This window comes from Streptomyces sp. TP-A0356 (genome assembly GCF_001417775.1).
Classification (GTDB): Bacteria; Actinomycetota; Actinomycetes; order Streptomycetales; family Streptomycetaceae; genus Streptomyces.
The window spans coordinates 57,407-113,102 of sequence record NZ_BBZJ01000029.1; the positions used below are offsets into that span (position 1 = coordinate 57,407).

General features: G+C 70.8%; 55 protein-coding genes and 1 pseudogene (2 of these 56 cut by a window edge). 33 read left to right on the forward strand and 23 right to left on the reverse strand.

Translation table 11 applies throughout. The features are described from left to right. The 3 genes from atpD to ASC56_RS30525 all read left to right on the forward strand — a co-directional run. A protein-coding gene (gene atpD, locus ASC56_RS30515; RefSeq protein WP_055494823.1) for a F0F1 ATP synthase subunit beta crosses the window boundary here: on the forward strand, positions 1-1,297 show its 3' portion. 140 nt of this gene lie to the left of the window's left edge; 1,297 of the gene's 1,437 nt are visible here — the last part of the coding sequence; the start codon falls outside the window, past its left edge; its stop codon occupies positions 1,295-1,297. A gap of 178 nt (positions 1,298-1,475) precedes the next feature. Beyond that, positions 1,476-1,850: a F0F1 ATP synthase subunit epsilon gene (locus ASC56_RS30520; protein WP_055494824.1), complete on the forward strand. Its 375-nt coding sequence runs from the start codon at positions 1,476-1,478 to the stop codon at positions 1,848-1,850. Between the two features lie 129 nt (positions 1,851-1,979). Beyond that, positions 1,980-2,426, forward strand: coding sequence for a DUF2550 domain-containing protein (locus ASC56_RS30525; RefSeq protein WP_055494893.1), 447 nt, complete (start codon positions 1,980-1,982; stop codon positions 2,424-2,426). A gap of 68 nt (positions 2,427-2,494) precedes the next feature. On the opposite strand, the gene ASC56_RS30530 is transcribed toward ASC56_RS30525, so the two are convergent. The 3 genes from ASC56_RS30530 to ASC56_RS30540 form a co-directional block, all read right to left on the reverse strand. Next, positions 2,495-4,324, reverse strand: coding sequence for a glycoside hydrolase family 18 chitinase (locus ASC56_RS30530; protein ID WP_055494825.1), 1,830 nt, complete (start codon positions 4,322-4,324; stop codon positions 2,495-2,497). A gap of 142 nt (positions 4,325-4,466) precedes the next feature. Then, positions 4,467-5,108, reverse strand: coding sequence for a response regulator transcription factor (locus ASC56_RS30535; RefSeq protein WP_055494826.1), 642 nt, complete (start codon positions 5,106-5,108; stop codon positions 4,467-4,469). Continuing rightward, positions 5,108-6,286: a sensor histidine kinase gene (locus tag ASC56_RS30540; protein ID WP_055494827.1), complete on the reverse strand. Its 1,179-nt coding sequence runs from the start codon at positions 6,284-6,286 to the stop codon at positions 5,108-5,110. Before ASC56_RS30540 ends, ASC56_RS30535 begins: the two co-directional genes overlap by 1 nt. A 165-nt stretch (positions 6,287-6,451) precedes the next feature. On the opposite strand from ASC56_RS30540, the gene ASC56_RS30545 reads away from it, so the two are divergent. Genes ASC56_RS30545 through ASC56_RS30565 form a run of 5 tightly spaced genes read left to right on the forward strand, consistent with a single transcriptional unit; the run spans position 6,452 to position 9,931 of the window. Continuing rightward, positions 6,452-7,024, forward strand: a complete 573-nt coding sequence (locus ASC56_RS30545; RefSeq protein ID WP_055494828.1) for a hypothetical protein — start codon at positions 6,452-6,454, stop codon at positions 7,022-7,024. Between the two features lie 19 nt (positions 7,025-7,043). Then, positions 7,044-7,769: a response regulator transcription factor gene (locus tag ASC56_RS30550; protein WP_055494829.1), complete on the forward strand. Its 726-nt coding sequence runs from the start codon at positions 7,044-7,046 to the stop codon at positions 7,767-7,769. Positions 7,770-7,803: 34 nt separating this feature from the next. Further along, positions 7,804-9,267 carry a sensor histidine kinase KdpD gene (locus ASC56_RS30555; protein ID WP_055494830.1) on the forward strand — a complete coding sequence of 488 codons (1,464 nt, stop codon included), beginning with the start codon at positions 7,804-7,806 and terminating at the stop codon, positions 9,265-9,267. 50 nt (positions 9,268-9,317) lie between these two features. After that, positions 9,318-9,719, forward strand: a complete 402-nt coding sequence (locus ASC56_RS30560) for a hypothetical protein (RefSeq protein ID WP_055494831.1) — start codon at positions 9,318-9,320, stop codon at positions 9,717-9,719. Continuing rightward, the gene (locus ASC56_RS30565; protein WP_055494832.1) at positions 9,719-9,931 is read left to right on the forward strand and encodes a hypothetical protein; all 213 of its coding nucleotides are present in this window, start codon (positions 9,719-9,721) and stop codon (positions 9,929-9,931) included. The genes ASC56_RS30560 and ASC56_RS30565 overlap by 1 nt, the downstream gene beginning before the upstream one ends. An 18-nt stretch (positions 9,932-9,949) precedes the next feature. On the opposite strand, the gene ASC56_RS30570 is transcribed toward ASC56_RS30565, so the two are convergent. Genes ASC56_RS30570 through ASC56_RS30580 form a run of 3 tightly spaced genes read right to left on the reverse strand, consistent with a single transcriptional unit; the run spans position 9,950 to position 12,081 of the window. Further along, on the reverse strand, positions 9,950-10,522 hold the full coding sequence (locus tag ASC56_RS30570) for a cob(I)yrinic acid a,c-diamide adenosyltransferase (protein WP_055494833.1): 573 nt from the start codon (positions 10,520-10,522) through the stop codon (positions 9,950-9,952). A 13-nt stretch (positions 10,523-10,535) separates the two neighbouring features. Next, on the reverse strand, positions 10,536-11,285 hold the full coding sequence (locus ASC56_RS30575; RefSeq protein ID WP_055494834.1) for an ABC transporter permease: 750 nt from the start codon (positions 11,283-11,285) through the stop codon (positions 10,536-10,538). Positions 11,286-11,298: 13 nt separating this feature from the next. Continuing rightward, a complete protein-coding gene (locus ASC56_RS30580; RefSeq protein ID WP_055494835.1) occupies positions 11,299-12,081 on the reverse strand; it encodes an ABC transporter ATP-binding protein in 783 nt (260 codons plus the stop codon). 79 nt (positions 12,082-12,160) lie between these two features. On the opposite strand from ASC56_RS30580, the gene ASC56_RS30585 reads away from it, so the two are divergent. From ASC56_RS30585 to ASC56_RS30600, 4 genes are all read left to right on the forward strand, one after another. Next, positions 12,161-12,802, forward strand: coding sequence for a TetR/AcrR family transcriptional regulator (locus ASC56_RS30585; protein ID WP_055494836.1), 642 nt, complete (start codon positions 12,161-12,163; stop codon positions 12,800-12,802). A 126-nt stretch (positions 12,803-12,928) separates the two neighbouring features. Beyond that, a complete protein-coding gene (locus tag ASC56_RS30590) occupies positions 12,929-13,777 on the forward strand; it encodes a 3-hydroxyacyl-CoA dehydrogenase family protein (protein ID WP_055494837.1) in 849 nt (282 codons plus the stop codon). Between the two features lie 143 nt (positions 13,778-13,920). Continuing rightward, positions 13,921-14,244 carry an STAS domain-containing protein gene (locus ASC56_RS30595; protein ID WP_055494838.1) on the forward strand — a complete coding sequence of 108 codons (324 nt, stop codon included), beginning with the start codon at positions 13,921-13,923 and terminating at the stop codon, positions 14,242-14,244. A 246-nt stretch (positions 14,245-14,490) separates the two neighbouring features. Continuing rightward, positions 14,491-16,995: an ATP-binding protein gene (locus ASC56_RS30600; RefSeq protein WP_055494839.1), complete on the forward strand. Its 2,505-nt coding sequence runs from the start codon at positions 14,491-14,493 to the stop codon at positions 16,993-16,995. A gap of 66 nt (positions 16,996-17,061) precedes the next feature. Here the strand turns inward: ASC56_RS30600 and nucS are convergent, their stop codons facing one another. Beyond that, complete coding sequence (gene nucS / locus ASC56_RS30605) at positions 17,062-17,733, reverse strand: endonuclease NucS (protein WP_055494840.1); 672 nt, start codon at positions 17,731-17,733, stop codon at positions 17,062-17,064. A 368-nt stretch (positions 17,734-18,101) separates the two neighbouring features. Here nucS and ASC56_RS30610 point away from each other — a divergent pair, with 368 nt between their 5' ends. Further along, on the forward strand, positions 18,102-18,494 hold the full coding sequence (locus tag ASC56_RS30610; protein WP_055494841.1) for an SCO5389 family protein: 393 nt from the start codon (positions 18,102-18,104) through the stop codon (positions 18,492-18,494). Positions 18,495-18,606: 112 nt separating this feature from the next. Here ASC56_RS30610 and ASC56_RS30615 read toward each other — a convergent pair whose 3' ends face one another. Continuing rightward, positions 18,607-19,635, reverse strand: a complete 1,029-nt coding sequence (locus ASC56_RS30615; protein WP_055494842.1) for an LLM class flavin-dependent oxidoreductase — start codon at positions 19,633-19,635, stop codon at positions 18,607-18,609. 219 nt (positions 19,636-19,854) lie between these two features. On the opposite strand from ASC56_RS30615, the gene ASC56_RS30620 reads away from it, so the two are divergent. Continuing rightward, the gene (locus ASC56_RS30620) at positions 19,855-20,184 is read left to right on the forward strand and encodes a hypothetical protein (protein ID WP_055494843.1); all 330 of its coding nucleotides are present in this window, start codon (positions 19,855-19,857) and stop codon (positions 20,182-20,184) included. A 9-nt stretch (positions 20,185-20,193) separates the two neighbouring features. Here ASC56_RS30620 and ASC56_RS30625 read toward each other — a convergent pair whose 3' ends face one another. The 7 genes from ASC56_RS30625 to mce form a co-directional block, all read right to left on the reverse strand. Then, the gene (locus ASC56_RS30625) at positions 20,194-21,063 is read right to left on the reverse strand and encodes an ABC transporter permease subunit (protein ID WP_055494844.1); all 870 of its coding nucleotides are present in this window, start codon (positions 21,061-21,063) and stop codon (positions 20,194-20,196) included. Next, entirely contained in the window at positions 21,060-22,325 is a 1,266-nt protein-coding gene (locus ASC56_RS30630) for an ABC transporter ATP-binding protein (RefSeq protein ID WP_055494845.1), read from the reverse strand. Before ASC56_RS30630 ends, ASC56_RS30625 begins: the two co-directional genes overlap by 4 nt. 195 nt (positions 22,326-22,520) lie before the next feature. Beyond that, positions 22,521-23,291 (reverse strand): ABC transporter permease, encoded by a 771-nt coding sequence (locus ASC56_RS30635; protein ID WP_055494846.1) that lies wholly within the window; start codon positions 23,289-23,291, stop codon positions 22,521-22,523. Positions 23,292-23,294: 3 nt separating this feature from the next. After that, complete coding sequence (locus ASC56_RS30640; protein WP_055494847.1) at positions 23,295-24,272, reverse strand: ABC transporter ATP-binding protein; 978 nt, start codon at positions 24,270-24,272, stop codon at positions 23,295-23,297. A gap of 84 nt (positions 24,273-24,356) precedes the next feature. Further along, entirely contained in the window at positions 24,357-25,292 is a 936-nt protein-coding gene (locus ASC56_RS30645; RefSeq protein WP_055494848.1) for a hypothetical protein, read from the reverse strand. A gap of 180 nt (positions 25,293-25,472) precedes the next feature. Beyond that, positions 25,473-29,321: a polarized growth protein Scy gene (scy, locus tag ASC56_RS30650; RefSeq protein WP_055494849.1), complete on the reverse strand. Its 3,849-nt coding sequence runs from the start codon at positions 29,319-29,321 to the stop codon at positions 25,473-25,475. A gap of 231 nt (positions 29,322-29,552) precedes the next feature. Beyond that, positions 29,553-29,993, reverse strand: a complete 441-nt coding sequence (gene mce, locus ASC56_RS30655) for a methylmalonyl-CoA epimerase (protein ID WP_055494850.1) — start codon at positions 29,991-29,993, stop codon at positions 29,553-29,555. 148 nt (positions 29,994-30,141) lie between these two features. Here mce and ASC56_RS30660 point away from each other — a divergent pair, with 148 nt between their 5' ends. From ASC56_RS30660 to ASC56_RS30675, 4 genes are all read left to right on the forward strand, one after another. Then, complete coding sequence (locus ASC56_RS30660; protein ID WP_055494851.1) at positions 30,142-31,344, forward strand: acetyl-CoA C-acetyltransferase; 1,203 nt, start codon at positions 30,142-30,144, stop codon at positions 31,342-31,344. A gap of 70 nt (positions 31,345-31,414) precedes the next feature. Further along, a complete protein-coding gene (gene meaB, locus ASC56_RS30665; RefSeq protein WP_055494852.1) occupies positions 31,415-32,371 on the forward strand; it encodes a methylmalonyl Co-A mutase-associated GTPase MeaB in 957 nt (318 codons plus the stop codon). A 163-nt stretch (positions 32,372-32,534) separates the two neighbouring features. Then, positions 32,535-32,681: a hypothetical protein gene (locus ASC56_RS30670; RefSeq protein WP_159039728.1), complete on the forward strand. Its 147-nt coding sequence runs from the start codon at positions 32,535-32,537 to the stop codon at positions 32,679-32,681. A gap of 130 nt (positions 32,682-32,811) precedes the next feature. Continuing rightward, positions 32,812-33,105, forward strand: coding sequence for a hypothetical protein (locus ASC56_RS30675; protein WP_159039729.1), 294 nt, complete (start codon positions 32,812-32,814; stop codon positions 33,103-33,105). Between the two features lie 401 nt (positions 33,106-33,506). Here ASC56_RS30675 and ASC56_RS30680 read toward each other — a convergent pair whose 3' ends face one another. The 4 genes from ASC56_RS30680 to ASC56_RS30695 all read right to left on the reverse strand — a co-directional run bounded on the left by ASC56_RS30680 (position 33,507) and on the right by ASC56_RS30695 (position 36,154). Then, positions 33,507-33,983: a MarR family winged helix-turn-helix transcriptional regulator gene (locus ASC56_RS30680; protein WP_055494855.1), complete on the reverse strand. Its 477-nt coding sequence runs from the start codon at positions 33,981-33,983 to the stop codon at positions 33,507-33,509. Positions 33,984-34,075: 92 nt separating this feature from the next. Continuing rightward, positions 34,076-34,873: an AIM24 family protein gene (locus ASC56_RS30685; RefSeq protein ID WP_055494856.1), complete on the reverse strand. Its 798-nt coding sequence runs from the start codon at positions 34,871-34,873 to the stop codon at positions 34,076-34,078. Continuing rightward, complete coding sequence (locus tag ASC56_RS30690; protein ID WP_055494857.1) at positions 34,870-35,520, reverse strand: AIM24 family protein; 651 nt, start codon at positions 35,518-35,520, stop codon at positions 34,870-34,872. Before ASC56_RS30690 ends, ASC56_RS30685 begins: the two co-directional genes overlap by 4 nt. A gap of 1 nt (position 35,521) precedes the next feature. Then, on the reverse strand, positions 35,522-36,154 hold the full coding sequence (locus ASC56_RS30695; RefSeq protein WP_055494858.1) for an AIM24 family protein: 633 nt from the start codon (positions 36,152-36,154) through the stop codon (positions 35,522-35,524). Positions 36,155-36,383: 229 nt separating this feature from the next. Between ASC56_RS30695 and ASC56_RS30700 the strand changes: the two genes are divergently transcribed. The 5 genes from ASC56_RS30700 to ASC56_RS30720 all read left to right on the forward strand — a co-directional run bounded on the left by ASC56_RS30700 (position 36,384) and on the right by ASC56_RS30720 (position 38,764). Then, complete coding sequence (locus tag ASC56_RS30700) at positions 36,384-36,734, forward strand: DUF3817 domain-containing protein (RefSeq protein WP_055494859.1); 351 nt, start codon at positions 36,384-36,386, stop codon at positions 36,732-36,734. After that, positions 36,731-37,027, forward strand: coding sequence for an MTH1187 family thiamine-binding protein (locus tag ASC56_RS30705; protein WP_055494860.1), 297 nt, complete (start codon positions 36,731-36,733; stop codon positions 37,025-37,027). The genes ASC56_RS30700 and ASC56_RS30705 overlap by 4 nt, the downstream gene beginning before the upstream one ends. Before the next feature lie 146 nt (positions 37,028-37,173). Further along, entirely contained in the window at positions 37,174-37,923 is a 750-nt protein-coding gene (locus ASC56_RS30710) for a hypothetical protein (protein WP_055494861.1), read from the forward strand. Next, positions 37,920-38,138 carry a DUF4166 domain-containing protein gene (locus ASC56_RS43240; protein ID WP_055494862.1) on the forward strand — a complete coding sequence of 73 codons (219 nt, stop codon included), beginning with the start codon at positions 37,920-37,922 and terminating at the stop codon, positions 38,136-38,138. The genes ASC56_RS30710 and ASC56_RS43240 overlap by 4 nt, the downstream gene beginning before the upstream one ends. After that, positions 38,135-38,764 (forward strand): TetR/AcrR family transcriptional regulator, encoded by a 630-nt coding sequence (locus ASC56_RS30720; protein WP_055494863.1) that lies wholly within the window; start codon positions 38,135-38,137, stop codon positions 38,762-38,764. Before ASC56_RS43240 ends, ASC56_RS30720 begins: the two co-directional genes overlap by 4 nt. Positions 38,765-39,455: 691 nt before the next feature. Here ASC56_RS30720 and ASC56_RS30725 read toward each other — a convergent pair. Further along, entirely contained in the window at positions 39,456-39,887 is a 432-nt protein-coding gene (locus ASC56_RS30725; RefSeq protein ID WP_055494864.1) for an SRPBCC family protein, read from the reverse strand. A 125-nt stretch (positions 39,888-40,012) separates the two neighbouring features. Between ASC56_RS30725 and ASC56_RS30730 the strand changes: the two genes are divergently transcribed. The 6 genes from ASC56_RS30730 (at position 40,013) to ASC56_RS30755 (ending at position 48,283) form a co-directional block, all read left to right on the forward strand. After that, positions 40,013-40,522 carry a MarR family winged helix-turn-helix transcriptional regulator gene (locus ASC56_RS30730; protein ID WP_055494865.1) on the forward strand — a complete coding sequence of 170 codons (510 nt, stop codon included), beginning with the start codon at positions 40,013-40,015 and terminating at the stop codon, positions 40,520-40,522. Positions 40,523-40,599: 77 nt separating this feature from the next. Then, positions 40,600-40,938: a DUF3817 domain-containing protein gene (locus ASC56_RS30735; RefSeq protein ID WP_055494866.1), complete on the forward strand. Its 339-nt coding sequence runs from the start codon at positions 40,600-40,602 to the stop codon at positions 40,936-40,938. 75 nt (positions 40,939-41,013) lie between these two features. Next, entirely contained in the window at positions 41,014-42,714 is a 1,701-nt protein-coding gene (locus tag ASC56_RS30740) for a methylmalonyl-CoA mutase (protein WP_055494867.1), read from the forward strand. Positions 42,715-43,220: 506 nt separating this feature from the next. After that, positions 43,221-47,036 carry a hypothetical protein gene (locus ASC56_RS40765; protein ID WP_159039730.1) on the forward strand — a complete coding sequence of 1,272 codons (3,816 nt, stop codon included), beginning with the start codon at positions 43,221-43,223 and terminating at the stop codon, positions 47,034-47,036. A gap of 14 nt (positions 47,037-47,050) precedes the next feature. Beyond that, positions 47,051-47,449: a DUF6086 family protein gene (locus ASC56_RS30750; RefSeq protein ID WP_159039731.1), complete on the forward strand. Its 399-nt coding sequence runs from the start codon at positions 47,051-47,053 to the stop codon at positions 47,447-47,449. 102 nt (positions 47,450-47,551) lie between these two features. Next, positions 47,552-48,283: a hypothetical protein gene (locus ASC56_RS30755; RefSeq protein WP_055494870.1), complete on the forward strand. Its 732-nt coding sequence runs from the start codon at positions 47,552-47,554 to the stop codon at positions 48,281-48,283. A gap of 36 nt (positions 48,284-48,319) precedes the next feature. On the opposite strand, the gene ASC56_RS30760 is transcribed toward ASC56_RS30755, so the two are convergent. Further along, positions 48,320-48,946, reverse strand: coding sequence for a TetR/AcrR family transcriptional regulator (locus ASC56_RS30760; protein WP_055494894.1), 627 nt, complete (start codon positions 48,944-48,946; stop codon positions 48,320-48,322). 267 nt (positions 48,947-49,213) lie between these two features. On the opposite strand from ASC56_RS30760, the gene ASC56_RS30765 reads away from it, so the two are divergent. The 4 genes from ASC56_RS30765 to ASC56_RS30780 all read left to right on the forward strand — a co-directional run bounded on the left by ASC56_RS30765 (position 49,214) and on the right by ASC56_RS30780 (position 53,451). Next, positions 49,214-50,188: a tetratricopeptide repeat protein gene (locus tag ASC56_RS30765; protein WP_055494871.1), complete on the forward strand. Its 975-nt coding sequence runs from the start codon at positions 49,214-49,216 to the stop codon at positions 50,186-50,188. 623 nt (positions 50,189-50,811) lie between these two features. After that, positions 50,812-51,459 carry a DUF6230 family protein gene (locus ASC56_RS30770; RefSeq protein WP_055494872.1) on the forward strand — a complete coding sequence of 216 codons (648 nt, stop codon included), beginning with the start codon at positions 50,812-50,814 and terminating at the stop codon, positions 51,457-51,459. Between the two features lie 131 nt (positions 51,460-51,590). Continuing rightward, entirely contained in the window at positions 51,591-52,136 is a 546-nt protein-coding gene (locus ASC56_RS30775) for a DUF6114 domain-containing protein (RefSeq protein ID WP_055494873.1), read from the forward strand. Beyond that, entirely contained in the window at positions 52,126-53,451 is a 1,326-nt protein-coding gene (locus ASC56_RS30780) for a hypothetical protein (RefSeq protein WP_055494874.1), read from the forward strand. The genes ASC56_RS30775 and ASC56_RS30780 overlap by 11 nt, the downstream gene beginning before the upstream one ends. A 159-nt stretch (positions 53,452-53,610) precedes the next feature. Here the strand turns inward: ASC56_RS30780 and pyk are convergent, their stop codons facing one another. Together pyk and ASC56_RS30790 are read right to left on the reverse strand one after the other, a co-directional pair. Continuing rightward, on the reverse strand, positions 53,611-55,035 hold the full coding sequence (pyk, locus tag ASC56_RS30785; protein WP_055494875.1) for a pyruvate kinase: 1,425 nt from the start codon (positions 55,033-55,035) through the stop codon (positions 53,611-53,613). A 99-nt stretch (positions 55,036-55,134) separates the two neighbouring features. Further along, a pseudogene (locus ASC56_RS30790) lies at positions 55,135-55,696 on the reverse strand (acetate/propionate family kinase) (its annotated part continues 291 nt past the right edge of the window); the annotation flags it as partial.

Genomic DNA, 55,696 nt, shown 5'->3' on the forward strand with positions numbered 1-55,696 from the left:
CGAGGGCCAGAAGAAGACGCTGACCCTGGAGGTCGCCCAGCACCTGGGTGACGGCGTGGTCCGCACGATCTCCATGCAGCCCACCGACGGTCTGGTCCGCCAGGCCGCGGTGACCGACACCGGCGCGCCGATCTCCGTCCCGGTCGGCGACTTCACCAAGGGCAAGGTGTTCAACACCCTCGGTGAGGTCCTGAACGTCGACGAGAAGTACGACGGCGAGCGCTGGCCGATCCACCGCAAGGCCCCGAACTTCGACGAGCTCGAGTCGAAGACCGAGATGTTCGAGACCGGCGTCAAGGTCATCGACCTGCTCACCCCGTACGTCAAGGGTGGCAAGATCGGTCTGTTCGGCGGCGCCGGCGTCGGCAAGACGGTGCTCATCCAGGAGATGATCTACCGCGTCGCCAACAACCACGACGGTGTCTCCGTGTTCGCCGGTGTCGGTGAGCGCACCCGTGAGGGCAACGACCTCATCGAGGAGATGAGCGACTCGGGCGTCATCGACAAGACCGCCCTGGTCTTCGGTCAGATGGACGAGCCCCCGGGCACCCGTCTGCGCGTCGCGCTGGCCGGCCTCACCATGGCCGAGTACTTCCGTGACGTCCAGAAGCAGGACGTGCTGTTCTTCATCGACAACATCTTCCGCTTCACCCAGGCCGGTTCCGAAGTCTCCACCCTGCTCGGCCGTATGCCGTCCGCGGTGGGTTACCAGCCGAACCTGGCCGACGAGATGGGTCTCCTCCAGGAGCGCATCACCTCGACCCGCGGTCACTCGATCACCTCGATGCAGGCGATCTACGTCCCCGCCGACGACCTGACCGACCCGGCCCCGGCCACCACGTTCGCCCACCTCGACGCGACGACGGTGCTCTCCCGTCCGATCTCCGAGAAGGGCATCTACCCGGCCGTGGACCCGCTGGACTCCACGTCCCGCATCCTGGACCCGCGTTACATCGCGCAGGACCACTACGACGCCGCCATGCGCGTCAAGACGATCCTGCAGAAGTACAAGGACCTCCAGGACATCATCGCGATCCTCGGCATCGACGAGCTCGGCGAGGAGGACAAGCTCGTCGTCCACCGGGCCCGCCGTGTGGAGCGCTTCCTGTCCCAGAACACCCACGTCGCCAAGCAGTTCACCGGTGTCGACGGGTCGGACGTCCCGCTGGAGGAGTCGATCGCGGCCTTCAACGCGATCATCGACGGCGAGTACGACCACTTCCCGGAGCAGGCGTTCTTCATGTGCGGTGGTATCGAGGACCTGAAGAAGAACGCGAAGGAGCTGGGCGTCTCCTGACGGCCGCCTGCGGCGGGTCCCACCCGGGGCCCATGACAGGTACTGCCTCTTGGTGAGAGGGGTGGAGAAGCATCCCGCGGGCTCGCTCCCGCGGGGTGCGGTCCGCCCCTCTCCTCACGCCTACTAGAATTCAGACCAACACCCGGCGCCCGCCGGGTGGTGACCCGAGGAGCCACCCTTGGCTGCTGAGCTGCACGTCGAGCTGGTCGCCGCCGACCGCCAGGTCTGGTCCGGCGAGGCCACCCTGGTCGTCGCGCGCACCACGTCCGGCGACATCGGCGTCATGCCCGGTCACCAGCCGCTGCTCGGTGTGCTGGAGTCGGGCCCGGTGACCATCCGTACGAGTGATGGTGGAACGGTCGTCGCCGCGGTGCACGGCGGTTTCATCTCGTTCGCGGACGACAAGCTGTCGCTGCTGGCCGAGATCGCCGAGCTGTCGGACGAGATCGATGTCCAGCGCGCGGAGCGGGCCCTTGAGCGCGCGAAGACGGAGGCCGACGCCTCCGCCGAGCGTCGCGCGGAGGTCCGACTGCGTGCGGTGTCGGGGAACTGATCCCGACGCACGATGTGATGACGTGACTCAGCCGCGGCTGGGCCGGAGCAATCCGGATCCAGCCGCGGCTGAGGCGAATGCGGGTGTTTTTTCCGTTCCGTTACCTAGGAGACGAGGAGGTCGGTGTCGGTGGTCCTCGCTCTGACCGCGTGCGGAGTGGTCGTGGCACTCGTAGTGGTGGGACTGTTCGTCTTCGGCCTCAGGCGGCGGCTGATCCAGCGCTCGGGCGGCACCTTCGACTGCAGCCTGCGGTGGAACGTCCCGGCGGAACCCGACACCAGCGGCAAGGGCTGGGGCTACGGAATCGCCCGCTACAACGGCGACCGCATCGAGTGGTTCCGCGTCTTCTCCTACGCCCCGCGCCCGCGCCGCGTCCTGGAGCGCTCGGCGATCGAGGTGGCCGGCCGCCGCCTTCCCGACGGCGAGGAGGAGCTGGCGCTGCTCTCCGACGCGGTGATCCTGACGTGTCTGCACCGGGGCACGCGCCTGGAACTCGCGATGAGCGAGGACGCGCTGACCGGATTCCTCGCGTGGCTGGAGGCAGCCCCACCAGGACAACGAGTGAATGTGGCATAGCCACATTCACTCGTTGGGGGACCTGAGTCCGGGGGAGCGTCAACGTCGACGCAATCCTTCGGACGGGCTTACGACAGCCCGTTGCTGAGGGCGCTCACCAGCTCTCCATTGCCGGTGTCACCGCTGAACTCCCAGAAGAACGCGCCGCCAAGACCCTGGGTCTTCGCCCAGGCCATCTTCGTACCGATGGTGGCCGGGGTGTCGTACGACCACCAGTTGCTGCCGCAGTGGGCGTACGCCGTGCCCGCGACGGTTGCGGTGGCGGGGCAGGACGTCTTGAGCACCTTGTAGTCCTCGATGCCCTGCTCGTACGTGCCGGCCGCCGGGCCCGTGGCCGTGCCGCCCGGGGCGTCCTGGGTGACGCCGGTCCAGCCGCGGCCGTAGAAGCCGATGCCGACCAGCAGCTTGCTCGCGGGAACGCCGATCGCCTTGTACTTGGCGATCGCGTCGGCCGTGGTGAAGCCGGCCTTGGGGATGCCGCTGTACGAGGTGAGCGGGGAGTGCGGAGCGGTGGGGCCCTGCGCGTCCCAGGCGCCGAAGAAGTCGTACGTCATCACGTTGTACCAGTTGACGTACTGCGCGGCGCCCGCGTAGTCGGCTGCCTCGATCTTGCCGCCCGAGGAGCCGTCGGCGGTGACGGCCGCGGTGACCAGGGCGCCGGAGCCGAACTTGGCGCGCAGCGCGGCCATCACGTTCTTGAAGGCCGCCGCCCCGCTGGTGTCACAGGACAGACCGCAGGCGTTCGGGTACTCCCAGTCGATGTCGATGCCGTCGAAGACATCGGCCCAGCGGGAGTCCTTCACCAGGTCGTAGCAGGACTGGGCGAAGGCCGCGGGGTTCTTTGCCGCGTCCGCGAAGCCGCCGGACCAGGTCCAGCCGCCGAAGGACCACAGCACCTTGAGATTCGGGTACTTCGCCTTCAGCTCACGCAGCTGGTTGAAGTTGCCGCGCAGCGGCTGGTCCCAGGTGTCGGCGACGCCGCTGACGGACTGGTCGGCGGTGAACGCCTTGTCGTAGTCGGCGTACGAGTCGCCGATCGCGCACTTGCCCCCGGTGACGTTGCCGAAGGCGTAGTTGATGTGGGTGATCTTCGACGCGGAGCCGGACGTCACCAGGTTCTTGACGTTGTAGTTGCGGCCGTAGATGCCCCACTCGGTGAAGTAGCCGAGCTTGACGGCGGAGCCGGAGGTCGGGGGCGGGTTGGTGGAACCGCCCGTGGTGTGCACGGTCACCGCGCCGCTGACCGGACCGGTCTGGTCGGCGGTGTCACGGGCCTGCACGGTGTACGAGTAGTCGGTGCCGGCGCTCAGAGCGGTGTCCGTGTACGAGGTCGTCGTCACGGTGGCGACCTTGGCGCCGTCGCGCAGGACGTCGTAGTTCTTGACGCCCTTGTCGTCGGTGGCCGCCGTCCAGGACAGCTTCACCGAGGTGTCCGTGATGCCGGACGCAGTGGGGGCGCCCGGAGCGGAGGGCGGGTTGTCGCCGGGGACCGTGGTGCCACCGTCGCAACTTCCGCCGTTCAGCTTGCAGTTGGAGGGCGCGCCGGAGCCGGATCCGTTGAATCCGAAGGAGACCGAGGCGCCGGGGGCGAGGCTGCCGTTGTAGGACTTGTTCTTGGCCGTCCAGTGGGTGCCGGAGTTCGTCACGTCCGCGTCCCAGGCGGAGGTGACGGACGTTCCGGAGGGGAAGTCCCACTCGATCGTCCAGGAACTGATGGCGGCGGTGCCGGAGTTGGTGACGGTCCACTTGCCTTCGAAGCCGGTGCCCCAGTCCTGGGTCTTGGCGTACGTGGCGGTGGCCGATGCGGCCGCGTGGGCGGGGCCCGCGAGGCCGACCAGCCCGGCGAGGGGGAGCAACAGGGTCGCGAACCCTGCCGCGGCTCTGTGTCTGAAGCGCATCCGCGCCTCCTCTGTGTTCGATGTGCGCCTCCGGGGCGCGACGGTGTGGGGCATGACTGAGCCTTCACGCCCACAGTGCCGCGAGAATAGAAAGGTCTGGACCATAGGTCAATAGGTCTGGACCAGTGCTCCGGTTGGTGTGCTAGATCCCCAACTCCTGTGCCAGCACGGCCGCTTGGACCCGGCTGCGCAACGCCAGCTTGCCCAGCAGGCGGCTGACGTGGGTCTTCACGGTGGCCTCCGCCATGTCCAGGCGGGCGGCGATCTCCGCGTTGGACAGCCCCTCGCCGAGGCAGGACAGCACCTCGCGCTCGCGGCGGGTGAGCGCCTGAAGGACGGACGGATCGACGGACGGCTCCCGTACGGGCCGGGCGGCGAACTCCGCGATCAGCCGCCGGGTCACGGCCGGGGCGATCATCCCCTCGCCGCGTGCCACCGTCCGCACCGCGGCGATCAGGTCCTTCGCGTCGGTGTTCTTCAGCAGGAACCCGGAGGCTCCCGCCCGCAGTGCCCCGAACACATACTCGTCGAGGTCGAACGTGGTCAGCACCAGCACATCGGCGAGCCGCTCGGCGACGACCTGCCGGGTCGCCGACACCCCGTCCAGGCGCGGCATCTGCACATCCATCAGGACCAGGTCCGGCCGTAGCTCCCGGGCGAGCGCCACCGCCCGCTCGCCGTCCGCGGCCTCCCCGACCACCTCGATGTCGGGCGCACTGCGCAGGATCAGGACCAGCCCCGCACGTACGGCGGACTGGTCCTCGGCGACGAGCACGCGGATCATCAGGTCTCTCCTTGCGGGACATCGGGGACGGGAAGGGCGGCGCGCACGGTCCACAGCGCGCCTTCGGGACCGGCGCCGAACGTGCCCCCGAGCAGGGCGGTCCGCTCCCGCATCCCGACGAGACCCGCGCCGGAGCCGGGCGCCCGGGGCCCCTCCCGGTCGCCGTACGGGCTGGTCACCCGCACGTCGAGGACCCCGTCCCGGTGCCCCAGCGCCACCGTGACCCGGCCGGGGCCGGCGTGCTTGAGGGCGTTCGTCAGGGACTCCTGCACGATCCGGTAGGCGGCAAGCTCCACCGGCGCGGGCACGCCCGCGTACTCCGCGTCGAGCGTGACGTCGAGCCCGTTGGTGCGGGCCTGCTCCACCAGGGCGTTGAGCCCGTCGAGGGTGGGAGTGGCGGCCGGCTCCTCCCGGGTGGTGCCGTCGCGGAGGATCCCGATCAGCCGCCGCATCTCGGCGAGCCCCGCCACGCTGTTCTCCCGGATGACGGCGAGGGCCTCCCGGGACGTCTTGTGGTCGTCGAGGGAGAGCGCGGCGGTGGAGTGGATGGCGATCGCGGACAGATGGTTGGCGACCATGTCGTGCAACTCCCGTGCCATGCGGGCCCGTTCGGCGGTGACGGCCTGGGCGCGGTCCATCTCGGCGAGCAGGGTGGTCTGTTCGGCGCGCAGCCGTGCGGCCTCGGCCGCGTCACGGTGGTTGCGGACGACCCAGCCGGTGGCGGCGGGCGCGAGCGCCACCACGCCGAACGCGACGCCGATCAGCATGCCGTTGGGGTCGCCCCAGAGAGCGAGGGGCGTGACCGTGCCGAGCACGGTGAGCAGCCCGGTGACCCAGGGCAGACGCCGGGCGGAGGCGGGGGTGCCGTACAGGACGGCCGCGTACATGAGGTCCGTGAACATCACGACGGTGACCACGTTGCCCCGGGTCACCGTGTCGGCGATCACCGCGGCCGTGCCGATCCCCAGGGCGGCCTTCGGCCGGGTGCGGCGCAGCAGCTCGCAGCCGGCCGTCACGACCAGGGGAACCAGCACCGCCCAGTGCGCCGCCCAGAGGACCTGCGGTTCGTCGGCGGGGCGGGTGGTGAGGCCGATGGCCCACAGCAGGAGCCCGCCCAGCAGCCCGCCGACCGCGATGCGCACGTCGTCGCGGTGCGGGTGGGGGAGTCGTACGGCCATGACCCCATCCAACACGGTGCGCCGCCCCGCCACCTGATGCCGTAGGACGGTTCCCGCTACATCGAAGGTTGCAGTGCGACTTCGTCACCGCCGACGACGAGAGGGGCCTGCCCGGCCGCGAGCCTGGAGGAAGGGGGGGACGAGAGGGAAGGAGAGGAGCGAATCGTGGTCGTCGGGTTGATCATCGCCTGTGAGGTCGGCTTCTGGGTGCTGCTGGCCGCGGGCCTGGCCGTCCGCTATCTGCTGAGGATGCGCCGCACCGGCGTGGCGCTGCTGTTGGCCGAGCCGCTGCTGGAGGTGGTCCTGTTCGTCGTGACGGCCATCGACCTGAAGCACGGGGCGAAGCCGAGCTGGGAGCACGGGCTGGCCGCCCTGTACATCGGCTTCACCGTCGCGTACGGCCACGCCACCATCCGGTGGCTCGACGGGCACGCGGCCCACCGCCTGGCGGGCGGACCGCCCCCGGCCAGGCCGCCCCGCCACGGCCTGGCCCGCGCCCGGCACGAGGGCCGCCTGTGGCTGCGCACGCTGCTGGCCACGGCCGTGGCCTCGGCACTGCTCCAGGGCGCGATCTGGTACGTCGGTGCGCCCGCGGCACTGCGCGACGCGCAGTACACCGCCCTGCGCGTCCTGGTGATCCACGGGCTGATCGCCCTGTCGTACCTGCTGTGGCCCAAGAAGGCGCCGTCCGCCGCTGCCGCCCGCCCCGAGGAGGGCCGTACGCTGACCCGGCGGTGAAACGGTCCTGGGAGAGCGGATGAGCGAGGGCATACGCCCCGGCGCGGCACGGAGTGAGGGCACACGCCCCGGCGCGGTACTGGTGGTGGACGACGACGCGGCCATCCGCCGCTCGCTGGAGCGCGGACTTCGGCTGAGCGGCTTTCGCGTCCGCACGGCCGACAGCGGCGCCGAGGCACTCGCGGCGATCCTGGACGCGCCGCCGGACGTGCTCGTCCTCGATGTGTCGATGCCCGGCATGAGCGGCATCGAGGTGTGCGCCCGGCTCCGCGACGACGGCCAGGACCTGCCCGTCCTCATGCTCTCCGCGCTGGACGAGACGGCCGACCGCATCGCCGGGCTCCAGGCGGGCGGTGACGACTACCTCGTCAAACCGTTCGCCCTGCAGGAGCTGGTCCTGCGGCTGCGCGCCCTGCTGCGCCGACGGCCGCCCGAGGACCGGGAGATGCTGCGGGTGGCGGACCTGGTGATCGACCCGGCGGCCCGTACCGCCCACCGGGACGGCCGCCGCCTGGACCTGACCCGGCGCGAGTTCGCACTCCTGGAGGTGCTCGCCCGCAACGCGGGCCTCGTCCTCAGCCGCGACCAGCTCCTGGAACGGGTGTGGGGATACGACTTCGACGTACGCACCGACGCCGTCGACACCTTCGTCAGCTATCTGCGGCGCAAGCTGGAGGCGGACGGCGGCGGGCGCCTCGTGCACACCGTCCGCGGGGTCGGCTTCGTGCTGCGGGAGGAGCCATGAGGGGAACGGCACCGCGACCGGGAGCAGAGTCGCCATGAGACTGTCCACGCGCATCGGACTCGCCGTGGGACTGACCGTCCCGCTCCTGGTTCTCGCCTCCGGCTGGCTGCTGCTGAACCTGGTCGCCCGGGACCTGCACCGCGAGGAGGACAACCATCTGCGCAGGCGGGCCGCGGCCGTGCTCCCGGACGCCCGCGCCCTGCTGCGGGCCACCGCCGCCGGCCGGCCACGGGCGGCCGACACCAGGGAACGGCTGCTGTACAGCGCGGCGCTCGATGTCGGCGTGCGCGTCGTCGGACCGGACGCGACCTTCAACGGAGGACCGCAGCCGACCGCCTCGGTCGCGCTGCCCGCGCGGGCCACCGGCCCGGTCACCGTGCGGCAGGCCGGGCACAGCTGGCGGGCCCTGTCCAGGCCGATCGAGGGCACCCCTGTCGCCGGCACCCTCTGGGTCTTCCAGCCCGACACCGCCGACCGCGTCCAACTCCGGCTCGTGCGACGGCGCGTGGTCATGACCGCGCTGCTCGCCGCGCCCCTGTCCGGTCTGCTCGCCTGGGGCATCGCCACCGGTGCCACCGGCCCGCTGCGCCGCCTGGGCCGCCGCACCGCCGGGTTCGACCCGCGCACCAGCACCGCCCGGCTGAGCCATGAGCCCACCGGGGTGACCGAGGTCGACGAACTCGCGGCCACCCTGCGGACGGTTCTGGCCCGCTACGACGAACAGGCCGCCCGCACCGCCGAGGCCCTGGAGACGGCGCGATCCTTCTCCGCCGCCGCCTCGCACGAACTGCGGACCCCGCTGATGAGCATGGGCACCAACCTCGACATCCTCGCGGACCACCCCGATCTGCCCGGGCCGGACCGCACGGAGGTCGTCACCGATCTGCGCCACGAGCACGCCCGTCTCCTCGGGCTGCTGGTGATGCTGCGCGACCTGGGCCGCGGCGACCTGGTGGATGCGGAGGCGTTCCGCACGGTGGACGTGGCGGAGGCCGCGGACGCGGCCGTCGCCGAGGCCAGGCGCCGGGATCCGGCCGCCCGGGTCACCCTGCGGGCGCAGCCGGGGCCGACCGTGCAGGGCTGGGAGCCCGGACTGCGGTTGCTGCTCGACAATCTGCTCGCCAACGCCCTCGCGCACGGCCGGGACACCGAGGGCCGGGCAACGGTGGCGGTCGGGGTGCGCAGCGCCGGAGCCGAGGTGGTGATCACGGTGGACGACCGAGGACCGGGCGTCCCGGCCGAGGCACGCGGCCGGATCTTCGAGCGGTTCCGGCGGGGTCCGGGCAGCGCCGGCTCGGGGCTCGGCCTGACCCTGGTGGCCCAGCAGGCGGCCCTGCACCGGGGGAGCGTCACGGTCACCGACGGCCCGGACGGCGTCGGGGCCCGATTCGAGGTGCGGCTGCCCAGGGTCGGCGGGGACCTGCCGGGCCGGCGGGACTGGCTGATCGGGACAGCCGGGGCAAACCGGTCACAGAGTTCCCACAAACACGGCTCCTAGCCTCCGTGGCGTCGGACGGACGACGGGGCCGTCCGGGAACGGAGGAGGAGATGTACGTACGAGGACGGCGGCGCACCCTGCTGGTGGGGCTCGCCACGGCGGCGCTGCTGGTGAGCGGGACCGGGGCGGCCGCGGCCGACAGTTCGCCCGCGCCCGCTCCCACGGGCGACGGGGCGCAGGCGCTGTGCAAGCGGGTGCCGAAGATCGACCAGCGGATCGAGCGGGCACTGAAGCGGCTCGACGGGCCGGTGAGCCTCCGCGGCTCCGTCGCCCGGCTCCAGCGGCGCGTGGACAACGCAAGGAACGCGGGTCACAGCGAGATCGCCACCTATCTCCAGGACCGGCTGGACTTCCGCAAGTCGCTGGTGACCACGCTCCAGCAGCGGCAGAAGGACCTCGCGGGCGTCAGGACGTGGTGCGCGGCGCACGGCGACGAGAAGGCGGCGAGCTGATGCGGGGCCCGCGGGCGCTGCGCGTGGCGGTGCCCGCGGTGGCCCTTCTGGTGGGGCTCACCGCGGGCTGCGCGCGGGATCACGGAACGGCGGCCACGCCGTCCTCGTCCGCGACGGGATCCGGGGTCGCGGACGTGCAGAAGAAGGTGTCGGCCGCCGAGTCCGCGGTCGCGGCGGCGGACCGGGACGCCGCTCAGGACGGCAGCCGCTGACCGGCCGGGGAGCGCGCCTCAGCGCTCCCCGCCCGGCACCCACAGCACGTCGCCGGTCTCCTTGTTGGCGTACCGGGCGAGAATGAACAGCAGGTCGGAGAGGCGGTTGAGGTAGGTCGCGGTCAGCGGGTTCATCACCTCGCCGTGCGCCTCGAGGGCGGCCCAGGTCGAGCGCTCCGCCCGCCGTACGACCGTGCACGCCTGGTGCAGCAGAGCCGCGCCGGGAGTGCCGCCGGGCAGGATGAACGAGCGCAGCTTCTCCAGCTCGGCGAGGAAGCGGTCACAGTCCGCCTCCAGCCGGTCGACATAGAACTGCTCGACCCGCAGCGGCGGGAACTCCGGGTTCTCGGCCACCGGCGTCGACAGGTCCGCGCCCACGTCGAACAGGTCGTTCTGCACGCGGGTGAGGACCTTGACGACCTCCTCGTCGAGGCCGCCCAGCGCGATCGCGGTGCCGATCACCGCGTTCGCCTCGTTGGCGTCCGCGTACGCGGCGATGCGTAGATCGGTCTTCGGCACCCGGCTCATGTCGCCGAGGTGCGTGCTGCCCTTGTCGCCGGTACGCGTGTAGATGCGTGTCAGATTGACCATGCGACCAGCGTAGTTACGCCCCGGCCGTCCGGAACACCCGTGTGCCCACCGTCACGGAGAGCGTCGTGAGGCCGAGGGCCACCAGGACGCCGTACAGCATGTGCGCCGTCGCGTACGAGCCGACGTAGGCGTCCCGGACCGCGTCCACCAGATAGCGGAACGGCATGAAGTGGGAGAGCACGTCCAGCCAGCCGGGGGCCAGGGACATCGGCAGCATCAGACCCGACAGCAGCATGGACGGCATGGTCATCGCGTTGATGGCGGGGCCGAACTCCTGCGGGGTGGGGACCTTCATGGCCAGCGCGTACGACAGCGAGGCGAGCGAGAGCGTCAGCAGGGCGACGAAGGCGAAGCCGATCAGGATCCCCGCGAGCGGCGCCCGCAGGCCCATCGCCAGCGCGGCGAGCACCAGCAGTACCGCCTGGAGGACGAAGACGGCGGCGTCCCGCAGTACCCGGCCGAGCAGTAGCGCGAGCCGGCTGACGGACGTGACCCGCATCCGCTCCACGATCCCGAGGTTCTTCTCGATGATGATCGCGAACCCGGCGAACGCTGCCCCGAACAGCCCGAGTTGGAGCAGCAGCCCGGGCACCAGCACCTGCCATGAACTGCCCCGCGACGCGAGTGGCAGGTCGGTGAGCAGCGGGCCGAAGAAGAGGAGGTAGAGCAGCGGCGTCAGGACGCCGAAGAGCATGGCGAACCGGGAGCGGAGCGTCTGACGGGCGTAGCGCCCGAAGATCAGTGCGGTGTCGTGCAGCAGCATCGTTCGATACGTCCTATACGGCCAGGGGAGTGGAGTCGGCCGGCGCCGGGCCGCGGCCGGTGATCGCGAGGAACGTGTCCTGGAGCGTCGCGTCGATCGAGCCGCCGTGCTCCAGCTTCAGCGCGCCCGGGGTGCCCTCCGCCACCACGACCCCCTTGTCCACGATCACGAGCCGGTCGGAGAGCGCGTCCGCCTCGTCGAGGTAGTGCGTGGTGAGGAAGACGGTCGTGCCGTGCTCGTCCCGCAGACGCCGTACGAGGTCCCAGAGGTCGGCGCGGCTGCCGGGGTCGAGGCCCGTCGTCGGCTCGTCGAGGAAGAGCACGCGGGGGCGATGCGTGAGTCCCATCGCGATGTCGAGCCTTCTGCGCTGACCGCCGGAGAGCGCGGCCGTCCTGCGGTCCAGCAGCCCGTCGAGGTCGAGGTCGTGGACCAACTCCTCGGCGCGCTCCACCGCCTGGGCCTTCGTCAGACGGTAGAGCCGTCCCTGGGTGACGAGTTCCTCCCGCACCGTCACGTGCGGATCCACGCCGCCGGACTGGGCCACGTAGCCACAGGCACGGCGCACCCCCTCGGCGTCGTTGACGAGGTCGCACCCCGCGACCGTGGCGGCGCCGCCGGTGGGCCGCAGCAGAGTCGTGAGCATCCGGAGGGTGGTCGTCTTGCCCGCGCCGTTCGGCCCGAGGAACCCGAGGATCTCCCCTTCCCGGACCGTCAGGTCGATGCCGCGCACCGCGTCCACCGGGCCGCGCCTCGTCCGGAAGGTATGGGCCAGACCGGCCGTACTGATGATGGTCATGGTCCCAGAAAAACAGAGTCCCTGAAATTTTGCAATGACTCCAAATTCTCAGAGGCTCCAGCGAAGCTAGGATCGAGACATGGCTGAGGGGCTCAGGGAGCGGAAGAAGCGGCAGACGCGGCAGTACATCTCGGATGTCGCCACGGGGCTGTTCCTGGAGCGTGGCTTCGACGCCGTGACGGTCGCGGAGGTCGCCGACGCGGCGGACGTCTCCGTCAACACCGTCTACAACTACTTCCCCGCCAAGGAGGACCTCTTCCTCGACCGCTCCAGAGGTGTCGTGGACCGGCTCGCCCGCTGGGTGCGCGGGCGCGAGAAGGGCGAGTCGGCCGCGGTGGCCGTACTGCGCGAACTGCGCGAGGAGGTCGAGGCGGTGTCGCCCCGGGTGGGTCTGATGGAGGGGTATGACCGTTTCATGAAGGTCATTCACGAGGCGCCGGCCCTTCGCTCCCGTCTGTGGGCCATCGCGCAGGAAGTCCTCGACAACCTCGACGACGCCCTGCGCGAGGAGACCGGCGCCGCGGCCGACGACCCGCTGCCCACCCTGATCGCCGGTCAGATCAACTGGGTCCACCAGACGGTCATGGCCGTCATCGGGCGGGAGATGATGGCAGGGCGCAATCCGGGCGAAGTGTCACGCGAGGTGCTGGTGCTTCTCGACGACATGGAGGGACTGTTGAGCGAGAAGGTGCTCAACTACGCCGTCCGGGCGGCGGAGTGACCAGTGCCGGTGTGATGTCCGTCATGTGAGACGTGACGCGCATTACTAACCGGTCACACGGCCCCTCACGAGCGCTAGTGTCCGGCCGAGAGGCCAACACGGACAGCGCGTCAGGGGAGTCGCACAGTGGCACGGAAGCTTGCCGTCATCGGAGCCGGGCTGATGGGTTCCGGTATCGCCCAGGTATCGGCCCAGGCCGGCTGGGACGTCGTCCTGCGTGATGTCACGGACGAGGCGCTCACGCGTGGCACGGACGCCATCAAGGCCTCGTACGACAAGTTCGTGAGCAAGGGCAGGCTGGAGGCGCACGACGCCGACGCGGCCCTCGCCCGCATCACCGCGACCACCGACCTCGAAGCGGCCGCCGACGCGGACGTCGTCGTCGAGGCCGTCTTCGAGAAACTGGAGGTGAAGCACGAGATCTTCCGGACGCTCGACAAGCTCGTCCGCGAGGACACCGTGCTCGCGTCCAACACCTCCGCCATCCCGATCACCAAGATCGCGGCGGCCACCGAGCGCCCGGAGCGGGTCGTCGGCGTGCACTTCTTCTCGCCGGTGCCGATGATGCAGCTCGTCGAGCTCGTCCGCGGCTACAAGACGAGCGACGAAACCCTCGCCCGCGCCCGCGAGTTCGCCGAGTCCGTGGGCAAGACCTGCATCGTCGTCAACCGCGACGTCGCCGGCTTCGTGACGACCCGCCTCATCTCGGCGCTGGTCGTCGAGGCGACCAAGCTGTACGAGTCGGGTGTGGCCACCGCCGAGGACATCGACCTCGCCTGCAAGCTGGGCTTCGGGCACGCCATGGGGCCGCTGGCCACGGCCGACCTCACCGGCGTCGACATCCTGCTGCACGCCACCAGCAACATCTACACCGAGTCCCAGGACGAGAAGTTCGCCCCGCCGGAGCTGATGCGCCGGATGGTGGACGCCGGTGACATCGGCCGCAAGAGCGGGCAGGGCTTTTACACGTACTGAACCGCTGCTGCCTCGGGGGCGTCACCCCATGGGGTGAATTCGGTATCGGTTCGCTCACAGACGGCAACCTGACTGCCTTTCGGGCAGTCAGACGTTGCACAACGACAACGCGGAGTACGACGACGCACTCTCGGGGAGCGCATATGCACATCAGGGGCGACCACGCCGGGCTGGTCGTCGGGGGCCGCCTCGACGTCCACAGCGCGGCGGACGCCCGTACGGTCCTGCACACGGCCGTCGACGACGGAGTCGGTGACCTGGTGCTCGACCTGTCCGAACTGGACTCCTGGGACGCCACCGGACTCGGGGTGATCATGGGAGCCCACCGGCGGGCCGGGCGGTGCGGTCGGCGGCTGGTGCTGCGTGGCGTACCACCGCAGATGCAGCGCCTGCTGGTGGCCACCCGGCTCCACCGGATCCTGGCCATCGAGGGCGGCATCGGGGTGGAGTCGCTGCCCCGGGTGTGAACCCGGCGGTGCGGGCCCCCACGGTGCCAACGCCGACGAAACGCCCGTCGCACGCAATCCTCACGAGACTGTGATGTCTCGGGCGGCGCGGTACCCCGGCTTGTCAGAGATACTGTGCGAAGGTTTAGGGTGCGGCTGCCCGCCGCCCGTCACCCTCGAAGCGGGCACCGGACCAGAAGCGACAGCGCAGTGTGCAGCAAGGCCGGGAGGGGCTCAGGCACACCACGCTTTTGGGGGCTAGGACCTATGGACCCGATCAACCCGGGACCCGAGGAGTACGGCCACGACGGCGCCCAGGACACGCCGCGCCAGCGGCCGCCCCGGGACCCCATGACACCGGACTTCGGACAGCCGACACCGACACACGCCCGTACCGTCCAGCTCGTCTCGGGCGACTTCCTGCTCACCGTCAACCCGGTCGACGGCAGTGAGATAGAGGTCTGCCCACCGGGGGAGCGGCCCGCCCGGCCGGTGAAGCACGGCGCCGCCGAGCGGGCCGAGCACGACCGCGCCGCCCGGCCGCCCGTGCCACCCGGGCCCACGCAGCCGCGGCTGCCGCTGCTGGAGCGCCAGGAGGAGCGCGAACGGCTCGTACGGCTCCTGGCCCGAGGCCGCTCGGTCCGGCTCACCGGACCCTCCGGCTCCGGCCGCACGGCGCTCCTGCACGTCGTCGCCGAGGACTGCGCGGACCTCGCGCCCGACGGTGTCATCCGCCTCTCCGGCTACCGGCGTACCACGAACGACCTCCTGTACGACCTCTTCGCCGCAGTCCACAGCGCGCCCCAGTACCGCCCGGAACGGGAGGAAGTGCTCCAGTACGTCCGCGAGATCGGCGCCGTGGTCGTCCTCGACGACCTGGAGTTCGGGGGCACCGCCCTCGACGAGCTGCTCGACGCGACGCCCGAGTGCGCGTTCCTGCTCTCGGCCACGCCCGAGGTGCCCGCGCCCTCCTCCGACTCACAGGTGGAAGAGGTCTTCCTCGGCGGACTCGACCGTGCGGGCGGCCTGGAACTCCTCGAACGCGCCGTCGGCCGCGACCTCACCGAGGAGGAGGCGAACTGGGCGGGCGACCTGTGGTTCGAGTCCGAGGGACTGCCGCTGCGCTTCGTGCAGGCCGGGGCGCTGCTGCGGCAGCGGGACCGGATGCGCGCCGGAGCCGACGCCTTCGACGCGTTCGGCGTCTTCCAGGAAGCCCCGGTGGAGGCGCCCTTCAGCGCCGGGGACGGACACGACGTACCGCTGCCGTCGCTCGCCGAGGCCGCCGCGCCCGCCCCGCTGCTGGCCTCCCGGCTGAGCGCGTCGGCGCGCGACACACTCAAGTTCGCGGTCGCGCTCGGCGGCGAGGTGCCCCACCAGACACATCTGCCGGCCCTCGTGGACGACACCCACGCGGACGCGGCGCTCGCCGAACTCGTCGGCTGCGCGCTGGTCTCCCCGGTGGGCTCCCGCTACCGCCTCGCGGCCGGGGTACTGACCCAGCTGGAGGCCGCCGGGTACGACACCGGAGCGGAGGACTACGCGCTCAAGGCCGCCCAGCACTACGCCTGGTGGGCCGGCCACCCCTCGGTGACCCCGGCACGGGTCTCGGCGGAGGCCGACGCCGTGCTGGCCGCCCTGACCTTCCTGGTGCCGCTGACGACACCCCCCGGGGAGGACGAGGAGAGCGCCGCCGTACGACTGGCCCGGCAGTCCGCACCCGCGTTCGCCGCGGGCCTGCACTGGGGCGCCTGGGAGCGGGCGCTGCGCTCCGGCGCGGAGGCCTCACGGCTCGCCGGCGAGGTCGGCGAACAGGCCTACTTCCACCATGAGTTGGGCATCCTTGCGCTCTGCGGCGGGCAGCTCGACCGCGCCCGTGCCGAGCTGGAGGCCTCCATCGGGCTGCGCGGCGCCCTCTCCGACAAGCGCGGCACGGTCGCCGGGCGGCGCGCCCTCGCCCTGGTCGCCGACCGCTCCGGCGCGACCCCGCCCGGCGGGCGTACGGCGGCGGGCGAGGAGGTGGGGGACGCGCGGCACGAGGAGCCGGCGTCGCCGCCCGGTGGTGTGCCGGCCGCCTTCGGGCCGGCCGTACCGACCGGCGACACGGCGAGGCTGGTCACCCACCAGGCGGCGGCCGGGCCGGTGCACGGCACCGGTGGCGTCCGGGGCGTGGCGAAGGGCACCCGGCGCAATCTGGTGGCGGCGGGCGCCGGAGCGGCGCTGGTCGCCCTGCTCGGCACCGTCGTGACGCTCGGCATGACCTCGAACAACGACGGCAACGCCCCGTCCGACAAGGTCCAGGTGGGCCCCTCGGCGAGCCAGGGCGCGAACGACGGCGGCCTCGGCGCGGACAAGGCGAACAAGGGCGGGCGCGGGGGCGGTTCGGGCGCGTCGGGGGCGCCGAAGGCAGCGGGTACCGGCTCGAAGGGCACCCCCGGGACTACGGGTGGCCCGACGCCGGGCGGCGCGACGCAGCCATCGGACAACCCGACGGGCACGCAGGGTACGACCCCGGCACAGTCGCCTTCGCAGCCGTCGCAGCCGTCGCACAAGCCCTCGCCGCCGAAGCCGTCGCCGTCGCAGTCGACGCCGAGCGGCTCGCCTTCTGACTCGTCGCCGTCCGCGTCGCCGTCGTCCTCGGGATCGACCGCCCCGCCCGCCTCCAACTCGGCCAGCGGCCCGTCCTCCAGCTCCCCGGCCACGACGACGAGCTCGGCGGGCGCCCCGACGGCCAGTGGCTCGGGGAGGCCCAGCGGCACGGCTTCGGTGATCTGAAGGCAGCTCCAGCGGGTGAGGGCCGGTTCCCCGGGGAACCGGCCCTCACCGTCGTGCGTACGCCCCTCAGAACAACCGCAGCTTGTCGTCCTCGATGCCGCGCATCGCGTCGTAGTCCAGGACCGCGCAGCCGATGCCGCGGTCCGTGGCGAGGACGCGGGCCTGCGGCTTGATCTCCTGGGCCGCGAAGATGCCGCGGACCGGCGCGAGATGCGGGTCCCGGTTCAGGAGCTCCAGATAGCGCGTGAGCTGTTCGACACCGTCGATCTCGCCGCGCCGCTTGATCTCCACGGCCACGGTCCCGCCGTCGGCGTCCCGGCACAGGATGTCCACCGGCCCGATCGCCGTCATGTACTCGCGGCGGATGAGCGTGTAGCCCTCGCCGAGCGTCTCGATACGGTCCGCGAGCAGTTCCTGGAGGTGCGCTTCCACGCCGTCCTTGATCAGACCGGGGTCCACGCCGAGTTCGTGCGACGAGTCGTGGAGGATCTCCTCCATCGTGATGATCAGTTTCTCGCCTGCTTTGTTGATGACGGTCCAGACCCCGTCCTCGTCACCCGCACCCTCCTTGAGCGTGCAGGGCGGCGACATCCAGTTGAGGGGTTTGTAGGCCCGGTCGTCCGCGTGGATCGAAACGCTGCCGTCCGCCTTGACCAGGATCAGACGGGGCGCGGAGGGAAGGTGTGCGGTGAGACGGCCCGCGTAGTCGACGGAGCACCGGGCAATGACGAGACGCATGGTCGGCAACGCTACTCGACGCCACCGCCCCGACGCGATTCGCCCTCGTGAGCTGTCCCAGGGGGCCCCGCGACCCGCCGCCCGCAGTCGCGCCGACCACACCCGACCACCCCGGGCCGACCCTCCCGGGTGTGCCCGCGCGCCCTTCGGTCGGCGCCTCCCTTTGTTCCGTGATGCCCCTGTTCGGCAGTGGCTGGTTGTGTGCCTAGCGGGAGTTCACGGTCTGCGCATTCTCCTGGTGCCGTCACCGCCCGTTGCATAACGTAGTAAACGGGAGGTCGCGGGGTGTGTACGCAGCGTGTTCGATATCGCGAACTCCCTTCCCTGTCCGTCAACCCCTGTTGTCCGGGGGTGCGAGAGGAGAACCCATGTCGCTCGACGTCTCACCGGCCCTACTCGAACAGGCCGAGCGAGGCGAGGTCGACGAAGCCGATTTCGTCGACTGCGTCCGGACCTCCCTGCCCTATGCGTGGGAGATGATCAGCTCCCTGGTGGCCCAGCTGAAGGTGGACGGCGGCGAGTTCGCCGACAACCAGACGCCCCCGCCGGACGAGCAGGCACGTGGACAGCTGCTGCGAGCGCTTGCGAGTGACGCGATACGCGGCGCCCTGCAGCGGCACTTCGGAGTGCGCCTGGCGTTCCAGAACTGCCACCGGGTGGCGGTGTTCCCGCTGGACTCCGCGGTGGACGACACGCTGGCCCGTTTCACCTCGGTCCGCAATCAGCTGCTCAACCAGTCTCCGGAACTGCGGGACTGCTGACGCACGCGATGCCGCATGGCTTGCCGCTCCGTACGCGGGAGGTGCATTCATCTGTACCGGAGCGGCAAGCTCCCGTCGGCGCCCCCGGCGACAGGCTGGGCCCGGGGCCGGCTCAGCGGAGCCGGGGGAGCACCTCGGCCCCCAGCCTCCGTACGTTCTCCTCCGTCGCCGCGAGGTCGCCGGAGCCCTCGACGAGCAGGGCGAAGCGCGCGATGCCCGTCCGCTCCGCGGTCGCGGTGAGCCGGTCGACGCACAACCGTGGGGTGCCCACCGGGTGCAGCCCGCACAGCAGTTCCGTGTACGCCAGCGGATCCCGCATCGAACGGGCCCGGCCGTCGACCGTCACATGCGCGTCGAGTCCCTCTTTCAGCCAGCCTGGCATCGCCTTCGTCAGCGCCTCCACCGCGTCGATGCGCCGATCTGCGATCTGGCAGATGCCCGCCGAGACATGACCCGCGTCGGCGATCACATCGCCGTCGACCCCGGCCCCGCGCGCGTACTGCCGCCACAGCGCGACCATGTCCGCCTTCTCCTCGTCCCCGACGTGCATGCCGAGCAGCATCGGCAGCCCGCGCTGCGCCGCCAGTCGTACGCTCGCCGGCGAGGTGCAGGCGACGACGACCTCGGGTCCCTCACTGTCGGTCAGCGACTCGGACGGCCTGGGGACGACCGGGACTTCCCGGAAGCTGAATCGTTCCCCCGCGGCGGCGACGGATGGTTCGCGCAGCCAGCGCATCAGCAGATCGAGTGATTCCGGGAACCCGGTCTCGTACGCCTGGAGTCCGGAGCCGAAGACCTCCAGGTCCACCCACGGCCCACCGCGTCCCACCCCGAGCGAGAAGCGCCCGCCCGAGGTGATGTGCAGCAGCGCGGCCTGCTCGCCCAGCGCGACCGGGTGGACGGTGGGCAGGACGCTCACCGCGGTGCCGACCCGGATCCGCCGGGTGCGGCCCAGCAGAAGGGCCGCCAGGGTGACCGCCGACGGGCACGTCCCGTACGGCACGAAGTGGTGCTCGGCCAGCCACACCGCGTCCAGGCCCGCTTCCTCGGCGACCTCGGCCGACCGCACAGCGCGGTGCAGCACCTCCCCCTGGCCCTGTCCCGGAAACTGGGCCGCCAGTACAAAACTTCCAACGCGCATCGCACTTCCTGCTTTCCTGGCTCCGACGCGGAGCTCCCCCGCCCGGCATAACTGCCTGACATGTGCCCAAGTCACGGCTTGGCGGAGTAATTTGCGGATTGTCTGCAGATTGGGCCGTGGGGAGGGGCATCTGTCGGGTTGGTGACGTACGCGTACCCCTGCGCGCGCCGCGTAGGCTGGATACGGTCCTTGCTCCCTGTATAGCCCGTGAGGTGTCCCGTGTCCCCGCGTCGCAACCGCCCCAAGGGCTCCGGCGCCTCCGGCCGGAGCGCGGACGACGACAGGTCCCGGTACGGCGGCCGGCAGTCCACCGAGAGCTGGCAGGGCGAGGAGTGGAGCGTACGGCACGTGGCGGGCGCGGGCGCCGAGGGCAGGGCCTACCGCTGCCCCGGCTGCGACCAGCTCATCCCCTCCGGCGTCCCGCACGTGGTGGCCTGGCCCGAGCACGCGGGCGTGGACGACCGCAGGCACTGGCACAAGGCATGCTGGAACGCGAAGGACCGCCGCACCACGCGGGTGCAGCGGTCCCGTAACGCGCCGAGGTACTGAACTTCCGGGCTACACGTCCCGCTGCTCCAGCAGCAGGTAGGCACCGGCGAAGGCGGCGGCGGTCACCACCAGGGCGATCCACAGCGGGTCCCAGCCCGACGGGCCCGAGGAGGTCAGGGAGTTGGCGTAGAAGACGCTGAGCTGGTTCGGGATCGAGTACTCGAACAGGGCCTTGCGCACGCCGGCCAGCGACTGCGAGAACATGAACAGCGCGACGACCAGCGGGGCGAGCACCGCCCCGATCATGATGGTGATGGCGCCCGCCGAGTGCCGGACGATCGAGCCCACGACGAGCGAGAGCAGTCCGAGCAGCGCGATGTAGAGCGAGACGCCGACCGTGGCTTTCAGCCACTCCCCGGCGGAGGGGTGCTTGGCGCCGTGGCCGCTCAGGATGGCCACCTGTGCGAAGGCGACGAGGGAGGTCGCCACCAGCGTGACCACGAAGGCCACGAGGAAGAACACGATCGACTTCGCCGCGAGCACCCGCCCGCGGCTGGGACATGCGGTCATCGTGGTGCGGATCATGCCGGTGCCGTACTCCGACGCGGTGGTCAGCACACCGAGCGTCATGACGCACATGCTGCCGAGGAGCAGCCCGAAGAAGCCGAGGGCCAGCGGATTCTGTCCCGAGAGGTCCGACGACGAGTTCGCGACCAGCGCTGCGGCGGCCAGGCCGACGCCGATCACCAGCAGGACGAACACCCCGAGCGTCCACATCGTGGAGCGCACCGACCTGATCTTCGTCCACTCGGAGGCGACGGCGTGCCCGAGGTGGGTCCGTACCACCGGGATCGGCGAGGTGTAGGCGGGGTACGCGGAACCGGCCGCCGGCTGCCAGGTGGGCGCGGCCTGCGGCATCGGGGGCTGGGGCGTGCTCATCGGGCGTCCTCGGACTTGGTGGTGTCGACAGCGGGGGCGGGCTGTGCGGGCGGCTGCTGGGGCGCAGGCCCGGCGGGGGAGGCAGGGGCGTCGCCGGCGGACTGTGTCCGGTCCTGCGGGGCCGGCTGCGCGTAGGGGTTCGGCTGCCGGCCCACGGAGGGCGCGGCCGGGGCGGCGTAGGGGCCCGCCGGCGGCTGCCCGGGCTGACCACCCGGCATCGCGAACGGCTGCCCGCCCTGCTGGGGCGGCGGCGGGGCGTACCAGTCCGGCTGGCCCTGACCCGGCACCGGCATCGGCGGCTGGACGCCGGGCGGCAGCGGCTGCATCAGGCCTTCCTTCTGGTCGATGGTCGAGCGGTAGTCGACCGCGCCCTGCGTCATCCGCATGTACGCCTCCTCCAGCGAGGCCTGGTGCGGCGACAGCTCCCACAGACGTACGCCGGTGTCGTGCGCGATGTCGCTGATGCGCGGCAGCGGCAGCCCGGTGACACGCAGCGCGCCGTCCTGTTCGGGCAGCACGTGCCCGCCCGCGTCCGTGAGCGCGGAGGTCAGCTTCTCCCGCTGCTGCGACTCGGTGTCGGGCGTGCGGACGCGCGCGAAGTCCGCCGAGTTGGCGGAGATGAAGTCCTTCACGCTCATGTCGGCGAGCAACTGCCCGCGCCCGATCACGATCAAGTGGTCGGCGGTGAGCGCCATCTCGCTCATGAGGTGGGAGGAGACGAAGACGGTACGCCCTTCCGCCGCGAGGGCCTTCATCAGATTGCGCACCCAGAGGATGCCCTCGGGGTCGAGGCCGTTGACCGGTTCGTCGAAGAGGAGCACCTGGGGGTCGCCGAGGAGCGCGGCGGCGATGCCGAGACGCTGGCCCATGCCGAGCGAGAAGCCCTTGGACCGTCTGCCGGCCACGTCCTGGAGCCCGACGACCCCGAGCACCTCGTCGACGCGCCGGGCCGGGATGCCCGAGAGCTGGGCGAGGGACAGCAGGTGGTTGCGGGCGGCCCTGCCGCCGTGGACCGCCTTGGCGTCGAGCAGGGCGCCGACGTGGCGGGGGGCGTTGGGCAGCTTGCGGTACGGGAAGCCGCCGATCGTCACCTGCCCCGAGGTGGGGTTGTCCAGGCCGAGGATCATGCGCATGGTCGTCGACTTGCCCGAGCCGTTGGGCCCGAGGAAGCCGGTGACGGCACCCGGCCGTACCTGGAAGGAAAGGTTGTACACAGCGGTCTTGTCGCCGTAGCGCTTGGTCAGGCCGACTGCATCGATCATGCTCCGCACCCATCGAAAGGTTCAGGACGTCGGGGCTCACGCTGCCCCCCGTAAGGGTTAGGAGGATATCGGGGCGCTGACGGTTCCGCTCAAGAGAACGCAAAGGCCCGCAGGTCACCGGGGTGAGGCGTTCTTACCTCGATGGGGTGGGGGGTCCGCCCTGGTCAGCCGGTCCCGCGCCGCCAAGGGCACGGTTCAGGCGTCCCGTCTCTTCACCAGGACGTAACCCCCGACCAGGGCCGCGATCACCCACAGCACCATGATGCCCAGGCCGCCCCAGGGACCGTACGGGGTGTCGTCGCCGGCTCCCGGGACGACCTGCATGATCTTGCTGCCGGCCTGGTCGGGGAGGAACCGGCCGATCTTCTTCGTCGCGGAGACGGTCCCGAGGATGGTGGAGATCAGGAAGAAGAACGGCATCAGGACGCCCAGCGACAGCATCGGCGAGCGCAGCATCGCGGCGACCCCCATCGAGAACATCGCGATGAGTGTCATGTACAGTCCGCCGCCGATGACCGCGCGCAGCACCCCCGGGTCGCCGATCGACGCCCGGTGCGGGCCGAGCATCGCCTGCCCGAGGTGGAAGGCGAGGAAGCTCGTGACCATGCCCACGACGAGGGCGAGCGCGGTCGCCACCGTGATCTTGCCGAACAGGAAGGCGCCGCGCTGGGGGACCGCGGCGAGCGAGGTGCGGATCATGCCGGTGCTGTACTCGTTCGACACGACGAGCACCCCGAACACGATCACCGCGAGCTGACCGAGGCTCATCCCGGCGAAACTGGTGAAGGTCGGATCGAGGGAGATCTGGGCGCCCGGGCTCGAACTGTCCAACTCGCTCCTGGTCAGGGCGGAGATCAGCATGCCGAGGGCGACGGTGACGATCAGGGCCAGCGAGAGTGTCCACACCGTGGATGCCACCGACCGGATCTTGGTCCACTCGGACCTGATGACCTGGGTCGCCGCCATGGCTCAGGTTCCCCTCTTCCAGTCCGTGCCCCACTCCTGGCGCGGGAACTCCCCGGCCCAGGCGCCGGCGGGCGCGTCGGTGTGCGCGTGGTACTCCACCGTCTGTGCCGTCAGCCGCATGAACGCCTCCTCCAGTGAGGCCTGCTGGGTACTGAGCTCGTGCAGCACGAGCCGGTGGCGTGCGGCCAGTTCGCCGATCAGCTCGGCCTTGCCGCCGTCCACCTCCAGCGCCCCGCTGCCGGTCTCGACGACCGTGATGCCCGCTTCGCGCAGCAGGTCGAGCAGTTGCTCGCGCTGGGGGGAGCGGATGCGCACGTACGAGCGTGAGTTCTGCTGGATGAAGTCGGTCATGGAGGTGTCCGCGAGCAGCCGGCCCTGGCCGATGACCACGAGGTGGTCGGCGGTGAGCGCAATCTCGCTCATCAGGTGGCTGGAGACGAACACCGTCCGCCCCTGTGCCGCGAGGGACTTCATCAGGGTGCGGATCCAGTGGATGCCCTCGGGGTCGAGGCCGTTGACCGGCTCGTCGAACATCAGGATCCGCGGGTCGCCGAGGAGCGCGGCCGCGATGCCGAGACGCTGGCCCATGCCCAGCGAGAACCCCCTGGTCTTCTTCCGCGCGACGGCGCTCAGGCCGACGGTGTCGAGGACCTCGTGGACGCGGGAGGTGGGGATGCCGTTGCTCTGCGCCAGGCACAGCAGATGGTTGAAGGCACTGCGGCCGCCGTGCACGGCCTTGGCGTCGAGGAGGGCGCCGATGCACTTCAGCGGGTCCTTGAGCCGGTCGTAGTGCCTGCCGTCGATGCGCACATCGCCCGACGTGGGGTGGTCGAGCCCGAGCACCATCCGCATGGTGGTGGACTTCCCGGCGCCGTTCGGCCCGAGGAAGCCCGTGACGAGGCCCGGTCTGACGGTGAACGTGAGGTCGTCGACCGCCAGTTTCTCGCCGTACCGCTTGGTCAGCCCCTCGAGCTGGATCATGCGGCCACGCTAAAACGGCGCAAAGCCCCCCGCCACCGGAGTGGCGGAGGGCTTCACGGATGTTCGGCTGCCGTACGCCCGGCGTTACCGGGACTGCTGCGCCGGAACCCCGCGCGAGATCGGCTCGTCCTCGGTCGGCGAGCCCGCGGCGGCGACAGCGGCGCCCGTGAGCGTCGCGAGCATCTCGCGGACGTTCGTGAGCTGGGCGTTGATGGAGTCGCGACGGTTCGTCAGCGCCGCCAGCTCGCGCTCGGATTCCGAGCGGATGCGGTCGGCCTTGGCGTTCGCGTCGGCCACGATGTCCTCGGCCTGGCGCTGGGCCGTCTCCACCGTCTGGCGGGCGCGGCGCTCGGCGTCCGTGCGCAGCTTCTCGGCCTCCAGGCGGAGCTGCTCGGCGCGGTGCTCGATCTCGGCCAGGCGCTTCTCGGCCTTGGCCTGACGGGAGGCCAGATCGCGCTCGGACTGCTCACGGCGCTTGGCGAGGTTCGTCTCGAAGTCGGCGGCGGCCTGCGCGGCCTTGGCGCGGGTCTCCTCGAAGAGGGCGTCCGCCTCCTCGCGCTTGGACTGCGCGTCCTTCTGCGCCTCGGCACGCAGCTGAGAGGCGTCGCTCTTGGCCTTCTCGACGATCCGGACGCCCTCGTCCTCGGCCTTGGACTTGCGGTCCGCAGCGAACGATTCTGCGTCGTTGCGCACCTGCTGGGCGGCCGACTCGGCAAGCTCACGGTGCTGCTCGGCGGCGCGGCGGGCCTCCTCGCGCAGGTCCTTGGCCTCCTCCTCCGCGAGACGGAGGATCTTCTCGACGCGCGCGCCGAGACCCGCGTAGGACGGCTCCGCGTCGCTGACGGCGGCCTGGGCGTTCTGCGTCTCGAGGTGGAGCTCCTCGATGCGCTTCTCCAGAGCGGTGATGCGGGTGAGAGCGCTGTCACGGTCGGAGACGAGCTTGGAGATGCGTTCGTCCACCTGAGCGCGGTCGTACCCACGCCGCACAAGCTCGAAGCCGTAGGGGGAAGTGTCGCTCATGGGGTTCCTGTCGAATGAGACCGGTGAGGTGATAGGGGAATCCTAGGGCCCTTAGCGGCGTGTCATCGAGCGGATACGTGTTTGATCTGGAGAATGACACTCCTTTTGGGTGGCTAACTGTCTGAGGGCTTGCCAGAAACTGTATGAAACGCCCGACAAGCACAGAATCCCCACTTCTGGCTACCCATCTGACGCCTTGCCACCCGAACGGGGCGCCCCCACGGTCGCACCCGCCTTGACGCCCCCGTCCTTGCCACCGGAGGGGGCCTCGAAGGACTCCAACGCCTCCAGGACGTCCTGGACACGGGAGATCTCCGCGTTGATGTCCTCGCGCCGGCGCACCAGGATCTCCAGCTCCCGCTTGCCCTCCTCGACCGCCTTGCGGGCCTCTCGAATGGCCTCGGCCTTGATCTCCTCCGCCTCGGAGACGAGCGTGGCCTTCTTCTGCTCGGCCTCCTTCAGCAGCCCCTCGGCCTTCTTGACCGCGGCGATACGGACCTTGCCCGCCTCGGAGTTGGCCTCGGAGACGATCTCCTTCGCCTGGGCCCTGGCCTTCTCCAGCTGCTCCTCGGCGGCCTTGACCAGCGCGTCGCACCGCTCGCCCGCCGACTTCATCGCCTCGGCCGACTCGCGCCGCGCCCGCTCGTGCAGCTCCTCGATCTCGGTCGTGATGCGGTCGCGCAGCTCCTCCGCACGCTCCCGGATCGCGGTCGCGTCCCGGCGCGCGCCGACGAGCAGTTCGTCCGCGTCCGCACGGGACCGCTCCACCAGCGAGCTGCCCTCGACCGTCGCCTCGGCCACCAGGCGCTCGGCCTCGCTGCGGGCGGCACCCACCATCGTGTCGGCCTGCGTCTCGGCGTCCGTGGTGGTCTTGAGCGCGGTCTGCTGCGCCTCCGAGATCAGCTTGTCGGCCTCGGCGGCGGTCTCCGTGATGAGCGTGTCGACCTGCTCGGCCGCCTCGGAACGCCGCCTGTTGGCGTCCTTGCGGGCCTCGTCCAGGGTGCGCTCGGCCTCCTCGCGGGCGGCCGCGGTCACCCGCTCGGCCTCCGCCTCGGCCTCGGCCCTGATCCGCTCCGACTCGCTGCGGATCCGCTCGGCGTGCTGCTGGGCGGAGCCCACCGTCTCGGCGGCCTCGGCACGCAGCCGCTCGGCGTCGTCGGTGGCGTCCCCGATCAGCTTCTCGGCCTTGGCCACCGACTCGGCCCGGACCCGCTCGGCCTCGGCGTTGGTCTCCGTGGTGAGCCGCTCGGCCTCCGCCCGCGCCTCGTTGATCAGGGTGTCCGCCTGCGTGGCCGCGTCCGACCGCATCCGGTTGGCGTCCTCGCGCGCCTCCGCCCGGGTACGCGCCGCGGCCTGGTCGGCGGTGGCGATGGCCTCCGAGGCCTCCGTACGCACGCGCTGGGCGTGCTCGGAAGCGTCCGAACGCAGCCGCTCGGCCTCGGCGATAGCGTCCGAAACCGTACGCTCGGCAAGGGCCTTGGCGGCATCCGACTCCTCGGTGGCCTCCCGCCGGACACGGTTCGCGTCCTCGGCGGCCCGCTCGCGCTCCGCGTAGGCGTCGGCGCGAACCCGGTCGGCCTCCTCCTGCGCCTCGGTGCGCGTACGCTCCGCCGCGTGCTCGGCGGCGGAGCGCAGACCGGTGATCTCCTCCTGCGCCTGCTCGTGCAGCCCGGCCACGGAGTCCCGCACCTGCTGGGCGTGCTGCTCGGCGGCCGACACCATCTCGGTCGCGCGCCGGTCGGCCTCCTCGACCAGCCGTACGGCCTCAGCCTGGGCCTCCTCGACCCGGGCGCGCGCCACGGCGAGCAGATCCTCGCTCTGCGCACGGGCCCGTTCGCGCTCCTGGTCGGCCTCCTGCCGCGCGGAGCCGAGGAGTTCCTCCGCCTCGCGGCGGCGGCGGGCCGCCTCCTCCTGGGCGGCGGCGAGCGTCTCCGTGGCCTCGGTGCCCAGCCGCTCGGCCGCCGCCTGTGCCTCGGCCCGTACGCGGTCGGCGGTGTCCTGCGCCTCCGACTTCAGCCGCTCGGCCTCGGCCGCCGCCTCCGACCGCAGGCGTACGGCGATGGCCTCGCCCTCCGCGCGGGAGGCGGACGCGTCGGAGGCGGCCTCCGTGCGCAGCCGGTCGGCCTCGGCCTCGGCCTGCGCCTGGAGCGTACGGATGCGCTCGGCGGCCTCGGAACGCAGCCGGTCGCTCTCCTCGACGGCCTCGCGGCGGATCCGTTCGGCCTCCGCGCGGGCATCGCCGAGCGCCTGCTCGGCGGAGGCGAGCCGCTGCTCGGCCTCGGAGTGCAGGCGGGCCAGCTCCTCGGCGGCCTCCGTACGGCGGGTCTCGACGGCGCGCTCGGCCTCCTCGCGCAGCTCGCGGGCGGCCCGCTCGGCCTGCTCCTTGATCGCGTCCGACAGCTCGACGGCCTCGGCGCGCTGCGTCTCGGCCTCCTTGCGGGTGCGCTCCAGGGTCTCCTCGGCCTGGCGGCGCAGCATCGAGGCGCGCTCGATGGCCTCGGTGCGCACCTTCTCGCTGTCCGTGGTGGCCGACGTGCGCAGCTCGTCCGCGTCGGCCTTCGCCTTGGCGAGCAGCTCCTCGGCGGTATTGGCCGCCTCCTCGATCTGCTGGACGGCCTCGCGCCGGGCCTCGGCGCGGATCCGCTCGCCCTCGGCGACCGCCTCGGAGCGCAGCTGCTCGGCCTCGCCGCGCAGCCGGCGCGCCTCCTCCTGCAGCTCGACCGTCTTGGCGCGGTACTCCTTGGTGTCGTCCTTCGCCGCGCCTTTGAGCTGCTCGGCGATGTCGTGCGCCTCGGCGCGCAGCCGGTCCGCCTCGGCCTCGGCCTCCCGGCGGATCCGCTCGGCCTCCTCGGCGGCGGCCTTGGTGGTCGCCTTGGCGTCCTCCGACGCCTTGTTCAGCACGTCCTCGGCCGTACGGGCCGTCTTGGCGAGCTGGGAGGCGGTCTCCTCGGCGGTGATGCTGCGGGCCTTCTCCGCGGCCTCCGCGACGATCTTCTCGGCCTCGGCCTTGGCGTCCGCGACCACCTGCTCGGCCTCGGACTTGGTGGCCTCGGCCTCCTTGGTGGCCTCGCTGACCAGCCGGGCGACCTGCTCCTTGGCCGTACGGGTGCGCTGCTCGTTGGCCGACTCGGCACCGGAGAGGGCCTTGGCGGCGGCCTCCTTCGCCTCGGCGACCAGCTTGTCGGCCTCGGAGCGCGCCTCACGCAGGGCGCTCTCCGCCTCGGCCATGCGCTGCTCGGCGGCCCGGCTGAGCTCGGCCGCGTGGCGGCGGGCGGCGTCCGACTCGGTCGCCGAGGTGGAACGCAGCTGCTCGGCGTGGTCGGTGGCCTCCTGGGCCTGGGTGGAGGCGGCGTTCAGCAGACGCTCGGCGTCCGCGCGGGCGCGGCGCAGGATCTGGTCGGCCTCCGCGCGCGCGGCCTCGGCGTCGCTCTGCAGCCGTTGCCGGGCCTCCGTGGTGAGCCGCTCGGCCTCCGCACGGGCGGCGGCCAGCGCCTGCTCGGCCTCGGCGCGCGACTCCTCCACCAGCCGGCGGGCCTGGGCCTCGGAGCGGGCGCGCAGCTGCTCGGCCCACGCCACGTTCTCGTTGACGTGCGACTCGACGGTCTGCCGGCGCTCCGCCAGCTCCTGGTCGAGCTGCTGGCGGCGGGCGACCGCCTCCGCGTGCAGCTCCGCCTGGAGGCGTGCGGCCTGCTCGGCGTGCTCCTGGAGGATGCGCTGCGTCTGCGCGCGGGCCTGGCTCAGCTCGCGCTCGGCGTCCGCCCGCAGCTGATCCGCCTGCATCTGCGCCGTACGGAGCATCTGCTCGGCCTGATAGCCGAGGTCGGCCCCGTCATAGGCGGGACGGGTCATGAGCGTGCGCCGCGCCTCGTGCAGCTTGGCGCGCAGCACCTCGACCTGGTAGCCGAGGTCCTCGGCGTGCTGGATCGCCTTTTCCCGCTCGGTCTTCAGCCGCTCCATCTCGGCCTCGAACCGAGAGAGGTGGTCGACGTCAGCCGCCGGCTCTCGCTCCTGGCGTTCGTAGCCCCGCACTGCGCGGTCCCATCCGTCCCCTGGTCGCAAGTCTCTCCAAACGAGCTCCGTCCATCCGCCGAACGGGGCCCCCGGGGAATGGTGTCAGATCAACGGCGGAGCACGGGCTGCTGCCCCGACGCTCGTCCCCCGAAACCCGGACCCCGGACCGTCCCGCCGGTCACGGCGGGACCCGGTCGCCCTGGTGGAGCGGCGACCGCTCCCAACCCTACCGGCCCTTATGTACGGGAGTCAGTGCTCAGGTGACTCAACAGCAGCCGATGTGACCAGTTCTGTGAGTACGCCGTGGCAATCCTTGGGGTGCAGGAAGGTGATCCGCGACCCCATGGAGCCGCGCCGTGGCTCCTCGTACAGGACGCGGACGCCCTTGTCCTTGATCGCGGCGGCGTCCCCGTCCACGTCCGCCGTGCCGAAGGCGATGTGGTGCACGCCCTCGCCGTTCTTCGCCAGCCACTTGGCGACGGTGGAGTCCTCGCGGATGGGTTCGAGCAGCTGCAGGTAGGAGGCGCCGCCGTCGTCCGTGTTGTTGATCTTCAGCATGGCCTCGCGCACGCCCTGCTCCTCGTTGACCTCGGTGTGGAACACCGAGAAGCCGTATGTCGAGGTGTAGAACTCGACGGTCTTCTCCAGGTCGAAACAGGCGATCCCGATGTGGTCGATTCGCGTCAGCATGGAAGTAGTGCAGCGCTCCGAGCGTGGTTACGCAACGTGCGCGCGATCACACTGACAGCCCGATGACGGGGTGGACTACCGCTCAGTACATTCGAAGTAAACCCTCGTTCACTCCTCGGCTGTGCAAGCCGGAAGGGGATCGCAGCTCATGTCTGGAACGAACAGCACGACCTCCGTCATCGTCGCGGGTGCCCGCACCCCGATGGGACGGCTGCTCGGCTCGCTGAAGTCCTTCTCCGGAGCCGACCTCGGCGGCTTCGCGATCAAGGCCGCCCTCGACCGTGCGGGGATCGGTGGCGACCAGGTGCAGTACGTGATCATGGGTCAGGTGCTGCAGGCCGGGGCGGGACAGATCCCGGCCCGTCAGGCCGCGGTCAAGGCGGGCATCCCGATGAACGTCCCGGCCCTGACGATCAACAAGGTGTGTCTGTCGGGCCTCGACGCGATCGCGCTGGCCGACCAGCTCATCCGCGCGGGTGAGTTCGATGTGGTCGTCGCGGGCGGCCAGGAGTCCATGACCAACGCGCCCCACCTGCTGCCGAAGTCCCGCGAGGGCTTCAAGTACGGCGCGGTGCAGATGCTCGACGCGATGGCGTACGACGGCCTGACCGACTCCTTCGAGGGCGTCGCCATGGGCGAGTCGACCGAGAAGCACAACACCCGCCTCGGCATCGGCCGCCAGGAGCAGGACGAGATCGCGGCGCTGTCCCACCAGCGGGCCGCTGCCGCCCAGAAGAACGGCATCTTCGAGGCCGAGATCACCCCGGTCGAGGTGCCGCAGCGCAAGGGCGAGCCGGTCGTCTTCAGCAAGGACGAGGGCATCCGCGGCGAGACGACGGTCGAGTCGCTCGGCAGGCTGCGCCCGGCGTTCAGCAAGGACGGCACGATCACGGCCGGTTCCTCCTCGCAGATCTCGGACGGTGCGGCGGCCGTGGTCGTGATGAGCAAGGCCAAGGCGCAGGAGCTGGGCCTGGAGTGGATCGCGGAGATCGGCGCCCACGGGAACGTGGCGGGGCCGGACAACTCCTTGCAGTCGCAGCCGTCGAACGCGATCCTGCACGCGCTGAAGAAGGAGGGCCTGGAGGTCTCGGACCTCGACCTGATCGAGATCAACGAGGCCTTCGCGGCGGTTGCCGTGCAGTCAATGAAGGACCTTGGGGTTTCCATCGAAAAGGTGAACGTCCATGGCGGAGCGATCGCACTGGGGCACCCGATCGGGATGTCCGGCGCCCGGCTGGTCCTCCACCTCGCCCTGGAGCTCAAGCGGCGCGGCGGGGGTGTCGGAGCGGCGGCCCTGTGCGGTGGCGGCGGTCAGGGTGACGCGCTGATCCTGCGGGTAGCCAAGGCCTGAGCACGATCGGGTTCTCCACACCGGCTGGAGCGCCCCGGCGCGAGCAGAATCGAATCGGAACGGAGTTGTGATGCAGGACGTCTCCTCGCTGGTGGCCCAGGCCAGGGAAGGCCGGCCGCGGGCCGTGGCCCGGCTGATCTCCCTGGTGGAGGGGGCGTCCCCACAGCTCAGGGAGGTCATGACGGCCCTGGCCCCGCTGACCGGCGGAGCGTATGTGGTGGGCCTCACCGGGTCCCCGGGCGTCGGCAAGTCCACGTCCACCTCGGCCCTCGTGACGGCGTACCGCAAGCAGGGCAAGCGGGTCGGCGTCCTGGCCGTCGACCCGTCCTCGCCCTTCTCGGGCGGTGCGCTCCTCGGCGACCGCGTCCGGATGTCGGAGCACGCCTCTGACCCCGGCGTGTACATCCGCTCGATGGCGACGCGGGGGCATCTGGGCGGCCTCGCCTGGGCCGCGCCGCAGGCGATCCGGGTGCTGGACGCCGCGGGCTGCGACGTGATCCTGGTGGAGACGGTGGGCGTCGGCCAGTCGGAGGTCGAGATCGCCTCCCAGGCCGACACCTCGGTGGTCCTGCTGGCGCCCGGGATGGGCGACGGCATCCAGGCCGCGAAGGCGGGCATCCTGGAGATCGGCGACGTGTACGTCGTCAACAAGGCCGACCGCGACGGCGCGGACGCGACCGCGCGCGAGCTGAACCACATGCTGGGCCTGGGGGAGTCGCGGGCCCCGGGCGACTGGCGCCCCCCGATCGTGAAGACGGTCGCCGCGCGCGGCGAGGGCGTCGAGGAGGTCGTCGAGGCGCTGGAGAAGCACCGGGCGTGGATGGAGGAGCGGGGGGTGCTCGCCGAGCGCCGGCTGTCCCGCGCCGCCCACGAGGTGGAGACCATCGCGGTGACGGCCCTGCGGGAGCGGATCGGCGACCTGCACGGGGACCGTCGCCTGGGCGCGCTGGCGGAGCGGATCGTGGCGGGCGAGCTGGATCCCTACCGGGCGGCGGACGAACTGGTGGCGGGGCTGACGGCGGGCTGACGGGAAACGCCGCGGTGCGTGCGCATCCGCGTTGATACCTGGCCGGTACGGTCATGGCGCTCTTCGGGGCCACCACGGTCCGCGGAGATCCCTCAGAAGGGCCCTAGCCCCAGTGCTGCCGCGGGAGGCCTTCCCGCGGCCTCTGGGCCCCGTTGTGCGGACGGTGTGGAGCGAACTCCTCGCCGACCGGCGGCTCTTGCAGCGGGCGTACGCGCTCGACGGAGTGGCCGAGGAACTGCTGTTCGTGTCGGGCCGCTGCTCGTGGGCGCGGTGGCGCGGTGGGCGTCGCCGGGCGCCGTGGTGGCGCTGAGCGCGCTCCTGATGGCGCCGGGACCATCGCCTTCGCTTCGTCGCCCACGACGGCCGGTGTGCGCCCCGCCGCGGTGCGGTCGGTGGGCCCCACGGGGCGCCTGCGCGCGGTGCGGCCGTTGGTGTGGCCCGTGATCGTGGCCGCAGTGGTCGGGGTGGCCGTCGGCGCGCTGGACCTGCTGGTCCTGGCCTTCGCCGAGCAGCGGCGGTACGGCGACGACGACGGTCGTGGCACCCATGCCACGACGACGGTCGTGGCATGGGTGCTCGCAGTGTTGTCCGCGGGCAGCGCGGTCGGCGGGCCGCTGGACGGCGCCGTGCACGGGCGGCTCGGCGCACGGGCCCGTCTGCCGCTGTTCGCCGCGCGCATGAGCACGCCGAGGGCGGATGCCGGACCGGCCACGGCCGGCGAGGGGCCCAGCTGATCGCGGACGAGTCTGCCGCGCCGGGCTTGCGCACCCAGACCGGTTGCGTGGGCCAACACGGCGGTCGACGCGGGCGGTTCGGGCGGCTCGGCGGCGGTGGGGGCGCCGGTGGGGCAGCTGCCGCTGGGAATGTGTTTCCGCGGCTGCCGCCGGTCCGGCCGGGTGCCCGCGGCACACGGGTGGTGCCGGCGCGTGGACGGCCGCGGCCAAATGGCCGGGCGCCTCCGGCGCGTGCGCGGGCCACGGCCGGGTCGGAAAGACGCACCCTCGGCGCGAAACCGCGCGCTGAGGCGCGGGGCGGCCCTTGTCGTGCCCGTGCGTCGTCAGGCCGCTGCCGGGGCAGTCGGCGGCGCGGTCGCATCCGCCGGCTGCCCGCAGCGGCCAGATGATCCGGGGCGCCGCTACGGCTTGCCCCGCATGCCCCGCAGGTGCTCCGCGACCGGGCGCAGGGACTTGTGCAGGTGTTCCAGGTCGTCAGGGGACAGCAGATCGATGAAGTGCCGCCGCACGGACGCCACATGATGGGGTGCGACCTTCTTCATCGTCTCCATGCCGTGGTCCGTGAGGACCGCGTACAGGCCCCGGCGATCGGACTCGCAGTTCTCGCGGCGGACCAGGTCCGCGTTCTCCATGCGCGTGATCTGGTGCGAGAGGCGGCTCTTGGACTGGAGGGTGGCGGCCGCGAGGTCGCTCATCCGCATCCGGACGCCCTCCGACTCCGAGAGATTCACCAGGATCTCGTAGTCGTTCATTGTCAGGCCGAACGGCTGCAGATCCCTTTCGAGCTGATACGTCAACAGCCTGTTGACCTCCAGGTGGGTGCGCCAGGTGCACTGCTCCGCATCGGTCAGCCAGCGCGTGGCCGTCTCGGTCTCCATGAATGAAGTCTACCTAAAAGGTTGAAAGGCGAACTAGTGAGGGGGGTGTGACTGTGCGCACGCGTTCGATGTCACACTCCGCAGACTACCGCTCACAGCCCGAAGCGACGCTGGAGGTCCCCCAGCTGTCCGGGAAGGCGCGGTGTCCCCGGCTGCTGCCCCTGGTGACCGGGTACCCCACCGCCGCCGGGTACGCCCGGCTCGTGCGGGACCGCTCCCGTGGGCTGCTCCTCCATGAGGGTCTCCGTGGACTGCAGCAGGACCGTGCCCGCCCCCGCGAACTCGAACTGATGCTCCTCTCCGGAGGCCCCTCCGAGGCCCGTCATCGCACGTAGACCGCCCCATACACCTGTCAGGTACCCGTGGTCGTAGTGATGGCACGGGGAGGGGCAGTCGGCCCAGCCGACCAAGGCCTGTGGATCCACCCGGATCGGGGGTTCCATGAACACCACCGGACCGTTAGATGCGGCCACGAACTTGCCGGTTCCGATCAGTGTCAGGAAGCCCGGGATGATCGACTGCTTGAGGGCGAGACTTGGCTGAAAAGCGAGCAGGTTGCCCGAGCGAATGGTCAGGTTGCCGTCGTCGAGATCGTACGAATTCACATCGAAGGCCCGGTCGGCGAGGAGCATCTTGCCCGAGCCCTGCGCCACCACCCAGTCACTCGCGTGCAGAGGCGAATGGAAGGACGTACGGACAAGGTGATCCAGGCGACCGTGTCCGACGCCGTTGAACTCGATCGAGCCGTAGTAGGCGATCATCTTGCCCTTCTGCAGGAACCACTGGCTCCCCTTGAGGTCCACGCAGAAGGTGTACGCGTTCACGTTGTCGTCGACCGGCAGGGTCGTCGGGTCGTGGATCACGGGACCGGCGCCCGGATAGGTGCTCACAGCTTCTCCTCCGACGCCTGGACGTACACCGCACCACTGCCGCTCAGCTCCAACTGGAACGCCTCACCGGAGCCGCGGCCCACCATGTCGCGCCAGCCGAGCGCCGCCGACAGCTTGTTGCGCACGTCGCCGTGGTGCGCGACATACGCCTGGGGGTCGACGTGGACCGGGCGCTGCGGGGTGATCGGCACCTCGAAGACGCCGCCGTGCGCCATGACCGCGACCGCGCCGTGGCCCGTGAGGGTGGTCGTGAACAGGCCCTGGCCCGTGACCTGACCGCGCACCAGGCCCATGACGCCGCCCTGCGAGCCCATGAACATCGTGCCCTGCTGCAGGGTGCCCTCGAAGGCCAGCAGGCGGTCCGCCTCGACGTACAACGTGTCCCCGGTGAGATTGATCACCTGGATGTGGTGGCCGCCGTGCCCGAACAGCACCGTGCCGTTGCCCTCGACCGTCATCAGCGGCGTCGCCTCGTTCGCGATGCGGCGGCCGATCATCGACATGACCCCGCCCTGGCCGCCCTGGATGTTGGGGGTGAAGGAGACCTGGCCCTTGTAGGCGAGCATCGCGCCCCGCTGGCTGTACAGATGACGGCCGGGCACGACCGTCGCCTCGATCATCTTCGAGTTCACTTCGCGGAAGGCCATGTCAGAGGTCCCCCGCGATCGTGTTGCGCTCGCTGGGCTGGACGTAGACCAGTCCGTCCCCCTCGAAGCGGATCTGGAAGGCCTCGCCGCCGCCCTCGCCGAGGAACGTGCGGAACGTCACGCCCGACTGGAACGACTGCCGCAGGTTCCCCTGATGCGCGATGTACGCGCCGGGGTCGACGATCAGCGGGTACTGCGCGCTCACCCGCAGCACCAGCGCCGGACCGTCCGACATGATCGCCGCCTGGCCGTGGCCCTCGACGGTCGTCGTGAACAGGCCGTTGCCCTGCGAGGCGCCGCGCAGACCGGTGAAGGCCGTGCCCGTGCGCAGGCCGGCGTCCGTCACGAGGAGATTGCTCGACTCGACGTACAGCTTGTCCCCCTGGAGGCCGACGAGGTTGATCTCGGAGGCCCGGTCCGCGAACCAGCACGTCCCCTGGCCCTTCACCTCCATCACGGTCATCTGCTCGCCGGTGAGCCGCCGGGTCACCATTCCCCGGATCCCCTCACCGCCGCCGGTGAGCTTCTTGAAGGTCATCTGTCCGTCGTACGCGACCATGGAGCCGTTCTTCGCCTTCACGGCGTCCCCGGTCATGTCGACGGCCAGCACTTTGCTGCCTTGGAGTCGGAACATCGCCACGGGGCGAAGGTAGCCGCCCGGCGGGTGGAGCGGACAGAGCCCGTGGATGGAGACCGACCCTGATCCCACCCCTAGGGACCCGCCGCCACCGCGACGGACCACCGCCACCAAGAAGGACCCACCGCCACCCCACGGGGAATGGTTTGCCACAATGGGGGAGCGTTTGTGCTTGCGTTCACAAACTCGGCCGCATCTGAAGCCTCTCTCCCACCGAAGGGGACCCGTGGACATCAAGACAGCCTCCGCCCTCCGCCGCCTCCGCCTGGTCTCCGTGCCGGAAGGAATCTCCTGGATCGTGCTCGCGGTCTGCACGGTCATCAAGTACACGATCACACCCAGCGTTGACGTCGCCCGGGTGATGGGTCCGATCCACGGCGTGCTGTTCACGCTGTACGTGATCTTCTGGCTGGACGCCTGGAACCGCGCCAAGTGGGACCGGAGGACGGGGGCCCTCTACTTCGCCTACTCGATCATCCCCGGCGGCGGCTTCCTCGCCGAGCGCAGGCTGCGCCGCGAGGCCGAGGACGCCGTCATCGCCGCCCGCGCCCGCAAGGAAGGGATCGTGAACGCATGATCGTCGCCTTCTCCGTGACGCCCCTGGGCGTCGGCGAGGACGTGGGGGAGTACGTCGCCGACGCCGTGCGGGTCGTGCGGGAATCGGGCCTGCCGAACCGTACCGACGCGATGTTCACGTCGGTCGAGGGTGAGTGGGACGAGGTGATGGACGTCGTGAAGCGTGCCGTGGCCGCGGTCGAGGAGCACGCGCCGCGCGTCTCCCTCGTCCTGAAGGCGGACATCCGTCCCGGCGTGACGGACGGGCTCACCTCGAAGGTGGAGACGGTGGAGCGCCATCTGTCCGGCGAGTGACGCGCCCTCCAGCAGCGGAGAACCCCGGCCCCGAGCGCCGGGGTTTTGCCGTGCCAGGGGTTTGAGCAGTCGCTCAAATGTCCTGTAGCCTCGGGGCACTTGGTTGAGCAGACGCTCAACCAGGGCCATTGACTGGGGGATTCGCAATGGAGCTCTACATAGAGGTGCACATACGGGGCGACATCGACGAACTGTGGGTGCGGACCCAGGACCCGGCACTGCACCGACGCTGGGACCTGCGCTTCACCGAGATGGACCATCTGCCGCGCGCGGAGGACGAGCCGCAGCGCTTCCGGTACGCGACGCGTGTCCTGCCGTTCGTGACGGTCTCCGGGACCGCTGTGTCGGCCGGGGAGAGGACGCGGCCGGACGGGACGCGCACCTCCGCCCTGCGGTTCTCCTCCGCGCACCCGCTGTCGCTGATCGCCGAGGGGAGCGGCTACTGGAGGTACGTCCCCGACGGCGACGGCGTCCGCTTCCTCACCGGGTACGACTACCGGCCGCGCTGGGGCCGTGCGGGCGCCCTCGCGGACCGTGTCCTGTTCCGCCCACTGATGGGCTGGGCGACCGCCTGGTCCTTCGACCGGCTGCGGCTGTGGCTGGAGCGAGGCGTCACACCCGAGCGGGCGCGGCTGAACTGGCTGACGGAGCTGGCGGTGCGCGGGCTCGTCCTCGCCGTCGGCTGCACGGGTCTCGGCATGGACTCCGTCATCCCTCTGTTCGGCCCGCTGGCCCCGGCGCTGGCCTACCTCTGCCCGCTACTGCTCGCGGTCGCCATGTCCGTGGCCCTCTTCGCAGCGCCGTCGGCGCGCACCCCGGCAGCCCGCCGCTGTCTGCGCACCCCGCCCACACGCGCGTGCGCGCCCCGTCTCCTCGCCACCCTGGAGGGACCGTGACGGCCTCGATCTCCCGTCCGGTGATGGGCGCGGACCTCGAGCGGCGGCACTCGCGGCCGCGGCGCCGCTTGTCCGGTGAAGACCGCTTCCGCGCGGGGCCGGTGGACGTCCGGGTCCCGGAGGTCGTCGGCCCACAGGCGGAGGCGAGGGAGTCGTCCGACGAGTCGACGGGACACTTCCGTCTGCGGCCGGGCAGGCAGGAGGCGCGGGCGTGAGCGAGGCGACCAAGGTGAAGCTGCTCGAGGGGGCGCTGCGGACGCTCACCGAGCAGGGGATCGCCAAGGCGTCGGCCCGGACGATCGCGGCGACCGCCGGCGTCAACCAGGCCTTGGTCTTCTACCACTTCGGCTCGGTGGACGAGCTGCTGGCGGCGGCGTGCAGGTACGGGACGCAGCAGCGGGTGGTGCGGTACCGGGAGCGGCTGGATCGGATCGGCTCGCTCGGTGAACTCCTGGCGTTCGCACGGCAGATGCACGAGGAGGAGAAGGCGGCGGGGCACGTGGCGGTCCTCGGCCAGCTGCTGGCCGGGGCCCAGACCCATCCTCGTCTCGCTCCGGCCACGGCCGCGGGGCTCGATCTGTGGATCGCGGAGATCGAGAGGGTGCTGGTGCGGGTGCTGGCGTCGACGCCGCTGGGGGAGTTCGCCGATGCCGGGGGGCTTGCCCGTGCGGTGTCGGCGTCCTTCGTGGGCATCGAGCTGTACGAGGGGGTGGACGCGGCCGGCGCGGACGCGGCGCTCGCGGCCCTGGACCAGCTGGCGTCCCTGGTGTCGGCCCTGGGGGACCTGGGCCCAGTGGCCCAGCGAGCGATCCGCCACACCTTGCGCCGCGCGTCGCCCTAGGTGTTCTGTGCACGGAACAGGGCAATACACCTAGCCCCCGGGCCCGGCGCCGAAGGCTCAGGCACTCGGGGCCCGCGCCGGAGGCTGCCGTTCGGGCCCCTCGGGGTCCGCGCCGGCGCCCTTCCAGCCCCCAGGTCCGGCGCCGGAGGCTGTCGTTCGGGCCCCTCGGGGCCTGCGCCGGCGCCCTTCCAGCCCCCGGGTCCGGCGCCGGTGCCCTTCCAGCCCCCCGGGTCCGGCGCCGGAGGCTGCCCTCAGGTCCCCAGATCACCGGGCCCCCGCGCCGGAGGCGCCCCTTCCGGGAGCCCGAGCTCCCGGGCTCCCGGGCTCCCGGGCCCCGGGCTCCCGGGCTCCCGGGCCCCGGGCTTCCGGGCTTCCGGGCCCCGGGCTCCCGGGCTCCCGGGCCCCGGGCTCCCGGGCTCCCGGGCCCCGGGCTTCCGGGCTTCCGGGCCCCGGGCTCCCGGGCTCCCGGGCTCCCGGGCCCCGGGCTTCCGGGCCTCCGGGCCTCCGGGCTTCCGGGCTTCCGGGCTTCCGGGCCTCCGGGCTTCCGGCCTCCGGGCTCCCGAGGTTTCGGGCCCCCGGGATCCGCGTCCGGAGGCCCCCGGTCTCGGTGGATGCCAGGGTGTGCGTCCTTCGGCCGCGCCGGTCCCGGCGGCCGCACTGCGCGCCGCGGCGGCCCTTCCTGCTCACCGTCTCACCGTTGCCGTTCCACGTACTCCTTGAAGTGCCCCAGATCGCTGCGGACGAGCCGTTCGATCGCGCTCGCCTGCGCGAATCCCTTCGGCCCGCCGAACGTCTCCCTGAGCGCGGCGGGGTCGTACTCGATCCGCACCTGCACCCGGGTGTGGTTCTGGTCGATCGGCTGCAACGAGACGGAACCTGCCAGCTCGGTGCCGGCCGTGGTGTGCCACTCCAGTACGTGTTCCCCGCCGCGGTCGGAGACCTCGGCCTCGAACTCCCGGGTCCGTCCGCCCGCCTCGACGTCCAGATGTGCTCGGCCTCCCGTCTCCGCACGGGCGTCGCGCACTCCTTCCACGAAGAGGGGATAGTTCTCCACGCGATGAAGGCTGTTCCAGGCCGTGTCGATCGGAACTCCGACGTCGACGTGTTCTTCGAGGGTGCTCATGGCCCACCTCCACGTTCGTCTCATGACGCATGGCCTTCCGCTTCCAGTGTGCGCCGACAGGGGCCGGGAGACCGAAAAGCGAGACGGGGCTGACCAGCATGTGACCGGCCGGTAAGGTCGATGGCGTGCCGAAGCCCCTCAGTCTGTCCTTCGATCCCATCGCCCGCGCCGACGAGCACTGGAAGCAGCGGTGGGGAAACGTGCCGTCGATGGCGGCCATCACCTCGATCATGCGGGCGCAGCAGATCCTGCTGGCCGAGGTCGACGCGGTCGTGAAACCGTACGGGCTGACCTTCGCGCGCTACGAGGCACTGGTGCTGCTCACCTTCTCCAAGTCGGGTGAACTGCCCATGTCCAAGATCGGCGAGCGGCTCATGGTGCACCCCACGTCCGTCACCAACACCGTCGACCGCCTGGTGCGCTCCGGCCTCGTCGCCAAGCGGCCCAACCCGAACGACGGCCGCGGCACCCTCGCCTCCATCACCGACAAGGGCCGCGAGGTGTGCGACGCGGCCACCCGGGACCTGATGGCGATGGACTTCGGGCTCGGCGTGTACGACGCGGAGGAGTGCGCCGAGCTCTTCGCCGTGCTGCGCCCGCTGCGCATCGCCGCCGGGGACTTCGAGTCCGAGTAGCCCGAGCGGCGCCGGGCCGTTCGGAGCGGCCGGGGGTAGCCGAAGATCGCCCCGAACCGCCGGTTACGCTCATAGCCATGAAGAAGAGCGTGCTGACCCGCTACCGCGTCATGGCCTACGTCACCGGCGTGCTGCTGGTCCTGCTGACCCTCGGCGTGATCGCCAAGTACGTGCTGGACGTGAACGGGGCCACGGACTTCACCCGCGTCGTCGGCTTCGCCCACGGCTGGCTCTACGTCGTCTACCTGGTCTTCGCCTTCGACCTCGGCTCCAAGGCGAAGTGGCCGGTCGGCAAGCTGCTGTGGGTGCTCCTTGCGGGGACGGTCCCGACGGCGGCCTTCTTCGTGGAGCGCAAGGTCACCCACGAGCTGGAGGCGAAGCTCGCGGAGGACGTTCCCGTCGTCGCGAAGGCGTAGCGGACACCGCCGTACGGCTCACGTACGGCGGTTGCCCATCGACATTTACTTGGACGTCCTAGTAAATTCGAGGGTATGGACTCTGACGCCATCGAGGAGGGCCGCCGACGCTGGCAGGCCCGCTATGACGCCTCACGCAAGCGTGAGGCCGACTTCACCACGCTCTCCGGCGACCCCGTGGAGCCGGTGTACGGACCGCGGCCCGGAGACTCGTACGAGGGCTTCGAGCGGATCGGCTGGCCGGGGGAGTACCCCTTCACACGCGGCCTGTACCCGACCGGCTACCGGGGGCGGGCATGGACCATCCGCCAGTTCGCCGGGTTCGGCAACGCCGAGCAGACGAACGAGCGCTACAAGATGATCCTGGACGCCGGCGGCGGCGGCCTGAGCGTCGCCTTCGACATGCCGACCCTCATGGGCCGCGACTCCGACGACCCGCGCTCGCTGGGCGAGGTGGGGCACTGCGGGGTGGCGATCGACTCGGCGGCGGACATGGAGGTCCTGTTCAAGGACATTCCGCTGGGTGACGTCACCACCTCGATGACGATCAGCGGCCCGGCAGTCCCCGTGTTCTGCATGTACCTGGTCGCCGCCGAGCGGCAGGGCGTCGACCCGGCCGTGCTCAACGGCACGCTGCAGACCGACATCTTCAAGGAGTACATCGCCCAGAAGGAGTGGCTCTTCCAGCCCGAGCCGCACCTCCGTCTGATCGGCGACCTGATGGAGCACTGCGCGGCCGGCATCCCCGACTACAAGCCGCTCTCCGTCTCCGGCTACCACATCCGGGAGGCGGGCGCGACGGCCGCTCAGGAGCTGGCCTACACGCTCGCGGACGGCTTCGGCTACGTGGAGCTGGGGCTCAGCCGCGGTCTGGACGTCGATGTCTTCGGCCCCGGCCTGTCCTTCTTCTTCGACGCGCACGTCGACTTCTTCGAGGAGATCGCCAAGTTCCGGGCGGCGCGCCGCATCTGGGCGCGGTGGATGCGTGACGTGTACGGGGCGAAGAGCGAGAAGGCGCAGTGGCTGCGCTTCCACACGCAGACGGCCGGTGTCTCGCTGACGGCGCAGCAGCCGTACAACAACGTGGTGCGTACGGCGGTGGAGGCGCTGGCGGCGGTACTCGGCGGGACCAACTCGCTGCACACCAACGCGCTGGACGAGACGCTGGCGCTGCCGAGCGAGCAGGCGGCGGAGATCGCGCTGCGCACGCAGCAGGTGCTCATGGAGGAGACCGGGGTCGCCAATGTCGCCGATCCGCTGGGCGGTTCGTGGTACGTCGAGCAGCTGACGGACCGGATCGAGGCGGACGCGGAGCGGATCTTCGAGCAGATCAGGGAGCGGGGACTGCGGGCGCACCCCGACGGACAGCACCCCATCGGGCCCATGACCTCCGGGATCCTGCGGGGCATCGAGGACGGCTGGTTCACGGGCGAGATCGCGGAGTCCGCGTTCCGCTACCAGCAGGCACTGGAGAAGGGCGACAAGAAGGTGGTGGGCGTGAACGTCCACACCGGTTCGGTCACCGGGGACCTGGAGATCCTGCGGGTCAGCCACGAGGTGGAACGAGAGCAGGTGCGGGTGCTGCGCGAGCGCAAGGCCGGGCGGGACGACGCGGCGGTGCGCTCGGCGCTGGACGCGATGATGGTCGCCGCGCACGACGGCGGCAACATGATCGGGCCGATGCTGGACGCGGTACGCGCGGAGGCGACGCTCGGCGAGATCTGCGGCGTGCTGCGGGACGAGTGGGGGGTGTACACGGAGCCGGCCGGCTTCTGACGGGAGTTCACCAACGCGCTGTGCGGCGGCCCGAGGGCCGGTGGACAGCGCGTTTCCATGTGTGTGATGTGCATCTCGTGGTGACGGTGCGTGCGCGGCGTGAAAGCTCCGTGATCGAGCGGTAATGGCGACGTCGCACAGGAACTGCACAGGTGCGGCCGCCTTCCTCCCGCTGCGCCGTCCCCCTGCCGTTGTGACCGTCGGTTACCGGCCTGGGAAAAGGTTCTTGATCCGCGGGTCAAGCCCGTGCCTATGGTGGTCCCCGGCGCCCGGCCGGACCTGACCAGTTCGCACCGTCGGGACGCCGGTCATCTCGGCACACCCGGGGGAGTGCCACGCATCCGCATTGCACCGGTCCTGGCCGACGTGTGTCTGCTTCCCCGGAAGTGCCGCCTCCCTTTGCCACTTCCGAGGGGGAAGTAGTGCGCACACTAACGCGGTTGGGAAGAAGACCGCGCCAAAGACAACGGCTGCGGCAACGGTTCACGGCAGCGACCATCCTCACGGTGTCGACCTCTGTGGTCGCCGGTCTGATATCGGCCGCTCCCGCGTCCGCCGCCCCACGGGCCGCGGACGAGCAGGACACCGGTCTCTACAGCAACAGCATCGGCGAAGGGCCCCGGCTCGACCGCTGCACCGCGGGTGTCGCCCTGCACATCGGTGGCCCAGCCATGAAGGCCAAGGCGATCGAGGGCCTGACCGGCACGGACGAACAGCTTCAGGCGATCATCGGGAACCCGGCCAACTACTACGCCCAGATGGGCGCTGCGATGGTCACCGACCGGGATTCCGCGTCCGGCTATCTGAAGAACTCGAGGGAGCGCAAGGATGCCCTCGAAGCCGCCAACAAGGTCTACGCCCAGACGGCCTTCAGCGATCAGATCACCCTGCACGCGCCGGAGTTCGACAAGTCCATCACCGATTTCACACTCGGTGCCCGGAGCGAGCTCCTCAACAAGTTCGGGCAGGACGGCCACGCCGTCCCCGGCCAGGCCGTCATCGACAAGGCCACGGCGCTCTACAACGCGAACAAGGGCAAGGACTCCTGGAACGACCTGGCGGCCCAGGAGATGCTCAAGGACGCCGGCAGCTCCGCGTACCGCAGAACCACGGCCAGCGACCTCGCCTACTACCTGCGGCACGGCGGCTATCCCGACACGGCCCCCGAGCCGGGTACCGCCGAGTTCCGTGTGGAGGCGGAGGCCCTCAAGGGTGCCTTCGGCGCCTGCGACAGCCTCAACCCGGTCGATGCCCGCCGGGTCATGAACCAGGTCGTCCTGACCGCGGGCGCGGAGTGGGAGCAGGAGTACGCCTCCCAGGCCGCCCCGCGGGCGACGATCATCAAGGCCGAGTCGGACGCTTCCAGGGCGGCGGTTGACGCCACCGACGCCATGATCGACTCTGTCGGGCAGGCGTGGCTCGCCGAGCAGATCCTGCTGTGGCAGAAGTACTGGGCCGACAAGCCGGCCGACGACATCCTGCGCCCGGCCAAGAGCGTCTTCGACAAGGCCGCGAAGGACCTGGCCAAGGCCCGCACCAACGCCGCCGCGGCCGCCGACAGGGCGATCAAGCTGGCAGCCGCCGCGAAGACCGCGTCCACGAGTGCGGACGGCGCCCAGACCGAGGCCTACAAGATCGCCGACGCCCGGCATGAGCCGCGGGGCCGCGGTCTGTCGTACGCGCAGCAGTCCGTCCAGGTGGCCAAGGCGTCCGCCGCCGCGGCCGAGGCGACCTCCCAGGCCGCCCAGACGGCCTCCAACGCGGCCAAGGCCACCGCCAAGGACACGGCCACCCTGCTCAAGCTGGCGCAGACCAAGGCGCACGCGGTGAACACCGAATTCCGCCGTGCGGCCGCCGAGGAGGCCGCACGCCAGGCGAAGGCCGCCGCGGACTCGGCCGAGTCCTACGCCAACAAGGCCGCGGCGAACGCGACCACGGCGAAGAACGCGCAGAAGACCGCCGCGGAGCAGAAGGAGATCGCCCGCAAGGAGGCCGAGAACGCGGCGGCCAAGGCCACCACGGCCGAACTCGAGCGGGCCAACGCCGCCGCCTACCGTGCCACGGCCGCATCCGAGCGTTCCAAGGCCGAGACCGCAGAGAAGAAGGCCGAGGACCTGAAGGGCTCGGCGACCAGCGCCCGCGGCGATGCCGACAGCGCCGCCGACACGGCGTCCGCCAAGCGCATCGCCGCCGAACGGGCCGAGGCGGACGCCGAGTTCGCCCGCGACCAGGCGTACCAGGCCGAGCAGCAGAAGAAGGCCTACGAGGCCCGCGCAGCCGCGCTGGAGTCGGCGGCCGCGGCCGCCGAGGGCACCGATGCCGCCGCGGACGCCAAGAAGGCCGCCACCGACGCCCGCACTGCTGCCGACCAGGCAGCCCACGACGCCGCCGGTGCCCGTCAGGCCGCCGACGACGCCACGACGGCGGCTGTGAACGCCCGCACCGCAGCGACCAAGGCCAAGTCGAGCGCGATCAGGTCCCGCAAGGCCGCGGACGACGCCTGGAACTCCTACTGGGGAGCGTTCAGCGCGGCGCAGACCGCGCACGCCGCTGCCGCCGAGGCGATCGACGCCTCCAAGGAAGCCGCCGCCAACGCGAAGAAGGCCGGCGAGGAGGCCGCGAAGGCCAAGGAACAGGCGAAAATCGCACACGACAACGCCGTCGCCGCGCACGACGAGGCCCTCAAGACGGCCAAGTCCGCGGCCGAGACCGTCGGCGAGGCCTACGCGACGACCCAGGCGGCGCTCGCCGCCCGCGACTCGGCCGACAAGGCACGGGCGCCGGCGAACACGGCGATCTCCATGGGGACGGCGTACCAGGAGACCGACTCCGCCGCCGCGTTCGCGGTCCTTGCGGGCCAGCAGTCCCTGACCTACGCAGAGCAGGAGGCCAAGGCGGCCGAGGCCAAGTCCGCCGAGGCCCAGCGCATGGCCAAGGAAGCGCAGGCCCTCGCGGACAAGGCGAGCAAGGACGACAAGGCCGCTGCCACTGCGTCGGCGCAGGCGGCGAAGGACGCTTCCCGTGCCGCGACCGCCTACCGGAACGCCCAGGCCTCGGCCCAGGAGGCGCGAACGGCGGCCGTCGAGGCGACGAAGCTGGCCGACGAGGCCGACGGCTACGCGGTCAGGGCCGGCGGCAGTGCCGTGAACGCGACCCTGTCGGCGAACAGCGCCGAGGCGGAGGCCGCCGCGGCGGACAACGAGGCCACCCAGGCGGAGAAGAGCGCCGCCGGTGCCCGTCAGGCCGCCAAGGAGGCGACGGACCAGGCGGACGCGGCCGACTTCTCGGCTCGTCGCGCGGCCAGCGATGCCGCCGGTGCGCAGGACGCCGCCGACAACGCGAACCAGGCGGCGAGCGACGCGCAGAAGGCGGCGGCACGCGCGGAGGAGGAGGAGCGCAAGCGTGTCGAAGCCGAGCGTCGCAAGGCCATGGAGTCCGGTGACACGGGTGTCACGGGCACCGACGCCAAGCTGACCGCCGACGACCGTGCCCTGCTGCTCAAGGCCTGCGGCCAGACGTGCGTGGACCAATGGGACCAGGCGAGCGCCGCCGTCGCTGCGTCCGTCATCGACTGGATCAAGAAGAACGGCGCCGACGTCCTCATCGAGGTCATCGGCGTCAACGACGCCAAGCGCTGCTTCGGTAAGGGCGATGTCGAGAGCTGTCTGTGGACGGCCGTGAACGCGGCCAGCTTCGCGGTCCTCATCGGCAAGCTCCCCGCGGTGACGAAGGCGATCGCCGTCATCGCCTCGAAGATCGGCAAGTTCTTCGAGGAGGCCGAGTGGGGCAAGCGCACGCTGGACCAGCTCCGGAAGGTCATCGAGGCCGCGAAGAAGGAACCCGACAAGGGCTCGATCGGCAAGTCCAGCACCCCTTGCGAGCATCCCGGCGCGGAGAGCTGCAAGAACATCACGTTCCCTGACAAGAACCGGCCGGAGCTCGGGTCCGACGGCAAGTACCACCTGAAGGAAGGCGACACCGAGAAGCAGATCGACAACCCGAACGATCTCAGTGACACCATCGGTGACATCGACGTGATCAAGGACGGTGTTCTGTGGGAGAACAAGACGGTCACAGCCCGTAAGCTCACGGACGAGCAGCTGAGGAATTGGGTACGGAAGCACGTGGGCAAGAAAGTCGACTCCTACCGTCGTGCCCGGCCCTTCCTCAAGGGCTATGAGGGTGCACCGATCGGCATCCGGTTCGAGGACCCTGCCATCAACACCATCAATCCCGGCCTGAAGTCCCTCGTGGAGGAGCGCATCCGGGAGCTGCGCCAGGCGAACCCCGATCTCGACATTCGATTCTGGTGGCCACAATGAGTTACATCTTCACCGTGAGTGACACCGACGAGGACGTCTGGGAACCCGCCCTGGCCGTCGGCCAGCTGTTCATGGGGGGCGCCAACGCCCTCAGTTCCCTGGTCCTCAAGGTGCCGAGCGGACTCGACGACATCTCCGGCGACTGGGTGAAGATCGACACCAGCCAGTACGGGGCGTTCGTCGAGGCGGCTCTGAGGAAGCGGGGCTCCGCCAGCCACCCGGAGCTCATGTCCCTGATGGACGGACTGCTCCCCGTGATGATCATGCTGGCCGACAGGAGCGGCGTCGGGATCACGGCGAGCACTCCGGCTGAACGCGCCTACTTGGAATGGGCGCGGGACAGAGACCGCGTGCTGCACGGGCACATCGTGGAACAGCGCGACGGCAGCGTCCACGTCTGGGGCCGCGACTGATCTTCAGGCGTGCGGTCTCTCCAGCCGCGCTGTACCCGTAGGCCGGGGAGCAGGCATGCCACGCATTCCTGCTCCCCACCGGTCACTCCGTTCGAGGGAAGCATGAGAACAACCGCAAGGATCACGGCCTTTCTCACCGGTGCCGTCCTGCTGACCACCGCGGCATGCAGCGGCGACTCGGGAACCGGTCATGCAAAGGGCGCGAAGAAGGACGACGTCGCGTCCTCCGTCTCGGGTCACCAGCAGGGCAGCACGGGTGCCGACGCCGGCCCCGCCAAGACGCTCGGCAAGAAGCGGCTCGACCAGGTCGTCATAGAAGGGACCGTCGCCGGATACAAGGTGAGCAAGCTCGCCGATCGGGACATCCCGCTCGACGGCGGGTACAGCGTGAACCGGAAGGAGTGTGCGCCCATCGGTGCGTTGATCGGCGGTCATCTGCCCGTGAAACCCGCGGGCGAGGTGTACCGGACGGTCAGGCCGGTCGATGCGAAGAACGCGACCGTGGGGAACGTATGGCTGTCCGCGTACGGCAGCGAACAGGCCGGCCGGGTTGTCGACACCCTCGGCACCGCCGTCGACATGTGCAAGGGCTCCTTCACCACCGCCGGGCTGACCTATCACTCGGTGGAGCGCATCGGGCCGGCCCGGCCCGGGGAGGTGGCCTTCCGAGTGACCGGTGATGTGGGCAAGCAGCAGATCACGATGAACTACCGGGTGGTGCGCGCCGGAACCGTCGTCGCGGGCTTCTACGGGGTGAACATGCTGCACCCCAAGGACGGAACGATTTCCGACGCCGTGGTGGACGCTCAGCTCGAGCGCCTCTCCAACGGCTGATTCGCCACCGGGGCGGCGGGAGCCGCAGCGGGCGCCCTAGAAGTTCTGCGACGCCCCCGCCAGCCCCAGCAACAGCACCCTGGTGAAGCTGCGCACCCACTCCTGGTCCGCCGGGCGGGCGCTCACCAGGGTGCGATGCACCACCGCCCCCGCCACCACGTCGAAGATCAGGTCGGCGGTGCGGGCCGCCTCCTCGGGTTCCGTCTCGGGGGGCAGCTCGCCGCGGGCCGTCGCGCGGGCACGGCCCTCCAGCACCAGGCGCTTCTGGCGGTCGACGATGGACGCGCGGATGCGTTCGCGCAGCGCGTCGTCCCGGGTGGACTCCGCCACGACCGCCATCAGCCCGCTCTTCGCCTCCGGGCGGTCCAGGATCGCCGCGAACTGGAGCACCACGCCCTCGATGTCCGCGGCCAGGCTGCCCCGGTCGGGCAGCTCCAGTTCGTCGAAGAGGGCCGCCACGGCGTCCACGACGAGTTCGTTCTTGCCCGCCCAGCGGCGGTAGAGGGTCGTCTTCGCAACCCCCGCCCGGGTCGCCACGTCTCCCAGCGTGAGTTTCGACCAGCCGAGCTCGACCAGCGCCTCCCGCGTGGCCTCCAGGATCGCGGCGTCCGCGGCGGTGCTGCGCGGGCGGCCGGGACGGGCGGCGGAGGGACTGCTCTGCATGTCAGTGACCATATCCGGCCTCGTTCGTGGCGATATCTGGGCTTCGTGTGAAGTGGTGAGGGAGATCACCGGCGGACTGGCCATGGCGACCCCTGGAGGCAGTTACGCTACGACTCGTAGCGAAAGCGTGTGCGGACTCCGGGGTGACGCGCGCCGAGCGACGACCACTGTTTCGCCGGGTGGGGACCCGGCATGTACGGCACCGTGCACGGCACGGCTTTCACAGCGCTTTTTCACAGCGGCCTACGGAAGGGGGAGGATGTACTCATGCAGCCACGGAACATGTCCATGAGCGGAGTCGTCGACCTCGCCGCGGTGAAGGCGGCCCAGGAGGCCAAGGCGAAGGCGGAGCAGGCGCGCGCCGAAGCGGCCCGGCAGGGCGGGGGAGGGGCGGTCTCCCCGGCCGACCTCGTCATCGACGTCGACGAGGCGGGGTTCGAGCGCGACGTCCTGCAGCGGTCCACCGAGGTGCCGGTCGTCATCGACTTCTGGGCCGAGTGGTGCCAGCCCTGCAAGCAGCTGAGCCCCGTCCTGGAGCGGCTGGCCCATGAGTACAGCGGCCGGTTCGTGCTCGCCAAGATCGATGTCGACGCCAACCAGATGCTGATGCAGCAGTTCGGCATCCAGGGGATCCCGGCGGTCTTCGCGGTCGTCGCCGGGCAGGCGCTGCCCCTCTTCCAGGGTGCGGCCCCCGAGCAGCAGATCCGCGCGACCCTCGACCAGCTCGTCCAGGTCGCCGAGCAGCGCTTCGGGCTGACCGGCCTGACCGTCGACCCCGACGCGGAGCCGGGCGCCGACCAGGTGGCCCCCCAGGCCCCGGCGGGTCCCCATGACGCGGTACTGGAGGCGGCCGTCCAGGCGCTGGACGCGGGCGACTTGGGCGGTGCGATCCAGGCGTACAAGAACGTGCTGAGCGACGACCCGGGCAACACGGAGGCCAAGCTCGGCCTCGCCCAGGCCGAGTTGCTGCAGCGGGTGCGGGACCTCGACCCGCAGCAGGTGCGCAAGGAAGCCGCCGAGAAGCCGGGTGACGTACCGGCGCAGATCGCCGCGGCGGACCTGGATCTGGTGGGCGGACACGTGGAGGACGCGTTCGGGCGGCTGGTCGAGACCGTGCGGCGTACGGCCGGGGACGACCGGGACGCGGCACGGCTGCGGCTGCTGGAACTCTTCGAGGTGGTCGGTGCCGACGATCCCCGCGTGACCGCGGCGCGCCGGGCGCTCGCGCGGGCCCTGTTCTGACCAGTCGCTAAACACCCGGGCATGTGATGCCCGGGTGAAAGATTTACCGACAGAGAGACACCGCGGCCGCGTTTTGCCAAATCTTGGTAATCGCGGCCGCTGTTACTGGGAGTAAATCAGGGCCGTTGGTCTGTCGGGTTCTGTCCGCACTTCAACCGTTTCATCATCTCCTTCTGCACCACGAAGAGTTGCCGGTCGACGCCGATGGGTCGCTGTTCGGTTATCTGGCCGTTACTAGCGAGTAACGAACCCCCTTGCGGGGGCGGCGAGAATGCACCACGATCGGCGACGCTCGGTCCATCGCCGTACCCCGACAGCCAGCCGGGTCAACGGGTTTCCCATGGGTCCCCACCGAGCAGGAGCCGGCGGCAGTGGCGCCGGGTCCTGGACAGGGGGGTCTCCGCCGCGGCGGAGCCTGTCCGGCAGGTTGTGCGTGATGCGTGTCAGGCGCGACCAGTGGTTGTCGCTCGGGGGTGATCGCCGGTGATTCGGGCGCGATTCGCGCCTCCGAGCGCGGGCGCTCTCCTTCCCGAGGACGTAGCACTTCTCCCATCCCTGCCCGGCTGAGCCGCCGACCGGTAGCGAGCTCGGGCCAGGAGATGTACGTCCGAGAAGGAGGAAATATGGAGTCCCAGGTGCGTGGCGGGACCAGATGGAAGCGGTTCGCTGTGGTCATGGTGCCCAGCGTCGCCGCGACGGCAGCGATAGGCGTGGCCCTCGCGCAGGGTGCGCTCGCCGCGTCGTTCAGTGTGTCGGGACAGTCGTTCAAGGTCCGTGCCGCGTCACTCGACGGCAAGGGCTTCTCGCAGTACGGCGCCATCGACTCGGGTTACACGCTCTCCGGTGGAGGGGAAACGGGTCACCCCGTCGCGGTGTCGGCCTTCTCGAAGGCCACGATCACCAAGCTGTGCCAGTCGGTGGTCACCCCGAACATCCCGGTGATCGGCTCCGTCAGCCTGAAGCTGACGGCGGGCGACAGCACCGAAGAGGCCAAGAAGGTTCACGCCGAGAACCTGTACATCGACGTCGCCGACCTCGACGCCGGCTCCGCCGAGTTCCGGGGCATGGACATCGGTGTCGCCGGCAAGGACCTCAAGGGTCCGAAGCTCAAGGGCGGCAAGGAACTGTCGAACCCGAACGGCTTCGCCCAGCAGGCGGACGAGGCCGTCCTGACCGATGTGAAGCAGACGGCGTGGGCGACCACCGCCGGAACCTTCACGCTCCCCGGTCTGCACATGTCGCTGTCGACGGGTGTCAACGAGTGCTACTAGGCACTCGATGACGGGCGGGGGGAGCCGAAGGCACCCCCCGCCCGTCCGCTCTCCGGCAGCACCCTTCACACCCCCCACACTCCGAAACACCACCCTCACCACAGCAACGCCGCACCAGGGAGCTGTTTTCCATGAGCGCCGAGACTCCTGCCGCATCCGGCCAGTTCACCCGCCGGAGGCTGCAGTTCCGCGCCTGGCGGGGCACGAGGCCGTTCTGGGCCGGCCTGTTCGTCTTGCTCGGTGGCTTTCCGATCATGTACTTCCCGTACGCGCACCTGCAGTTCGGGCACCTGACGCTGGCGATGGCCACCACCGCGGGCGCCGGCTCCCTGATCATCGGCGTGCTGCTCATAGTGCTGGGCATCAGCCTCTGGTTCCAGAAGCACATCCGGATCTTCGCGGGTGTCGCATCGATCCTGCTGGCGCTGGTGTCCATCCCGGTGTCCAACTTCGGCGGGTTCGTCGTCGGCTTCCTGCTCGCGCTGGTCGGCGGGGCCATGGCCATCTCCTGGGCCCCCGGTGTACCGCCCGAGCCGCAGGCCCTGACGGGCGCCGAGCCGAACGGTGGATTCACGGAAGGTGTGGCCGTGCAGGGTGCCGACGGGGGGAGCGAGCCGAACGATCTGTCAGGAACGAGCCCGGCCAACGGGGCGAACGGGAGGCACAGTGCCGGCTGACGAGGTGACCCACGGGACTGACGCGGATGCGTCCCGTGTGAGAACCGGGCCGCGCCACGCGGCCCCCAGGAAGCCGCTGTTCACCAGGATCCACGTGCCGGCGGGCAAGGCGATAGCCCTCGCGGCGATGCCGACGGCGGTCCTCATGGGCATGGGGTTCACGCCGACGCTCGCCCGCGCGGACGACCACGCGTCGGCCAAGACCCTCACACCCGACGAGTACCAGAAGTGCGTGGAGGTCCTGGACAACTCCAAGGGTGCCAAGGACGCCTCGGCCACGCCGTCGCCCTCCGCCTCGGCGAGCGCGTCCAAGTCCGCCGACACGGCGGAGCCGACGCCGTCGGCCTCCGCGGACACGTCGTCGGGCAAGACGTCGTCGGGCAAGACCTCTTCGTCGGATTCAGGTTCCGGTGACAAGGCCACGCCCGCGCCGTCCGCCTCCTCGTCCTCCGCGAGCTCCTCGGGCAAGGCGCCGGGCAGCGGTACGTCCACGCCCGGCCCCGCGGCCTCCGCGGGCGGCGGCAATGTGCTGGAGGACATCGGCAACGCGCTCAAGAACGTCCTCACGCCCGGCGGCAGTTCCTCGGCGAGCTCCTCCGCCACGCCGTCCCCCTCGGCCTCGGCGTCCGCGGCCAAGGAGACGAAGGGCACCTCCTCCACCGTCACCGACACCACCAAGAAGGTCACCGACACGGTCAAGAAGACCGTGAAGGACACCACGGACACGGCGACCAAGGCGGCCTCCGAGGCCACCAAGGCGGCGGGTGACACCGTGAAGGCGGCGGCCTCGGCGACCGCGAGCCCGTCCCCGTCCCCGAGCTCCAGCGCCTCCGCGGCGAACTGCCCGGCGGCCACCCAGGACCAGGGCGGGGTCGAGAAGACCGTGGCCCTGCCCGACGCCCCCTGGCACCTCCAGGCCAGCTCGCTGCTGCTGAAGAGCGCGGACTACCAGGGCATCGTCAAGGTGCGCACGGCCAACGGCACTGTCAAGAAGGTCCTGAAGTACGTGATCTCCGGCGGCACCGACATCGGCGACCTGCATCAGCTCGTCGACGGCCAGAAGGGCGAGACCTACCACGTCCAGGGCGGCAAGGGCTCCTTGTCCACCATCCGCGACGGCAAGACGGTGATGTACACGGAGAGCATCTCCGGCAACCTCTTCGGCCTCATCCCGGTCACGTTCACCCCGGACAGCCCGCCGCCGCTGAACATCCCGCTGATCTACTTCACGAACGTGAAGGTCACCCAGGCCGGCCAGTTCGGCGGCACGCTCACCATCCCGGGGATGCACCAGTACGTCACCGGCGGGAGCTGAGCCCTCTCAAGACCAGTTCGGGAGCCGCACAAGTACCGTGCCCCGCCGGGCGTTCTACCCGGCGGGGCACGGTGCTGCCCGCGCACTCGGCCGCAACACCGAGGGCGCCCCGGCGAGGGGCGCCCTCATGTGTCGTACGGGGTCCGTCAGTTGCGCCCGTCAGGTGCGCTCGCCCAGGTGGTGGACGCGGACCATGTTCGTGGTGCCCGGGACGCCGGGCGGGGAGCCGGCGGTGATGACCACGATGTCGCCGTCGTTGAACCGCTTCAGCTTCACCAGCTCCTGGTCGACCAGGTCGACCATCTCGTCGGTGCTGTTCACGAACGGAACGACGTGCGACTCCACGCCCCAGCTCAGCGTCAGCTGGTTGCGGGTGGACTCGTCCGTGGTGAACGCCAGGATCGGCTGGGCCGCGCGGTAGCGGGACAGCCGGCGGGCGGTGTCACCGGACTTGGTGAAGGCCACCAGGCCCTTGCCGCCGAGGAAGTCCGCGATCTCGGCCGCCGCGCGCGCCACCGAACCGCCCTGCGTCCGCGGCTTCTTGCCCGGGACCAGCGGCTGCAGGCCCTTGGAGAGCAGCTCCTCCTCGGCCGCGATGACGATCTTCGACATCGTCTTGACCGTCTCGATCGGGTACGCGCCCACGCTGGACTCGGCCGACAGCATGACCGCGTCGGTGCCGTCCAGGATGGCGTTGGCCACGTCGGAGGCCTCGGCGCGCGTGGGACGGGAGTTGGTGATCATCGACTCCATCATCTGGGTCGCCACGATCACCGGCTTGGCGTTGCGGCGGCACAGTTCGATGAGCCGCTTCTGCACCATCGGGACCTTTTCGAGCGGGTACTCGACGGCCAGGTCGCCGCGGGCGACCATCACCCCGTCGAACGCCATCACGACGTCCTGCATGTTCGCCACCGCCTGCGGCTTCTCCACCTTGGCGATGACCGGGACCCGGCGGCCCTCCTCGTCCATGACGCGGTGGACGTCCTTGACGTCGTTGGCGTCCCGCACGAAGGACAGCGCGACCATGTCGCAGCCCATGCGCAGCGCGAACCGCAGGTCGTCGATGTCCTTCTCGGACAGTGCCGGGACGTTCACCGCCGCGCCGGGCAGGTTGATGCCCTTGTGGTCGGAGATGACACCGCCCTCGATGACGATCGTCCTGACCCGGGGGCCCTCGACGTCCAGGACCTTCAGCTCGACGTTGCCGTCGTTGATGAGGATCTGGTCGCCGCGCTGCACGTCTGCCGGCAGGCCCTTGTAGGTCGTGCCGCAGATGTGCTTGTCGCCCAGCACGTCCTCGGTGGTGATGATGAACTCGTCACCGCGCACCAGCTCGACCGGGCCCTCCGCGAAGGTCCCCAGGCGGATCTTCGGGCCCTGCAGGTCGGCGAGGACACCGATGGCCTTGCCGGTCTCGGCGGACGCGGACCGGACGCGGTCGTACCGCCCCTGGTGCTCCTCGTGGGATCCGTGGCTGAAGTTGAAGCGGGCCACGTTCATGCCGGCTTCGATCAGCGTGACGAGCATTTCGTGGGAGTCGACCGCGGGGCCGAGAGTACAGACGATCTTCGAACGGCGCATGGGGCGATCCTATCGGTTTGTTTCGCTACGGAATATTCCGCCTGGCGGAAGATGCAAATGGGCAGGTTCGCGCTCAGGCGAGAGCCGGTCGAATTCCTTTCAGTTGCTCTTTCCGACCAGTGCGTAGGTCTGCCTGGCGATCTCCAGTTCCTCGTCGGTGGGCACCACGGCGACCGCCACCCGCGCGTGCGCGGGCGAGATCAGCCGCGGCTCGTCGCCCCGTACGGCGTTCAGGGCGCCGTCGACCGCCAGGCCCGGCTCCTCCAGGCCCTCGACGGCCGCCGCCCGCACCTCGGCGGCGTTCTCGCCCACTCCGGCCGTGAAGGCGATCGCGTCCACCCGGGCCGAGTACCGCGTAATAGGCGCCGATGTACTTCTTCAGTCGATGGATGTAGATGTCGAAGGCGAGCCGCGCCGCCCGGTCGCCCTCGTCGATCCGGCGGCGGATCTCCCGCATGTCGTTGTCTCCGCACAGACCGAACAGACCGCTCCTCTTGTTGAGGAGAGTGTCGATCTCATCCATGGACATTCCGCCAACACGCATCAAATGGAAGATGACCGCGGGATCCACGTCACCGGAGCGCGTTCCCATCACGAGCCCCTCCAGCGGAGTGAGCCCCATGGAGGTGTCCACGCACCGGCCGCCCCTGACGGCCGAGGC

What these genes read in the sequence shown, in the direction of transcription:
- ASC56_RS30530 (WP_055494825.1), bottom strand. Translation starts at nt 4,324, where the DNA reads ATGCGCTTCAGACACAGAGCCGCGGCAGGGTTCGCGACCCTGTTGCTC.
- ASC56_RS30535 (WP_055494826.1), bottom strand. Translation starts at nt 5,108, where the DNA reads ATGATCCGCGTGCTCGTCGCCGAGGACCAGTCCGCCGTACGTGCGGGG.
- ASC56_RS30540 (WP_055494827.1), bottom strand. Translation starts at nt 6,286, where the DNA reads ATGGCCGTACGACTCCCCCACCCGCACCGCGACGACGTGCGCATCGCG.
- ASC56_RS30550 (WP_055494829.1), top strand. Translation starts at nt 7,044, where the DNA reads ATGAGCGAGGGCATACGCCCCGGCGCGGCACGGAGTGAGGGCACACGC.
- ASC56_RS30555 (WP_055494830.1), top strand. Translation starts at nt 7,804, where the DNA reads ATGAGACTGTCCACGCGCATCGGACTCGCCGTGGGACTGACCGTCCCG.
- ASC56_RS30560 (WP_055494831.1), top strand. Translation starts at nt 9,318, where the DNA reads ATGTACGTACGAGGACGGCGGCGCACCCTGCTGGTGGGGCTCGCCACG.
- ASC56_RS30565 (WP_055494832.1), top strand. Translation starts at nt 9,719, where the DNA reads ATGCGGGGCCCGCGGGCGCTGCGCGTGGCGGTGCCCGCGGTGGCCCTT.
- ASC56_RS30570 (WP_055494833.1), bottom strand. Translation starts at nt 10,522, where the DNA reads ATGGTCAATCTGACACGCATCTACACGCGTACCGGCGACAAGGGCAGC.
- ASC56_RS30575 (WP_055494834.1), bottom strand. Translation starts at nt 11,285, where the DNA reads ATGCTGCTGCACGACACCGCACTGATCTTCGGGCGCTACGCCCGTCAG.
- ASC56_RS30580 (WP_055494835.1), bottom strand. Translation starts at nt 12,081, where the DNA reads ATGACCATCATCAGTACGGCCGGTCTGGCCCATACCTTCCGGACGAGG.
- ASC56_RS30585 (WP_055494836.1), top strand. Translation starts at nt 12,161, where the DNA reads ATGGCTGAGGGGCTCAGGGAGCGGAAGAAGCGGCAGACGCGGCAGTAC.
- ASC56_RS30595 (WP_055494838.1), top strand. Translation starts at nt 13,921, where the DNA reads ATGCACATCAGGGGCGACCACGCCGGGCTGGTCGTCGGGGGCCGCCTC.
- ASC56_RS30600 (WP_055494839.1), top strand. Translation starts at nt 14,491, where the DNA reads ATGGACCCGATCAACCCGGGACCCGAGGAGTACGGCCACGACGGCGCC.
- nucS (WP_055494840.1), bottom strand. Translation starts at nt 17,733, where the DNA reads ATGCGTCTCGTCATTGCCCGGTGCTCCGTCGACTACGCGGGCCGTCTC.
- ASC56_RS30610 (WP_055494841.1), top strand. Translation starts at nt 18,102, where the DNA reads ATGTCGCTCGACGTCTCACCGGCCCTACTCGAACAGGCCGAGCGAGGC.
- ASC56_RS30615 (WP_055494842.1), bottom strand. Translation starts at nt 19,635, where the DNA reads ATGCGCGTTGGAAGTTTTGTACTGGCGGCCCAGTTTCCGGGACAGGGC.
- ASC56_RS30625 (WP_055494844.1), bottom strand. Translation starts at nt 21,063, where the DNA reads ATGAGCACGCCCCAGCCCCCGATGCCGCAGGCCGCGCCCACCTGGCAG.
- ASC56_RS30630 (WP_055494845.1), bottom strand. Translation starts at nt 22,325, where the DNA reads ATGATCGATGCAGTCGGCCTGACCAAGCGCTACGGCGACAAGACCGCT.
- ASC56_RS30635 (WP_055494846.1), bottom strand. Translation starts at nt 23,291, where the DNA reads ATGGCGGCGACCCAGGTCATCAGGTCCGAGTGGACCAAGATCCGGTCG.
- ASC56_RS30640 (WP_055494847.1), bottom strand. Translation starts at nt 24,272, where the DNA reads ATGATCCAGCTCGAGGGGCTGACCAAGCGGTACGGCGAGAAACTGGCG.
- ASC56_RS30645 (WP_055494848.1), bottom strand. Translation starts at nt 25,292, where the DNA reads ATGAGCGACACTTCCCCCTACGGCTTCGAGCTTGTGCGGCGTGGGTAC.
- mce (WP_055494850.1), bottom strand. Translation starts at nt 29,993, where the DNA reads ATGCTGACGCGAATCGACCACATCGGGATCGCCTGTTTCGACCTGGAG.
- ASC56_RS30660 (WP_055494851.1), top strand. Translation starts at nt 30,142, where the DNA reads ATGTCTGGAACGAACAGCACGACCTCCGTCATCGTCGCGGGTGCCCGC.
- meaB (WP_055494852.1), top strand. Translation starts at nt 31,415, where the DNA reads ATGCAGGACGTCTCCTCGCTGGTGGCCCAGGCCAGGGAAGGCCGGCCG.
- ASC56_RS30680 (WP_055494855.1), bottom strand. Translation starts at nt 33,983, where the DNA reads ATGGAGACCGAGACGGCCACGCGCTGGCTGACCGATGCGGAGCAGTGC.
- ASC56_RS30690 (WP_055494857.1), bottom strand. Translation starts at nt 35,520, where the DNA reads ATGGCCTTCCGCGAAGTGAACTCGAAGATGATCGAGGCGACGGTCGTG.
- ASC56_RS30695 (WP_055494858.1), bottom strand. Translation starts at nt 36,154, where the DNA reads ATGTTCCGACTCCAAGGCAGCAAAGTGCTGGCCGTCGACATGACCGGG.
- ASC56_RS30705 (WP_055494860.1), top strand. Translation starts at nt 36,731, where the DNA reads ATGATCGTCGCCTTCTCCGTGACGCCCCTGGGCGTCGGCGAGGACGTG.
- ASC56_RS30710 (WP_055494861.1), top strand. Translation starts at nt 37,174, where the DNA reads ATGGAGCTCTACATAGAGGTGCACATACGGGGCGACATCGACGAACTG.
- ASC56_RS30725 (WP_055494864.1), bottom strand. Translation starts at nt 39,887, where the DNA reads ATGAGCACCCTCGAAGAACACGTCGACGTCGGAGTTCCGATCGACACG.
- ASC56_RS30735 (WP_055494866.1), top strand. Translation starts at nt 40,600, where the DNA reads ATGAAGAAGAGCGTGCTGACCCGCTACCGCGTCATGGCCTACGTCACC.
- ASC56_RS30740 (WP_055494867.1), top strand. Translation starts at nt 41,014, where the DNA reads ATGGACTCTGACGCCATCGAGGAGGGCCGCCGACGCTGGCAGGCCCGC.
- ASC56_RS30755 (WP_055494870.1), top strand. Translation starts at nt 47,552, where the DNA reads ATGAGAACAACCGCAAGGATCACGGCCTTTCTCACCGGTGCCGTCCTG.
- ASC56_RS30760 (WP_055494894.1), bottom strand. Translation starts at nt 48,946, where the DNA reads ATGCAGAGCAGTCCCTCCGCCGCCCGTCCCGGCCGCCCGCGCAGCACC.
- ASC56_RS30765 (WP_055494871.1), top strand. Translation starts at nt 49,214, where the DNA reads ATGCAGCCACGGAACATGTCCATGAGCGGAGTCGTCGACCTCGCCGCG.
- ASC56_RS30770 (WP_055494872.1), top strand. Translation starts at nt 50,812, where the DNA reads ATGGAGTCCCAGGTGCGTGGCGGGACCAGATGGAAGCGGTTCGCTGTG.
- ASC56_RS30775 (WP_055494873.1), top strand. Translation starts at nt 51,591, where the DNA reads ATGAGCGCCGAGACTCCTGCCGCATCCGGCCAGTTCACCCGCCGGAGG.
- pyk (WP_055494875.1), bottom strand. Translation starts at nt 55,035, where the DNA reads ATGCGCCGTTCGAAGATCGTCTGTACTCTCGGCCCCGCGGTCGACTCC.